Raw genomic sequence first — 57,159 nt, 5'->3', positions numbered from 1 at the left:
CCGACTAGTTCGGCACACTGACGGTTCAGTTCGATACCGACCATCAGGCCCAGGCCGCGAATGGAAACGACCTCGCGGTGATTGCCCAGCGCCTCCTGCAGCGCAGCCAGCAGCCGACGGCCAGATGTGGCTGCGCGCTGCGGGATGTGATCGCGCTCCATGATGTCGAGCACCGTGCATCCCACGCGGCAGGCCAGGGGGTTACCGCCGAAAGTGGAGGCATGATGGCCCGGGGAAAACAGTTCAGCGGCCTTGCCCCGAGCCAGGCATGCGCCAATGGGAAAACCATTGCCCAGTGCCTTGGCCAGCGTGATGACATCCGGCACTATCCCCGCGTGCTGGAAGCCAAACCAGGCGCCGGTACGACCCATCCCGGTTTGCACCTCATCGACCATCATCAGCCAATCGTGCTCGTCGCACAGTTGCCGCAGGGCCTGCAAATAACGGGTGGATGCGGCATGCACACCGCCCTCACCCTGCACGGGTTCGACCAGTACCGCGACGATGTTGGGTGATTGCGCCGCCACCTCGCGGATCGCCTCGATGTTGTCGTAAGGCACCCGTAGAAAGCCTGGCATCAAAGGCTCAAAGCCACGCTGCACGGCCGGGTTCCCGGTGGCCGCGAGGGTGGCCAGGGTGCGACCGTGAAAGCTGTTTTCCATCACTAGCACTTGTGGCTGTGCCACGTGCCTGGTGTTGGCGTGCAGCCGGGCCAACTTGAGCGCCGCTTCGTTGGCTTCAGCCCCCGAGTTGCAAAAAAAGGCGCGTTGCATGCCGGACAAGACGCACAAGCGCTCACTCAACTGCTCCTGCCGTTCGATGCGAAACATGTTGGTGGTGTGCAGTAACTGGCTCGCTTGCTCGGCAATGGCGGCGGCAATTTCGGGGTTGGCATGCCCGAGACTGGTCACCGCCACACCGGCGATTGCGTCCAGGTATTCGACCCCGTGCATGTCCCACAGAGATGCCCCTTGGCCTCGACTGAAGGAGACCGGCTGGCGAGCATAGTTGTGCATGAGGTACGGGGGTGCAGAGGACATCGGATGGCTTCCTGTAGAGCTGGATCAAGATGTTTAGGGGGTATCAGCGGCGACTACTCATCACTCGGACGGGCATCCGCGGTCGGCCAGTAATAGGCATCCGGCATGGCACGCGCGCCGAAGATGGCCTGACCGACACGCACCACAGTGGCCCCCTCTTCAATGGCGACTTCGAAATCACCGGACATGCCCATGGACAGTTCCTCCAGCCCGACGCCCGCCGGGGCGTGTTGGCGCAAACGCTCGCGCAGTTCGCGCAGCCGTACAAAGCAAGGGCGAACACGGACCACATCGGCCGAAAACAGCGCCAGTGTCATCAACCCACGCACCCGTAACGCCGAGAACGCCGGCAGGGCGTACAAAAAGTCCGCGACGGCTTCGGGCGCCAAGCCGTATTTGCTGGCTTCGCCGCAGGTATTGACCTGAACGAACACATCCAGCTGGCGCCCCTCGATGTGCAGGCGACGATCCAGGGCCTCGGCCACTCGCAAGCTGTCCAGCGCCTGAAACTCACTGGCAAAACGCGCCACCTGCTTGGCCTTGTTGGTTTGCAAGTGGCCAATAACCGACCATTGCAAGTCGGCCAGATCGGCCATGGCCTGCGATTTGCGCTGCGCTTCCTGCACTTTGTTCTCACCCAGTAGCCGGCAGCCGGCGGCGTAGGCCAGACGCAGATGAGCTTCGTCAAAGGTTTTGCTGACCGGCAGCAGGCGCACACTCGCCGGATCACGTCCAACCCGCTGACAGGCGTTAGCAATTCGCTGCTGCACGGCTGCCAGGTTGCGGCGAAAGTCCTCGACGCTGGTGGCCTGTGGGTAACGGCCATGTCGATCGTGCAGGGTGATGGTTTCTTCCAGTTGAGAGAGCATCAGTGGGTAGCTCCTTTGGTCGTCACAACAGCGTCGGCAGCAGGAATGACCACCGCCTCGCGACGCGGCAAGCGCCCATTGAGTAAGGCGTAGGCCGCCAGACCGATCAGCAATCCCCAGAACGCCCCACCGATCCCCAGCAGGGTGATGTTTGCGGCGGACGCCAGAAAGGTGATCAGCGAGGCTTCGCGGGTTTTGACGTCAGCCATGGCGCTGGCCAGGCTGGTGCCGATAGTACCGAGCAGGGCCAGCCCGGCCAGCGTCGTTATGAAGGTGGGCGGGAACGCCATGAACACTGCGGCGAGGGTCACCCCGAAAATACCTACGAGGATGTAGAACAACCCCGCGGCAACCCCGGCGATCCAGCGCTTGGACGGATCCTCCGAGGCTTCCTTGCCGGTGCAGATGGCCGCAGTGATGGCCGCGACGTTGAAGGCGTGGGAGCCGAAGGGTGCCATCAGCAAGGACCCCAGCCCTGTGACAGTCAGGATAGGGTTAGCGCTGGTACTGAAGCCATCGTTGCGCAGCACCAGCATGCCCGGCATGTACTGGCCAGTGAGGGTGATCAGGAACAGCGGCAGTGCCACACTGAGCAGCGCATTGATCGAAAACTCAGGCGGGGTGAATACCGGTGCCGCGAATTGCAGCGCCAGCCCCGACAGTTCTACACGGCCCTGCGTCAGAAGAAACGCCAACCCCAGCACCAGAATGCCCACCACCGCGTAGCGCGCGGTAAAGCGCTTGAGCACAACGTAAGCGGCAATCAGCAACCCGACCAACACTGGGTCAAGACTCATGCCACCAAACGCGCCAATACCGAACTGCAGCAAGATACCGGCCAGCAGGCCCGCAGCCACACCCGGCGGAATCAGGCGGATGACTTTTTCGAAGCAGCCGGACAAACCCAGCAGCACGAAGGCGGCGGCTGAAATGATGTATGCACCTACAGCCTCGGCGTAGGGCGTAGTGGACAGCGCGACGACCAAAAAGGCTGCGGCGGGTGTCGACCAAGCAGTAATGATCGGCTCACGGCTCACCCAACTGAGAAACAGCCCGGTAATACCCACGCCAATTGACACCGACCATACCCACGACGCCGTCAACTCGGGGCTGAGCCCGGCGACTTTGGCGGCCTGAAAAACCAGGATAAACGTGCCGCCATAGTTGACGATGACTGAAATCAGCCCGGCGATAGTCGGATGCAGAAGGTCGCGTAAACGCAGGGGCGATGGGGATGCTGAAGAAGACATGATTGCTTTGCTCCTTGCAAAACGAGGTGCTTGCCTCGGGTGAGGGGATTTATAGGGCTGAAATGGCATGTTTTGCCCCTACACTTTCTCGTAGAAGGCCAGACCACTTACCAGACCGCTTGCTGTGACTGAAAAGCGATCCCTGCCTCAGCCATACACGCGGGCAAAATTCTTCATGAAGTCGGTCAATACCTCGACTGCCTGCAGCGTGACCGCGTTATAGAGACTGGCTCGCATCCCGCCGACCGAGGCGTGCCCCTTTAGCCCGTTGAGCCCGGCCTGTTCGGCCTGTTGCACAAAGGTCTTTTCCAGCGCTGCATCGGCGAGCACGAATGGCACGTTGTTGATCGAACGAAACGGCGCTTGCACGCTGTTGCGGTAAAACCCATTACTGTCGTCGAGGGTGCGATACAGCAACTCGGCCTTGGCCTGGTTAAGCCGGTGAAGGGCGTCGAGGCCGCCGCTGCGCTTTATCCATTTGAGCGTCAGGCCGGTGAGGTACCAAGGAAAGGTCGCCGGGGTGTTGAGCATCGACTGGGCGTCGGTGATGCGCGCGTAGTTGAGTATGTCGGGGGTGAACGTCTGCGCGGCATCCAGCAACGCCGGGGCGACGATGACCACCGTCAGCCCGGCCACTCCCATGTTTTTTTGCGCGGCGGCATACACAAGGCCATGTTTAGCCACGTCAATCGGCTTGGAAAGCAGGCTTGAACAGGCGTCGCACACCAAAGGCGCCACGCCATCAGGCGCCTCGACGAATTGCACGCCGTGTACGGTTTCGTTCTCGGTGTAGTGCAGGTAAGCCGCGTTCGAGTTGAGGTTCCAGTCCGACACCTCGGGGATGCGATCAAAACCAGACGCCTTGCTGCTGGCGACGATGCGAACGTCGCAGTAGCGCCGGGCGGCCTCAATGGCCTTACCTGACCAGAGACCGGTATGCAGATAGTCCGCCGTGCGCTTATCCCCCAACAGGTTCATCGGCACTTGGGCAAATTGCAGTGAGGCGCCCCCTTGCAAGAACAGCACCTTGTACTCGCCGGGCACCTGCAGAATTTCCCGCAGGTCGTGTTCGGCCTGGTAGGCAACCTCCATGAACACCTCGGAACGATGGCTGATTTCCATCACCGACATGCCTGTACCCGCGAAGTCAAAAAACTCCTCGTGCGCTTGCCGAAGTACTTCCATCGGCAACGCAGTCGGGCCTGCGCTGAAGTTATGTGACCTGGCCATAGCTGAGTAACCCCTGTTCAAAATTGCTCGCAATGCACGTAAGCGCCGAGCGCAAAGGCAGTGGCGAGGGGCGGATTCTACGGATAGGATGGCCTGCCATTGCAGGCCAATTTATTCAATCCAGGCAGACCGCATGGCTAGAACGTTCGAACTCGAAACGCTAAAAATGCGCCTCAACGATGCTGAGTTTCAGCTGTTGGGCCTGCACCAGCGGATTCAACGCGCATTGCGTGCATTGATCCTCGAGGGTGCCCTTGACCCAGGCTTGAAGCTGCCTGCGACTCGGGTCTTGGCCAAGTCACTGGGGATTGCCCGCGACACCGTCGAGAACGCCTATGTGCAACTGCACCGCGACGGTTTTATCGTGCGGCGCGAGGGCGCTGGCAGTTATGTCTGCGAAACGCTGGGCACCGAATTGCGCGGCGCAGCGCGCCGACGCATCAAGGCGCAGGAGATCAAAAGCAGCCAGGCGGCACCGGGAGCGGGATTGAGCCAGCGAGGGCGGATGATCCTCGACAGTGGCGGCGTGACCGATCAGCAGGTGATCAAGGCGTTTGCGACCGGGCTGCCGGAAACCCGCACTTTCCCCACCGATGTCTGGGAGCGCCTGCAACGCCAGGTGATGAAGGACTATCGCGCCAACGTGCTGTTGCACGGCGACCCGCAAGGTGCCGAGCCGCTGCGCAAGGCCATCGCCACCTACTTGAACCTCGAGCGCGGGGCCAAATGCTCCTCCGACCAGGTCCTGGTGCTGAGCAGCACTCGCCAAGCCCTCTTCCTGTGTGCGCAGTTGTTGGTGGACGTCGGCAAACCGATCCTGCTGGAAAACCCGGGTTATTTTGGCGCCAGGAAAGCCTTTGAAACCGCCGAGACCAAGGTTCTGCCCATCGATGTCGATGAACTGGGTATACGCACCGACCTGCTGTACGCCGACCGCAGCGGCGCCAATTGCGTCTATGTCACGCCTTCTCATCAATACCCCACCGGCGCGACCTTGCCGCTGGAACGCCGGTTTGAGCTGATCAACTGGGCTGCAGAAAAGGGCAAGTGGGTCCTCGAAGATGACTACGACAGCGAGTTTCACTATGACGGGCAGCCGACCGCCTGCGTGCAGGGCCTCGACAAGTACCAGCGTACCCTCTACCTCGGCACCTTCAGCAAGACCCTCTACCCCGGTCTGCGAATGGGCTACATGGTACTGCCCCACGAGTTGATCAAAGCCTTCACCTACGCGCGCAGCATGATAGACGGCCATACGCCACAAATCCTGCAACTGACCCTGGCGCGCTTTATGGAAGACGGCCATTACAACGCCCATGTCCGGGCCATGCGCAAGCTTTATGCCGGGCGCCAATCCATCATGCTCGACGCCATTGGCAAGCACTTGGACGGTATCGTCACCGCCTTGCGCCCCCAAGGCGGACTGCAAATTCCCTGCCTGCTGCACGATGGCTGGTCGGAGGAAAAAACCATCCGCCAAGCCGCCAGCGCGGGTGTACAGCTTTCCGGCCTCAGCCGGTTATACGCCGGCGATCAGAAGAAACAAGGTTGGTTATTGGGCTACTCGTCCTTGACCGCTTATGAAATCGAAGCGGCCATGCTGCGCCTGGCCAATGCGCTGAAAACCAGATAGGGCAGCGTCAAGCGGCCAGTGTCCCAAGGCAACGTCCATCAACACCTTGGCAGACCTTGAACAAGTCGATGGCATCACCCGCGAACACCTGGCCGAGGCGCTGCAATATCGGCCGACAACACTCTAGTCGGCGTCAGCCCTTGGTCAGATCAACCAACGGCGTCTGCCGCACCTCGGTCTCCCGCCCACCCTGAATCTCGTTCACCTGCTTCAACGCTTTATCCACAGCTGCTTTGTCCGCCAGCAAGCTGTAGCTGATGCGGAACTGCTTCTGCTCCTTCGGTCCAATCGTCGGCACCAGATTCAGTGGCCGCTGATACCGACGGTTGTAGGAAAAACTCGTTCCTGGCTCCAGCCCCGTGACATAGCCCTGGCCTTGGGTATCGGTGTTTTTCCACAGGGAGAACACCGGCAGTGTTTGCGTGTTGAAGCCAACCGAGACACCCAGGCTGCCGGCCTTGTTATGCAACACAGTCAACGTATCGCCCTTGGCATCGGCATACGGCACCACGTTGTAAACCGTTTCGTCGTAGTCCTTGGTTGGTGCGCGGTAGGTTTGCCAGTCCGGCAGATCACCTTTGGCCTTGTCGTTGAATGGCGAAACTTGTTTGACCGGCGCGGCGAAGCGGGCGCCCTGTTCCAGGAACGGGGTGCTGAAGTTGCTGTGATACAGCGCCTGGTATTCCTTCGGATAGTCGCCGTTGTTGGTCAGGGTGTCGTTGAGGGCGAACACTGCGCTGCCGGGTTCGGTGACCAGTTCGGTCGCGACGGAGAAGTCGACTTTCTTGAATGCCTGCTCTTTCAGCTCGCCGCGCAGGCTGATGGCGTATGGCGGTTTCTCATCGATGTGCAGGGTGACCTTGTTGGCCGGAATGTTGGCGGCGAGGCCGTGCAGAGTCAGCAGTTCGCCATTGTCCATGCCGGGATGGCCAACCCATTCGTATCCGCAGCGGGTGACCAGCTCATTGAAACCTTCCAGCCAGCCCAAACCACCACGACCGTTGAGTTCGATGAAGGATGGATTGACCACTTCCTTGACCGGCGAATCCCAGCCCATGCGCACAGTGCCAACCGAGGCCTGCAAGACGTTCATGCCACGAGTTGGCACCACCGAGAGTTTCATCGTGCCGTTATCGATATCGACGATGCTGACGCCCTCCTGCCGACCGCCGTGCAAGGTGCGCAGGGTCACGGAGAAGGGTTTGTCGGTTTTAACGCCGAGTTGCTGGCTGGTGATCTGCCAGTTCTGGGCGGCCTTGTCGGTATCGAGCAGGACGTAATCCCAGGCCATGGCGTGGGAGGCAGCGGACAGTGCACTGAGGGCAACGAAGAGTTTGAGCGGGGTCATGGCAGCAGCCTTTCTTGGAGTTGTGCCATTTTTATAAACTTGAAGAAACGTTTCAGCAAGCATAAAAATCGAGATAACGGCGGAAAACGCCAGGGAATCGTCGATACGGTGCTTGTGGATAATGCGAAGATTTGAGTCGATGCCATCGCGAGCCTGCTCGCGATGGCGATTTCAGCAGTGCCTCAGCGGAACCGGTCAACCTCATGCCGCAGATCCGCCGCGAGCTTCTCCAGCTCTTTAGCAGTCACCGCCAGGTTCGATACCACCTCCCGCTGCTCACTGTTCGCCAAAGCGATGCTTTGCAGATTGCTGCTGAGCAAGGTCGCGGTGCTGCTTTGTTCCTGGGTGGCGGTAGTGATGGCCGCGAATTGCTGACCGGCCGAGCGGCTTTGTTCATCGATCCGCGCCAGGGCTGAGGCGACGTTGGCGTTGCGCGACAGGCCTTCCTGCATCAGCACGTTACCCTGCTCCATGGTGCTGATCGCGTTGCCGGTTTCCTGCTGGATACTTTGGATCATCCCGGAAATTTCGTCCGTGGCCTGGCGAGTACGTGAAGCCAGGTTGCGCACCTCATCGGCCACCACCGCAAACCCACGACCTTGTTCACCGGCACGGGCGGCTTCGATGGCGGCGTTGAGCGCCAGCAAATTGGTTTGCTCGGCGATCGCGGTGATCACCCCGACGATGCCGCCGATTTCCTGGGAGCGCTGGCCGAGGGTGTTGATCACCGTCGCTGTGCTGTTCAGCGCACCGGCGATTTGCTCCAGGGACGAGGACGCTTCGTCCATCGACGTACGACCGATCCGGGTTTGCTGTGCGTTTTCCTGCGCCAGACGCTGGGTGCTGCCCATGTTGTCGGCAATGTTCAGCGAGGTGGCACTGAACTCCTCCACGGCGCCAGCCATGCTGGTGATTTCGCCGGACTGCTGTTCCATCCCTTCATAGGCACCGCCGGACAAACCGGACAACGTCTGGGCGCGGCTGTTGACCTCTTCCGAGGCTCTACGAATGTGCTCGACCATGGTCGACAGGGCCTGGCTCATCTGGTTGAAGGCGCGGGCCAACTGACCGATTTCGTCGTTGCTCGACACGTTCAGACGCACACTCAAATCACCAGCGCCCAAGGCTTCAGCCTGCCGTACCAGATCACCCAGCGGCGCCAGTTTGCTGCGCAGCAACCAGACCGTCGCGCCCACCGCCAGCAACATCGCCAGCAGGCTGCCGATGGCCAGTCGAATGCCGACGCTCCAGGTCACCGCGCGGATTTCGGCTTTCGGCATGCTCGCCACCACCGACCACGGCCCGCCTTCGAACGGCACGGCAATGCTGTAGAAATCCTGCGACGTGTCGCTCCAGAAATCGCCCTTGCCCGGCGCCTTGGCCAGACCGACGATGGCCGGGACCGCCACGTCCAATGCTTGCACACCGGCGATCGGCACCAGCCATTTGTTCTGCTCATCGAGCAGGGCCAGGGAGCCGGTCTGGCCGATGCGGAAGCGTTTGAGGTTTTCGAACTGGGCTTTCTGCGCGTCGGTGTAATCGAATCCTACGAACAGCACGGCAATCACCTTACCGCCGCTGTCACGTACGGGGGTGTATTGAGTCATATAGGAACGTTCGAAGAGCAAGGCGCGACCGACGTAGCTCTGCCCTGCCATTAACCGCGCATAGGCCGGATGAGCGTGATCCAGCAATGTGCCAATGGCCCGGGTGCCGTCCTGCTTGCTCAGGGACGTGCTGACCCGAATGAAATCTTCGCCACTGCGCACGAACAGTGTCGCAACGCCGGCGGTCATTTGCTTGAACTCGTCCACTTCCTTGAAGTTGTTGTTCAACACTTCGCCGCCCAGGTGCAGGCCCGGGGTCTGCACGCCCGCCACGGCCACCGGCTCATCCGGGTGCACGCTCAAACCGGCGCTGAAGCGCTTCTCGAACAGGCCGCTGAGGCGCTGGGTACTTTCACGCAACGTGCCGTGGAACGTGCTCAGCTGATCGGCCAGCAGCCGCGCCTCGCTGGCCAGGTGCTCTTCGCGGGTGGCGAGGTTGGCGGCGTCCAGCGAGCGCAGGGCAAACACGGTGCTGCCGCTGATGACAACCGCCAGTATCACGGCAAGCGCAAGACCCAGCTGTGAGGCAATCCGAGCACGAGGTTGAGACATGACAGCTCCTGACCCAGTGGGCCGGATCATCCCGATCCCGCCGCACTCGGCAAAATTTCTGATAGTGGGGAAAACGTGGAGCCTGGTACGAAGGTTCCATCAGCAGATTTTCGGCGGCAAAGCCGAATACTTGAGTGATTAACGGGGATATGGCTCAAGGCCGCCATTGCAGCGGCTCCATCGATTCAGCCCAGCCGTTCGACATCCGGTAATTCCATGGCTCGGACTTCGCCTTGCAGAAAATCGCTGAGCCGGCGCAAACGTTCACCTCCCGGGCGGGTTTTCGGCCAGACCAGGTAATAATTCTCACCACTGGCGACGGCCGTCGGCCACGGCAAACTCAGACGTCCCTGCGCAACATCCTCCGCCACCATCAGCAAATCGCCCATGGACACGCCGTAGCCTCGGGCGGCAGCGATCATGCCCAGTTCCAGGGTATCGAACACTTGCCCGCCCTTGAGCGAGACCTGATCGGTCAGGCCCATGCGCTCCAGCCAGTTGCGCCAGTCACGGCGGTCCGGCGTCGGGTGCAGCAATTCGGTGCTGGCCAGGCGCGCAACGTCCCACGGTTGGTCCTTCAGAAGATTCGGCGCGCCCACCGGAATCAGCTCTTCGGGGAACAGCAAAGTCGTCTCCCAGTCCGGTGGAAAATGCCCGTTGCTGAGGATGACGGCGCAGTCGAAGGGTTCGTGGTTGAAGTCCACCGTATCGACGTCCATCCAGGCGCTGGTCAATTGCACCTCGTTCCCCGGTCGCAGGTGTCGAAAACGACTGAGCCGCGCCAATAGCCAGCGCATGGTCAGGGTCGAGGGGGCTTTCATGCGCAGGATGTCGTCTTCGGCGCGCAAGGTGTTGCAGGCTCGCTCAAGGGCAGTGAAACCTTCGCGAATGCCCGGCAGGATCAGCCGTGCCGATTCGGTCAGTTGCAGGTTGCGCCCGCTGCGATGAAACAGCCGACAGGCGAAATGCTCTTCGAGCGTACGAATGTGTCGACTGATCGCACTTTGCGTGATCGACAACTCTTCGGCGGCGCGGGTGAACGAGCTATGCCGCGCCGCCGCTTCGAATGCTCGAAGGGCATACAAGGGAGGAAGACGACGAGACATTCGGAAAGCTCCTATAGCGCGGTTGCCTCAACTTATCAGAAACTCCTCGGCATGAGTTTTAATCATGCAACCCATCCTTTTTATCCCTTTGTGCAAACCCCGCAGAGCGCCGAGAATCGACGCTTCCTGTTCTCTCTGACAATCGAGCGTGATGACCATGCAGCATCCAGCGCGTAGTGAACTCTGGGCCATCCTGCGGCTGGCGGGGCCGTTGATTGCCTCGCAGCTGGCGCACATGTTGATGGTCCTCACCGACACGTTGATGATGGCGCGCCTGAGTCCCGAGGCGCTGGCCGGTGGCGGTCTGGGCGCGGCGACGTATTCGTTCGTGTCGATTTTCTGCATCGGCGTGATCGCGGCGGTCGGCACCCTGGTGGCAATCCGTCAGGGCGCGGGCGACATCATCGGCGCGGCGCGGTTGACCCAGGCCGGTTTGTGGCTGGCCTGGTTGATGGCGCTGGTGGCGGGTCTGCTGTTGTGGAACCTCAAGCCGGTGTTGCTGCTGTTCGGCCAGACCGAAACCAACGTCCAGGCCGCCGGCCAGTTTCTGTTGATCCTGCCGTTCGCCCTGCCCGGCTACCTGAGTTTCATGGCGCTGCGCGGCTTCACCAGCGCCATCGGCCGGGCGACGCCGGTGATGGTCATCAGCCTCGCCGGCACCGTGGCCAACTTCCTGCTCAACTATGCGTTGATCACCGGCCTGTTCGGGCTGCCGAAAATGGGCCTGGTGGGCATCGGTCTGGTCACGGCAATCGTCGCCAACCTCATGGCGCTGGCGCTCGCGCTGCACATTCGTCGGCACCCGGCCTATGACGCTTATCCATTACGCCAGGGCCTGTCGCGGCCCAACCGTCAGTACTTGAAGGAGTTGTGGCGCCTGGGCCTGCCGATTGGCGGCACTTATGCGGTGGAGGTCGGCCTGTTTGCCTTCGCCGCGCTGTGCATGGGCACCATGGGCAGTACGCAACTGGCGGCGCACCAGATCGCCCTGCAAATCGTTTCTGTGGCGTTCATGGTGCCGGCGGGGCTTTCCTATGCGATCACCATGCGCATCGGTCAGCATTACGGCGCCGGGCAATTGCTCGATGCACGGCTGTCCGGACGGGTCGGGATCGCCTTCGGGGCCGCGTCGATGCTGGGGTTTGCGATGGTCTTCTGGCTGCTGCCGAATCAGTTGATCGGTTTGTTCCTGGACCACAACGACCCGGCCTTCCGCGAAGTGATCAACCTGGCCGTGAGCCTGCTGGCGGTGGCGGCGTGGTTCGAGCTGTTTGACGGCACGCAAACCATTGCCATGGGCTGCATCCGCGGGCTCAAGGATGCCAAGACCACGTTTCTGGTGGGTTTGGGTTGCTACTGGCTCATCGGCGCACCGGCCGCCTGGTGGATGGCCTTCCATTTGAACTGGGGGCCGACGGGGGTTTGGTGGGGCTTGGCGTTGGGGTTGGCGTGTGCCGCGGTGAGTCTGACGCTGGCGTTCGAGTGGAAGATGACGCAGATGATTCGGCGTGAACCGGCGTCAGCGCAGCGTTTCGAGATCGCCTAGCCCCTACAGTGCATCGTTAAGCCAGCACAACCTGCTGGCTGGAACCGAAGGTCAAATACTCAACCAATTCCGCCAACGGCAACGGCTTGCTGATCAGATACCCCTGCACCTGATCGCAACCAAACCCGCGCAACATATCCAGCTGCTCCGGTGTTTCCACGCCTTCGGCAACCACTTCGAGGTTGAGGTTGTGCGCCAGGTTGATCATGGCGTGCACCAGTTTGCGATTCTCTTCCCGCTCTTCCATGCCGCCGACAAAGCTCTTGTCGACCTTCAACAACGCAATCGGCAGGCTGTTGAGGTGCACGAACGAAGAGAACCCGGTGCCGAAATCGTCCAGCGAGAAGCGCACGCCGAGGCGCCCGAGGGCGTCCATGGTCTGCTTGACCAGATCGCTGCGACGCATCACGGCGGTTTCAGTCAGTTCGAACTCCAGCCACTGCGCCTCGACGCCACGCTCGGCAATCAGCCGGCTCAGGGTTGTCAGCAGTTGGCTGTCCTGAAACTGTCGGAACGACAGGTTGATCGCCATGTGCAACGCCGGCAGAGCTCGTTCGCGCAACGCCTGCATGTCCCGCAGGGCCCGGGAAATCACCCAGTAACCCAGCGGCACGATCAAGCCGCTTTGCTCGGCCAGCGGCACGAATTCGCTGGGGGGCAGCAAGCCGCGCTCGCCATGACGCCAGCGCACCAAGGCTTCGAGGCCGACGATCTGGCCGTCCTCAAGGTTCAGGCGTGGCTGGTAATGCAACTCCAGCTCATCGCGACGCAAGGCCCGGCGCAGCTCGCTTTCGAGGTCGGCGATGCTGCGGGCATTGCGATTGATCCGTTCGTTGAAGATGTGAAAGGTGCAGCCCTGAGTGCTCTTGGCTTGTTGCATGGCGATGTGCGCGTGCCACATCAACGGGTCGGCACCGGCCTGGGCCCGAGCATGGGCGATGCCGAGGCTGGAACCGATCAACAGGCTTTCTCCGTCGATCCAGTAGGGTTCGGACAGGGCTTCGGTAATCCGTTCGGCCATCCATTCGGCCCGTTGAGGGGCGCGGCGGGTGTCAATCAGCAGGGCGAATTCATCGCTGCCCAGCCGCGCCAATTGATCACCGGCCTCCAGCTGGCTTTTCAGCCGCGAGACCACCTGCAGAATCAACCGGTCGCCGGCCTGATGGCCGAGGGCGTCGTTGGCGTGGCGAAAGTTGTCGAGGTCGAGGTGACCGAGGGCCAGGCCGCGACCGTCGCTTTTCGCCAGACGCGCCGCCAGCAAGGTCTGGAAACCCTGACGGTTGGCAATGCCGGTCAACGGATCCTGTTCGGCCAGGCGCTGCAAGGTGTTTTCCAGCACGCCACGCTCGCGCACATGACGCAGGCAGCGGCGCAACATGCCGGGATCCAGCAGATTGCGCACCAGCCAGTCGCTCACACCGTCGGGCGGCGCCAGCGGCTCGTGCTCAAGCAGCAACACCGTCGGCAAATTGCAACGGCCGGGCGCCGGCTGCAGAGCAGGAATCGTCAACAACACCGCGCTGCGGTTGTCATCGAACAGGTTGCTGACCGACTCCCAGCTCGGCGCGCTGAGCAGCACGGCCGAACTCCCCAACGGAGCCAGACACTCGCGCAACAACGCTGCCCACGCTGGCTCTTGGGCCAGTAGCAGCAAACGCAAGGGTTCGACAGGCGTAGACAAGCTAGCTCCCTAGACTCTGCAAAGATGTAGGCGGCGGGCATTATGCCGCTCGGGTAACCAATGACCAAATGACACCGGTTATCAAACACGACTTTGTGTCCTGATTACGAACAGTAGACGCAAATTCAATGCGCATCCTGCGTGAAAGTATCAAAACCGGCAATTAGAGAAAGCGTGTTGCGTCACAAGTCGGAGAGAGCAGCACAATTCGCTGAGCCTGTTAAAATGCCGGCCCATTTCGCTAACGACTCCCTGATTTCGTATGTCCCGACTCAATCCCCGGCAGCAAGAAGCCGTGAGCTACGTCGGCGGCCCTCTTTTGGTGCTCGCCGGCGCAGGCTCCGGCAAGACCAGCGTGATCACTCGTAAAATTGCGCATTTGATCCAGAGCTGCGGCATCCGCGCCCAGTACATCGTCGCCATGACCTTTACCAACAAGGCTGCGCGGGAGATGAAGGAACGGGTCGGCACCCTGCTCAAGGGCGGTGAAGGCCGAGGCCTGACGGTCTGTACCTTCCACAACCTGGGCCTGAACATCATCCGCAAGGAACACGTGCGGCTGGGCTACAAACCGGGCTTCTCGATTTTCGACGAGACCGACGTCAAAGCCCTGATGACCGACATCATGCAGAAGGAATACTCGGGCGACGACGGCGTCGACGAGATCAAGAACATGATCGGTGCCTGGAAAAACGACCTGATCCTGCCGCCCGAAGCCCTGGAAAACGCGCGCAACCCCAAGGAACAGACCGCCGCCATCGTCTACACCCACTACCAGCGCACGCTCAAGGCGTTCAACGCGGTGGACTTCGACGACCTGATCCTGCTGCCGGTAAAACTGTTCCAGGAACACGACGACATCCTGGAAAAATGGCAGAACAAGGTCCGCTACCTGCTGGTGGACGAATACCAGGACACCAACGCCAGCCAGTATTTGCTGGTGAAACTGCTGATCGGCAAACGCAACCAGTTCACCGTGGTAGGCGACGACGACCAGTCGATCTACGCCTGGCGCGGCGCCCGCCCGGAAAACCTGATGCTGCTCAAGGACGACTATCCGTCCCTGAAAGTGGTGATGCTCGAGCAAAACTACCGCTCCACCAGCCGCATCCTGCGCTGCGCCAACGTGCTGATCTCCAACAACCCGCACGAATTCGAAAAGCAGCTGTGGAGCGAGATGGGCCATGGCGACGAGATCCGCGTGATCCGCTGTCGCAACGAGGACGCCGAAGCTGAGCGCGTGGCCGTGGAAATCCTCAGCCTGCACTTGCGCACCGATCGGCCCTACAGCGATTTCGCGATCCTGTATCGCGGCAACTACCAGGCCAAGCTGATCGAGCTGAAACTGCAGCATCACCAGGTGCCTTACCGACTGTCCGGAGGCAACAGCTTTTTCGGACGTCAGGAAGTGAAAGACCTGATGGCCTATTTCCGGCTGATCGTAAACCCGGACGACGACAACGCCTTCCTGCGAGTGATCAACGTCCCACGCCGGGAGATCGGTTCGACCACGCTGGAGAAGCTGGGCAACTACGCCACCGAGCGAAAAATCTCGATGTACGCCGCCACCGACGAAATCGGCCTGGGCGAGCACCTGGACAGCCGCTTCACCGATCGACTGTCGCGCTTCAAGCGTTTCATGGACAAGGTCCGCGAGCAGTGCGCCGGCGAAGACCCGATCTCCGCCCTGCGCAGCATGGTCATGGACATCGACTACGAGAACTGGCTGCGCACCAACAGTTCCAGCGACAAGGCCGCCGATTACCGCATGGGTAACGTCTGGTTCCTGATCGAGGCGCTGAAAAACACGCTGGAAAAAGACGAAGACGGTGAGATGACCGTCGAGGACGCCATTGGCAAACTCGTCCTGCGGGACATGCTGGAACGTCAGCAAGAAGAGGAAGACGGCGCCGAAGGCGTGCAGATGATGACCTTGCACGCCTCCAAGGGTCTGGAATTTCCCTACGTGTTCATCATGGGCATGGAAGAGGAAATTCTCCCGCACCGCTCCAGCATCGAAGCCGACACCATCGAAGAGGAACGCCGCCTGGCCTACGTCGGGATTACCCGAGCGCGTCAGACCCTGGCCTTCACTTTCGCCGCCAAGCGTAAGCAATACGGCGAGATCATCGACTGCGCCCCCAGCCGTTTCCTCGATGAACTGCCGCCGGACGACCTGGCCTGGGAAGGCAACGACGACACCCCGAGCGAAGTCAAAGCGGTTCGCGGCAACAGCGCATTGGCGGATATACGCGCGATGTTAAAGCGCTAGAATTGACCACTTTTATTTAGACCTTCGGCGCAAAAGACGCCACCAGAGGACAGCTTCATGGAAGCACTGCACCAGAAAATTCGCGAAGAAGGCATCGTGCTTTCCGACCAGGTTCTGAAGGTCGACGCCTTTCTGAACCACCAGATCGACCCGGCCCTGATGAAGCTGATCGGCGACGAATTCGCCACGCTGTTCAAGGATTCGGGCATCACCAAGATCGTCACCATCGAAGCGTCGGGCATCGCCCCGGCGATCATGACCGGCCTGAACCTCGGCGTGCCGGTGATCTTCGCCCGCAAGCATCAGTCCCTGACCCTGACTGAAAACCTGCTGTCGGCGACCGTTTACTCGTTCACCAAACAAACTGAAAGCACCGTGGCGATCTCCCCACGCCACCTGACCAGCAGCGACCGCGTGCTGATCATCGACGACTTCCTGGCCAACGGTAAGGCGTCGCAAGCGCTGATCTCGATCATCAAACAGGCCGGCGCGACCGTGGCCGGATTGGGCATCGTCATCGAGAAGTCGTTTCAGGGCGGCCGTGCGGAACTGGATGCCCAGGGTTATCGGGTTGAATCGTTGGCTCGCGTTCAGTCGCTGGCGGGCGGTGTCGTGACCTTCATCGAATAACCCTCCCGCAATGATCGTTCCCACGCTCCGCGTGGGAATGCTTCAAGGGACGCTCCGCGTTCCGGCTTTCGAATGGGACGCAGAGCGTCCCGGGCTGCATTCCCACGCAGAGCGTGGGAACGATCAGGTTTGCGCGGTGGCTTTTAGGCCGGTGAGCAACAACCGCTGAAACAAATCCTCTTTCAATCCCTCGGGATTGGTCAGCTGCATCCGCTCCAGATGCACGGGAAACTCCGAAGGCTCTGGCGCATCCAGGGCAGCCTTGCCCAACTCCAGAATCTCCGCGAGCTTGAACTTGCTCTTCAACCAGTTCAGCGCCCGCAACAAGTCCCGTTCCTCGGCCGTGAAATCGCAACCCAACGGATACTCCGCTAACAGATTCGAATGCCGGGCCTGAATGGCTTGCAAACGCTGTGGGCTGTTGTCGGTGAATCGCGGATCGAGGCGGAAATGCTTCGATAATTTGCCAGCGTTCTGCGCCTGTTCGATCAGCCCCGGCTGGAAGCGTGAGTCGCTGATGTTCAGCAACGCCTCGATCACCGCCGCGTCGGTCTTGCCTCGCAAATCGGCGATACCGTACTCGGTGACGACGATGTCGCGCAGGTGCCGCGGGATTGTGCAGTGGCCGTATTCCCAGACGATGTTCGAACTGACTTCACCGCCCGACTCACGCCAACTGCGCAGCAGCAGGATCGAACGCGCGCCTTCCAGGGCATGACCCTGAGCGACGAAGTTGTATTGCCCGCCAACGCCACTCAACACCCGCCCGTCTTCGAGCTGATCGGACACTCCGGCGCCGAGCAACGTCATGGTGAATACGGTGTTGATGAAACGGGCATCAAGGCGCTGCAAGCGTTTGAGTTCTTCCTGCCCGTAGAGCTCGTTGATGTAGCTGATGCGGGTCATGTTGAATTCAAGCCGCTTACTCGGCGGCAACTCGCGCAAGCGCTCGTAGAAACTGCGCGGCCCGAGGAAAAACCCGCCATGCACCGAGATGCCGTCGGTTTGCGCCGCCTCGTCCAGCGTGCCGGCGTTGGCCTGCTGCTGGGTCGGCACGTCCGGGTAGACCTTGCGCCGCACGATCCCGGCGTCGGCCAGCACCAGCAAACCGTTGACGAACATTTCACTGCAACCATAAAGGCCCTTGGCGAACGGTTCGATGCCCCCTTCGCGCTCGATCAACGGCGACCATTGGCTCAGATTCAGGTCCGCCAGCAACGCCTTATACCCGTCATTGCCCGCCTGCCGCGCCAGCAACGCCGCCGTCAGGGCATCACCCATGGAACCAATGCCAATCTGCAAAGTGCCGCCATCGCGCACCAGCGTGCTGGCGTGCAGCCCGATGAAATGATCCTGGCAACCCACCGGCATGTTCGGCGTGGAGAACAACGTGGTGTTGTCCTTCGCATCGATCAGCAGGTCGAAGGTTTCGATGCCGACTTCCGCATCGCCAGGCATGTACGGCAAATCGTTGTGCACCTGGCCCACCATCAGAATCGTCTCCCCCGCCGCCCGGCGTTTGGCGATCATCGGCAACAGGTCGAGGGTGATGTCCGGGTTGCAGCTCAGGCTCAAGTGATCGGGATGCTCGGCATGGCTGGCGACCAGTTGCGCCACCAGGTTCAAACCGGCGGTATTGATGTCTCGCGCGGCGTGGCTGTAATTGCTGCTGACGTAATCCTGCTGGGCCGATGCGCTGTTAAGCAGGCTGCCTGGCTGCAGGAAGAATTGATGGACGTGAATGTTGGCCGGCAGGCTGTCGCGAAGCAGGTCGGCAAGGAAATCCAGTTCCGGGTAATCGCCGAACACCCGCTCGATGAAGGGTTCGAGAAAGCGCTTTTGCAAGCCATCGCCCAAGGGCGGGCGGCCAAGGCACAGGGCGGTATAGACCGTCAGCTGCCGCTCGGGCAGTTGCGCGATCCGTTGATACAGCGCGTTGACGAAGTGGTTGGGTTTGCCCAGCCCCAGCGGCAAGCCCATGTGGATATGCGCCGGCAACCGCGCCAGGACGTCATCGACCGCCTGCTCGATAGAACACAACTGCACCATCTGATCCTCCCGCCCGCTCCATGAATTGGGGTTGGACCGAGATTGCCGGGGATTTGCTTCAAAGCATAGCCTCAGGGAAAAATCGCAGGCACAAAAAAGCCGCTCGTAAGCGGCTTTTTCGCTGAAAATGGAGGCTTACTTCAGGCCAGACATCTTCTGGATGGCGCCTTTGAGATCGGCATCGGAGCAGTCGGCGCAGGTCCCTTTAGGTGGCATCGCGTTGATGCCGGAGATGGCTTTTGCCAGCAGGCCATCAACGCCGCCTTCTTTCTTGGCGCGCTCGCCCCAGGCTGCGGCATCACCGATTTTCGGTGCGCCCAGTACGCCTGCGGTGTGGCAAGCGCCGCAATGTTTTGCAATCACTGAGTCAGGGGTTTTGGCATCACCACCACCCGCGGAAGCAGCGACTTCCATCCCCTTGCACTCTTTGCCCTGCACACAGACCTGACCGACTGGTTCAAGACGCTTGGCGATATCGTCGTTGGTCGCAGCTTGAGCGCTGACAGCCCATAGGGCCAATACGGTTGCTGGTGCGGCCAGCATTTTCATAATTAGGTTCACGCGTACACCCTCAATGGTGGCTAGTCACGCCTACGGCCACGGTTCGCAGGCGGGCGCAAGTATAGCGGTAAGCCCGTCACACTGAAACAACCCCAAAGTCGAAGGGGTCTTATCGTGGGACGGATTACAGCACGGGGTCTCCGCCAATCCGGGCAGGACGCCTCTTCTCTTAGAAATTCGCTGGGGTGGCTGCGCTGATTAGTCGCGCCGGGGCATCGAACGGATTCCGGAAACGGTGCGGTTTGGTACTCTCAAAGTAGTAGCTGTCGCCGGCTTCGAGCACAAATGTTTCGAGCCCGACCACCAGTTCCAGCCGACCTTCCACCAGAATCCCGGTCTCCTCGCCCTCATGGGTGAGCATCTCGTCACCGGTGTCGGCGCCTGGCGGGTAGATTTCGTTGAGAAACGCAATAGCACGGCTCGGGTGAGCCCGGCCGACCAGTTTCATGGTCACTGCCCCATCGGAAATATCGATCAGTTCGTGGGCCTTGTAGACGATCTGAGTCGGTTTTTCCTGCAGGATTTCTTCGGAAAAGAACTCGACCATGGACATGGGAATCCCGCCCAATACCTTCCTCAGCGAACTGATCGAGGGGCTGACGCTGTTTTTCTCGATCATCGAAATGGTGCTGTTGGTAACACCCGCGCGTTTGGCGAGCTCACGCTGGGAAAGACCTTTAAGCTTACGGATCGATTGCAGTCGTTCACCGACGTCCAATGCTTGCGCCTCCAGGGATTCAGGTTGCAGGAATATTGAGCGTTATCATGGCGACAGCGTTCAGTATTTACAACACTTGGGCCTCAATCCTGTTGGGCGAAGCGACTTTCGGTCGGGAGCGCTGTTCGTCAGGCCTCGGAATAGAGCCGCGGCACCCGACGCAGGTTGCAGAAGATCTGGTATGGAATCGTGTCGGCGGCCGCCGCGACGTCACTGGCGAGGATATTTTTGCCCCACAATTCGACGGGCGAACCGAGGCCGGCTTGCGGCACATCGGTCAGGTCGACACAGAGCATGTCCATCGATACCCGCCCCAGTAACTGACTACGCTGCCCGGCTACCAGCACCGGTGTGCCGCTCGGGGCCTGGCGCGGATAACCGTCGGCGTACCCCATCGCCACCACCCCCACACGCATCGGCTTGGGGGTAACGAATTTCGCGCCGTAACCAATCGGCTCACCGGCCGGCAGTTCACGCACGCAAATCACTTTAGATTCCAGGGTCATCACCGGTTGCAGGCGGGACGCCACGGCATTGGCCTCTTCGAACGGCGTCGCACCATAGAGCATGATGCCCGGGCGCACCCAATCGCTCGGAATCTGCGGCCAACCGAGCACCGCCGGCGAGTTACGCAGGCTGATTTCGGCCGCCAACCCCTGACGCGCCGCCTCGAATACCGCGACTTGATCGATGCTGGCCTGGCAGTGCAGCTCATCGGCGCGCGCGAAGTGACTCATCAGCACGATCTTCGCCACTTTGCCGCTGGCCAGCAGCCGTTGATAGGCCGCCTGGTAATCCGCCGGATGCAGGCCGACCCGATGCATGCCGGAGTCGAGTTTGAGCCAGACCGTAATCGGTCTGCTCAGCGCGGCTTTTTCGATGGCTTCGAGCTGCCACAGCGAATGCACCACGCACCAGAAGTCGTGCTCGACGATCAGCGCCAGCTCATCGGCTTCGAAAAAACCTTCCAGCAGCAACACCGGCGCACGAATGCCGGCGGCGCGCAGCTCCAACGCTTCTTCGATGCACGCCACGGCGAACCCGTCCGCCTCGGCTTCCAGCGCCTGGGCACAGCACACCGCGCCATGGCCATAGGCATCGGCCTTGATCACCGCGAGGGCACGGGCCCCCGTGACTTCACGGGCAATCCGGTAGTTGTGACGCAGGGCTTGAAGATCGATCAGGGCACGGGCAGGACGCATGGCGGCAGACTTCTAGTCGGTCATTGAAAAAAAACCGGCGCTGGCTGACAGCGTGAACCGCCAACAGCACCGGGAGAGGGATCTTTCTGAATTACTTTAGGGTGCCGCGTTTATGGCAGCGCGGCGACAACCGACAGCTCAACCAGGATTTGCGGTTCGCACAGCTTCGCTTCGACCGTCGCGCGGGCCGGTGCGACGCCTTTGGGCAGCCACTGGTCCCACACCGAATTCATGCCTGCGAAGTGCGCTTCGATGTCTTTCAGGTAAATCGTCACCGACAGCAGGCGGTTTTTGTCCGTCCCCGCCAGATCCAGCAAACGCTCGATGTTGGCGAGGGTCTCACGGGTCTGCTGTTCAATCCCGGCGCTCATGTCGTCGCCGACCTGCCCTGCCAGATACACGGTACCGTTATGGACGACGATCTGACTCATGCGTTCATTGGTGAGCTGGCGCTGGATTGACATGTTTTGCAGACTCCTTGAGGTTGTTGCCATAACGGGAAATATCGAGGCCTTCGGCGCTGATCTGCGGCGTTCTCTTGGCCATCAGGTCAGCCAGCAATCGACCGGAACCGCAGGCCATGGTCCAGCCGAGCGTGCCGTGGCCCGTATTCAGGAACAGGTTTTTGAACGGCGTGGCACCGACAATCGGCGTACCGTCCGGGGTGGTCGGACGCAGACCGGTCCAGAAACTCGCCTCGGCCAGATTGCCGCCCTGAGGATAAAGGTCGTTGACGATCATCTCCAGGGTTTCGCGTCGACGCGGGTTCAGCGACAGGTCAAAACCGGCGATTTCCGCCATGCCGCCGACGCGGATGCGGTTGTCGAAACGGGTGATCGCCACCTTGTACGTTTCGTCGAGAATGGTCGACGTCGGGGCCATCGCCGGGTTGGTGATCGGCACGGTCAGCGAGTAACCCTTGAGCGGGTACACCGGCGCCCTGATGCCCAGCGGCTTGAGGAGTTGTGGTGAGTAGCTGCCGAGGGCCAGCACGTAGCGGTCAGCGGTTTCCAGCTTGCCGTCGATCCACACGCCGTTGATGCGATCACCGGCGAAGTCGAGGCGCTGGATGTCCTGGCCGAAACGGAATTCCACACCCAGTTTCGTGGCCATCTCGGCCAAGCGGGTGGTGAAGATCTGGCAGTCGCCGGTCTGGTCGTTCGGCAGGCGCAAGGCCCCGGCGAGAATGTCGGTAACGCTGGCCAGGGCCGGTTCAACCCGGGCAATGCCGGCGCGGTCGAGCAGTTCGAACGGCACGCCGGACTCTTTCAGCACAGCGATGTCTTTGGCGGCGCCATCAAGCTGCGCCTGGGTGCGGAACAGCTGGGTAGTCCCCAGGCTACGGCCTTCGTAGGCAATGCCGGTTTCGGCGCGCAATTCGTCGAGACAGTCGCGGCTGTACTCGGACAGACGGACCATGCGCTCCTTGTTCACCGCGTAGCGGCTGGCGGTGCAGTTGCGCAGCATCTGCGCCATCCACAGGTATTGGTCGACGTCGGCGGTGGCCTTGATCGCCAATGGCGCGTGACGCTGCAACAGCCACTTGATGGCTTTGAGCGGCACACCCGGTGCGGCCCACGGTGAGGCATAACCCGGCGAAACCTGCCCGGCATTGGCGAAACTGGTTTCCATGGCCGGCGCTGGCTGACGGTCCACGACCGTCACTTCAAAGCCGGCTCGTGCCAGATAATAGGCACTGGCGGTACCGATGACGCCGCTACCCAAGACCAGAACGCGCATTTTCATATCCCTCATCGCGGCTTACCGCTGACGTTTATTGTGCAGACCTAAGATGTGGGCAGTTTAAAAAAGATTAGCCAGTGCTTTTCACTATATAAGTGCCTATATTTGGCGACAATTCTCGGCAAAAACCCTTTTCACGGAGGCGCATCCCCTATGCGGACCAACACACAAACCAAACGTGAGCTGGACAAGATCGACCGCAATATCCTGCGGATCCTGCAAGCGGACGGGCGCATTTCCTTCACCGAACTGGGGGAAAAGGTCGGCCTCTCCACCACGCCCTGCACCGAGCGGGTACGGCGCCTGGAGCGCGAAGGGATCATCATGGGCTACAACGCCCGGCTGAATCCGCAGCACCTCAAGGGTAGTCTGCTGGTGTTCGTCGAGATCAGCCTCGACTACAAATCCGGCGATACTTTCGAAGAGTTCCGACGCGCGGTACTGAAATTGCCCCACGTTCTGGAATGCCATCTGGTGTCAGGGGACTTCGATTACCTGGTGAAAGCGCGGATTTCCGAGATGGCCTCGTACCGCAAACTGCTGGGCGACATCCTGCTCAAGCTGCCCCATGTGCGCGAATCCAAGAGCTATATCGTGATGGAAGAAGTGAAAGAGAGCTTGAGCCTGCCAATCCCGGATTGAGCCCCACACCCCTACACCAACACCTGCCGGGTACTGGCCATGTATTCGTGAATCTGCTTCTCGACCCGCGGATGAATCAGCTCCACCGGCCGCCGCCCATTGGGGCAAGGTAACGTCTTGGTGGTACCGAACAGACGGCAGATCAGCGGTCGCTCGTCATACACCGTGCAGCCGTGGGGGCCCAGATGGACGCAATTGAGTTCGTCCATCGCCGCGTCCTGCTCGGCCCGGGTCTTGCGCGGCAGGCGGGACATTTCTTCGGGCGAGGTGGTGACCGGTCCACAGCAGTCATGACAGCCGGGCACGCACTCGAAGGTGGGAATCTGCTGGCGCAGCGTGCGAATTTTCTGACTGTTGCAGCTCATCGAAGCGGTGACCGAATGCGAAATAGACCGGGATTCTGACGCAAAAACCCCAATCCAGACAGCGCCAACCGACCAGTGTTGCCCGCATTCGAAGGAGCGGCTTATGCTCCGTCAACTTTTTCAAACACACGCATCAGGACGACGTACATGAACGCCCCCGTTCAGCAACCTGTCCCAAACCACCGACACGTGGCCTCCTATTACGCCGCCAGCAGCCTGCCGCAGCCCGACCTTCCGGTGCTCATTGGTGAGCTGGTCGCGGACGTGTGCGTGGTGGGCGGCGGGTTTTCGGGACTGAACACCGCGCTGGAACTGGCCGAACGCGGTTTTAGCGTGGTGCTGCTGGAAGCACACAAGATCGGCTGGGGCGCCAGCGGACGCAATGGCGGGCAATTGATTCGCGGCGTCGGCCATGGCCTCGATCAGTTCGCCAATGTGATCGGTGCAGACGGTGTGCGTCAGATGAAACTGATGGGCCTGGAAGCGGTGGAAATCGTCCGACAGCGGATCGAGCGTTTTCAGATCCCTTGCGATCTGACTTGGGGCTACTGCGATCTCGCCAATAACGCCCAAGATCTGGAAGGTTTTGCCGAAGACGCCGAAGAATTGCGCAGCCTCGGTTACCGTTACGAAACCCGTCTGCTGCAAGCCAACGAAATGCACAGCGTGGTGGGTTCCGACCGCTACGTCGGCGGCTTGATCGACATGGGCTCCGGGCATCTGCACCCACTGAACCTGGCACTGGGCGAAGCGGCAGCCGCCCGGCAATTGGGCGCGAAGCTGTTCGAACAATCGGCGGTGACCCGCATCGATTATGGCTCCGAGGTCAAGGTCCACACCGCCCAGGGCTCGGTCCGCGCCAAGGCCCTGGTGCTGGGCTGCAACGCCTACCTCAACGATCTCAACCCGCAACTCGGCGGCAAGGTGCTGCCCGCCGGCAGTTACATCATCGCCACTGAGCCCTTGAGTGAAGAGCAGGCCCACGCGCTGCTGCCGCAGAACATGGCGGTCTGCGATCAACGGGTGGCGCTGGATTATTACCGACTCTCGGCGGACAGACGCTTGCTGTTCGGCGGCGCCTGCCATTATTCAGGGCGCGATCCGAAGGATATCGCCACATACATGCGACCGAAGATGCTGGCGGTGTTCCCGCAGCTGGCCGGGGTGAAAATCGACTATCAATGGGGCGGGATGATCGGCATCGGCGCCAATCGCCTGCCACAGATCGGTCGACTAAAGGACCAACCGAATGTGTATTACGCCCAGGCCTATTCTGGCCACGGCGTAAACGCCACGCACCTGGCGGGCAAGTTGTTGGCCGAGGCCATCAGCGGGCAGCACAGCGGTGGTTTCGATCTGTTTGCCAAGGTGCCGCACATCACCTTTCCGGGGGGCAAACATTTGCGTTCGCCGTTATTGGCCCTGGGGATGTTGTGGCATCGACTTAAAGAGTTGGTTTGAGGAAGATGATCGTTCCCTCGCTCCTGCGTGGGAATGCATCCAGTGACGCTCTGCGTCACAGCGGACGCGGAGCGTCCGGGGCGGCATTCCCACGCAGAGCGTGGGAACGATCAACAGTACTAGATCCGCCAGAAGGGTTTAAGCCCCTCTTCCCGTGCCTGGGCCCGACTCAAACCGATGTCTTTCAATTGTTCCGGCGTTAGCTCCAGCAACGCCTTGCGCGTGTGCAGACGATGCCAGAACAGACCCCAGCGATTCAGGCCGGACGGTGCGTTGCGCATGACCGCCTCGCGCGCGCCGTTTTCTTGCCCTGCCGCCAGTTCCTGACTGCGTAACGTCAGCCGCACATCGCTCAAGCCGTTCATTTTCATTGCTCCTGTTTACTTGGGTAGCCAGAGCTTTCATGATGCGCGGACGGCAAAAAGCATTACAGATTCAACAGAGCCCTATTAACTCCATACAGATTTCCTGTTTCAGCCTCTGAATCGCTTATTTTTGCCCAATCTGTATTGGTTAACAGAACCACCCAATAGCGAGACTGCGCCATGACCCTTTACGTCAACCTCGCCGAGTTGCTCGGCACACGTATCGAACAGGGTTTCTATCGCCCCGGCGACCGGTTGCCCTCGGTGCGGGCGCTGAGTGTCGAACACGGGGTCAGCCTGAGCACGGTGCAGCAGGCCTATCGAGTGCTGGAAGACGTGGGTTTGGCGATGCCCAAACCCAAATCCGGCTACTTCGTGCCCGTGAGCCGCGAGCTGCCGGAACTGCCCGTCGTTGGCCGCCCCGCTCAACGACCGGTGGATATTTCGCAGTGGGATCAGGTGCTGGAATTGATCCGTGCCGTGCCGCGCAAGGATGTCGTGCAACTGGGCCGCGGCATGCCGGACATCACCACGCCGACGATGAAACCACTGCTGCGCAACCTGGCACGAATCAGCCGTCGACAGGATATGCCCGGCCTGTATTACGACAACATCTACGGCACCCTCGAACTGCGCGAACAGATCGCCCGCTTGATGCTCGATTCAGGTTGCCAGTTGAGCGCCAGCGATCTGGTGGTCACCACCGGTTGTCACGAAGCGCTGTCCACCAGCATCCGGGCCATTTGCGAGCCCGGCGACATCGTGGCGGTAGATTCGCCGAGCTTTCACGGCGCGATGCAGACGCTCAAGGGGCTGGGCATGAAAGCCCTGGAAATCCCCACCGACCCGCTCACCGGCATCAGCCTCGAGGCTTTGGAATTAGCGTTGGAGCAATGGCCGATCAAGGCCATACAGTTGACCCCCAACTGCAACAATCCGCTGGGTTACATCATGCCGGAACCGCGCAAACGTGCGTTGCTGACACTGGCACAGCGTTTTGACGTGGCGATTATTGAGGACGATGTGTATGGTGAACTGTCCTACACTTACCCGCGCCCGCGCACGATCAAATCCTTCGACGAAGACGGCCGCGTCCTGCTCTGCAGTTCCTTTTCCAAGACCCTGGCACCGGGCCTGCGCATTGGCTGGGTCGCGCCGGGCCGCTATCTGGAACGGGTGCTGCACATGAAATACATCAGCACCGGTTGCACCGCGCCGCAACCGCAAATTGCAATTGCCGAATTTCTAAAGGCCGGTCACTTCGAACCGCATTTGCGGCGAATGCGCACTCAGTACCAGCGCAATCGCGACACGATGATCGATTGGGTCACCCGCTATTTCCCCGCAGGCACCCGGGCCAGCCGCCCGCAAGGCAGCTTCATGCTGTGGGTCGAACTGCCGGAGGGCTTCGACACCCTGAAACTCAATCGTGCGTTGCATGATCAAGGCGTACAGATTGCCGTCGGCAGCATCTTTTCCGCCTCAGGCAAATACCGCAATTGCCTGCGAATGAACTACTCGGCCAAACCCACACCGCAGATCGAAGAAGCGGTGCGCAAGGTCGGCGCGGCGGCGATAAAACTGCTGGCGGAAATCGACTGACCTTTCTTTGGGATCCAGCGTCCATATGCTAACAATGGCCGCCACCGGAACATTCCCCGTGAGAATCAGACAGCCCCTGCTTGCTCTTCTGTTACTCGCCTCGTTCCTGGGTGGCTGCGCGACGTTCAACGTCCCTCGCGAACCGAGTCAGGCTCTGCCTGCGGCGGACTCGGCATTCGGCCGTTCGATCCAGGCCCAGGCCGCGCCTTATAAAGGCCAATCGGGTTTTCGCTTGCTCTCCGATAGCGCCGAGGCCTTCACCGCCCGCGCCGAGCTGATTCGCCACGCCCAAAGCAGCCTTGATTTGCAGTACTACATTGTCCACGACGGCATCAGCACCCGGATCCTGGTGAACGAATTGCTCAAAGCCGCCGATCGCGGCGTACGGGTGCGGATTCTGCTCGACGACACCACCAGCGATGGCCTGGACCGGATCATCGCGACCCTCGCCGCGCATCCGAAGATTCAGATTCGCGTGTTCAACCCGCTTCACCTGGGCCGCAGCACCGGCGTCACGCGAACCATGGGCCGGTTGTTCAACGTATCGCTGCAACACCGGCGCATGCACAACAAACTGTGGGTGGCGGACAACAGCGCGGCAATCGTTGGCGGGCGTAACCTGGGGGACGAGTATTTCGATGCCGAGCCCAACCTGAATTTCACCGACATCGACATGCTCAGCGTCGGCCCGGTTGCAGAACAGCTGGGGCACAGCTTCGACCAGTACTGGAACAGCGCTTTGAGCAAGCCGATCGAGCAGTTTCTCTCGAGCAAGCCGACCGCCAGGGATCTGAGAAACACCCGGACCCGACTGGACGAATCCCTGGAGGAGACGCGCAAACAGAATCACGCGCTCTATCAACAGCTGATGACCTACACCACTCATCCGCGCCTGGACGCCTGGCGCCGGGAACTGATCTGGGCTTCGAACCAGGCGCTTTGGGACGCACCGAGCAAGGTACTGTCCGACGGCGAACCTGACCCGCACTTGCTGCTGACCACCCAGTTGGCACCTGAACTCAATGGGGTCAGCAAAGAGCTGATCATGATCTCGGCCTACGTCGTCCCCGGCCAACCGGGGCTGGTGTACCTGACCGGTCGCGCCGATGCCGGGGTGTCGATCCGTTTGCTGACCAACTCACTGGAAGCCACCGATGTACCCGCCGTGCACGGTGGTTACGCGCCTTATCGCAAAACCTTGCTGGAGCATGGCGTGCAGTTGTTCGAATTGCGCCGCCAGCCAGGCGACAACGGTGGCAGCGGCAGCGGATCGAACCTGTTTCACAGCGGATCATCCTACCAAAGCTCCGACTCCAGCCTGCACAGCAAGGCAATGATCTTCGACCGGCAAAAAGCTTTCATCGGCTCGTTCAATTTCGACCCGCGCTCAGTGCTGTGGAACACCGAAGTCGGGGTGCTGGTGGACAGCCCACAACTCGCCGGACGTGTGCGCGAACTGGCGCTGGAGGGTATGGCGCCTGCCCTCAGCTATCAGGCTCGATTGGAAAAAGGCCAGATCATCTGGGTCACCGAAGACGACGGCCAGCAGCACACATTGACCAGGGAACCGGGGAGCTGGTGGCGACACTTCAATTCGTGGCTCAGCAATGTGATCGGCCTGGAGAAGATGCTGTAACTTAAATTGCCAGGATCTATGCCGGCTGCACTACCCCGAACGCCCCTTGCCGCGACACCAGAATCACCAACCCCAACGCACCCGCCGCCATCAACAACGGCAAGGCATGCCCGCTGATCCATTGGCTCCCGGCACCGGCCGCCAAGGGCCCGATCAGGCAGCCGATCCCCCACAGCTGCGCGATATGGGCATTGGCCCGCACCAGCGCATCGTCGCGATAACGCTCACCGATCAGGATCAGCGACAAGGTGAACAGACCGCCAGCACTGGCGCCAAACAACACCCAGAGCGGCCAGATCAGCAGCGTGTCGATCAGCAACGGAATCGCCAGGCTCGACAGCAGCAAAAGCATCGCGCAACCGGTGAATAACGTACGCCGCGACACACGATCAGCCAGCGCACCAATCGGCAATTGCAGCAAGGCATCCCCCACCACCACCGTACTGACCATCGCCAGGGCGATTTCCGTGGTGAAGCCTTGACGCAGACAATAGACCGGCAGCAAGGTCAGGATCATCGCTTCGAACGCGGCAAACAGCGACACCGCCCAGGCAATGGCCGGCAGGCCGCGACAGAAGGACAACAAGTCACCGAGGGTTACGCTGCAGGCTTCGCTGGTGGGCGCGCCGCTGCGGCCCAGCAGCAGGAACGGTGACGTCATCAGCAAACCGACACCGACCCAGAAGCCGTAATCGTGCTCGGCGCCCAACACACCCAACAGTAACGGCCCGGCCAGCTGACTCAGTGCATAGCTGCTGCCATACAGCGCCACCAATCGGCCGCGCCATTGCTCGACCACCAGTTGGTTGATCCAGCTTTCACCGAGGATGAAGACGAGGGTCAGGATCACCCCGATCATCAACCGCAGCACCAGCCAGATCGGGTAGCTCGGCCACAGCGCCAGCAAGCCAATGGACACCGCCCCGGCCCACAGGCATAGGCGCATCAGATTGGCCGTGCCGAGACGGGCCGCGAGATGGCTGGAGATCTTCGCACCCAGCAGTACGCCAATGGCCGGCATCGCCGCCATCACGCCGATGGCGAACGAGCCGTAACCCCAGCCCTCCAGCCGCAGCGATACCAACGGCATGCTGACGCCCAGGGCCAGGCCGACACTCAAGACAGACGCCAAGACGGCGAAATAAGTCGCCCAACGCATGTTCCACGCTCCTGTGGATATTTTATGTACAGCACAAAACAGTGTGGGAGCGAGCCTTTGTGGCGAGGGGGCTTGCCCCCGTTGGGTCGCGGAGCGGCCCCAAAACCTGCGTCTGCGGTGTATCAAGTACACCGCATGCAATGGTCTTGCGCCTGCTTCGCAACCGAACGGGGGCAAGCCCCCTCACCACAAAAACCCGCCCCCACAAGGGATCTGCGTCGTTCAGGAGCCCGATTTACTGCCGGGCTCCCTCACTGGCTTACAACTTGATCCAGGTCGCCTTCAGCTCGGTGTACTTGTCGAACGCATGCAGCGACTTGTCGCGACCGTTGCCGGACTGTTTGAAACCACCGAACGGTGCGGTCATGTCACCGCCATCGTACTGGTTGATCCACACGCTACCGGCGCGCAGTGCCTTGGCGGTGAGGTGAGCCTTGGAGATGTCCGTGGTCCATACCGCAGCCGCGAGGCCATAAGGGGTGTCGTTGGCAATCGCAATGGCTTCTTCGGGTGTATCGAAGGTAATCACCGACAGCACCGGGCCAAAGATTTCTTCCTGGGCAATTTTCATCGCGTTGCTGACACCGTCGAAAATCGTCGGCTCAACGTAGGTGCCCCCGGTTTCCTGAAGAATGCGCTTGCCGCCAGCCACCAGCTTGGCGCCATCGGTGTGGCCGGATTCGATGTAGGACAGCACGGTGTTCATCTGCTGGGTATCCACCAGCGCGCCGACATTGGTTGCCGGATCCAACGGATTGCCCGGTTTCCAGGCCTTGAGGGCCTCGATCACCAATGGCAGGAATTTGTCCTTGATCGAACGCTCAACCAGCAGGCGCGAACCGGCGGTGCAGACTTCGCCCTGGTTGAAGGCAATGGCACTGGCAGCGGATTCGGCAGCGGCTTGCAGGTCCGGCGCATCGGCAAACACGATGTTCGGGCTCTTGCCGCCAGCTTCGAGCCAGACGCGCTTCATGTTCGATTCACCGGAGTAGATCATAAGTTGCTTGGCGATCTTGCTCGAGCCGGTGAACACCAGGGTGTCGACGTCGTTATGCAGGGCCAGAGCCTTGCCGACGGTATGACCGTAACCCGGCAGCACGTTCAGCACACCTTTCGGAATGCCGGCCTCAACCGCCAGCGCTGCAATGCGAATAGCCGTCAGCGGTGATTTTTCGGAAGGCTTGAGGATCACCGAGTTACCGGTGGACAGCGCCGGGCCGAGTTTCCAGCAGGCCATCATCAACGGGAAGTTCCACGGCACGATCGCGCCGACCACGCCAACCGGCTCGCGAGTCACCAGCCCCAGCTGATCGTGCGGGGTGGCGGCGACTTCGTCGTAGAGCTTGTCGATGGCCTCACCGCTCCAGCTCAGGGCTTGCGCCGCGCCGGGAACGTCGATGTACAGGGAGTCGCTGATCGGCTTGCCCATGTCCAGGGTTTCGAGCAGGGCCAACTCTTCGGCATGCTGTTTCAACAAGCCGGCAAAACGAATCATGGTGGCTTTGCGCTTGGTCGGCGCCAGGCGCGACCAGACACCGGAATTGAACGTGGCGCGGGCGTTTTCCACGGCACGCTGGGCGTCGGCGGCGTCACAGCTGGCAATCTTGCCCAGCAGACGGCCATCGACCGGACTGATGCACTCGAAGGTCTCGCCGGAGACTGCATCGGTGTATTCGCCATTGATGTAGGCGCGGCCTTCGATCTTCAGATCGCGAGCCCGTTGTTCCCAGTCGGCACGAGTCAGGGTGGTCATACGAGTGTCCTCCTCTTATTGAATACGAGCGCCCCGCGTTCTTCGCGGGCACGGTCAGGAATTCTGCCCGGCCAGCCTGCTTTTCGGCTCAAGGCAACCGTTACCCTAAACCAGCGGCAGGTGAAGTTTCAATATATTTGACATAAGGCCGGTAAACGACCTTGCGATGTTCATTTTAATAAACATAGACTGTCAATTTTCCAGCCAGTGCGCCGTAATCACGGGGGAATACCAGCATGAGCATTCAGGATATCGTCGATTTCAGCCAGGTCATCACCCAGCCCGATCGCTACCGGCCAGACCCGGCCAAAGTCCTCAAGGGCGACCCCGAACAAGCGGTGTACAACCATTACAACAGCCCTTGCGGCCAGATGAGTGCAGGCGTTTGGGAAGGCGACGTCGGCCAGTGGCGGGTGAACTACACCGAGCACGAATACTGCGAAATCGTTCAGGGGGTTTCAGTGCTGCGCGATGACGACGGAGCCGCCAAGACCCTGCGCGTGGGCGATCGCTTCGTGATTCCGGCCGGTTTCAAAGGCACCTGGGAAGTGCTGGAGCCATGCCGCAAGATCTATGTGGTGTTTGAACAGAAGGCCTGAGGATTTGTGTTGTCCCCGCCGACAACAAAAAAGGCCCGTATCTCGCGATACGGGCCTTTTTTGTAAGGAGGAAAAATCAATTACTTGATTTTGCCTTCTTTGTAGATCACGTGCTTGCGAACAACCGGATCATATTTCTTGATCTCGATTTTGTCCGGAGTAGTGCGCTTGTTCTTGTCGGTAGTGTAGAAGTGACCAGTACCGGCGCTCGAAATCAAACGAATCAATTCACGCATGATTAGCTCCCTTAAACCTTGCCATCGCGACGAAGTTCGGCCAGCACGACACTGATGCCACGCTTGTCGATGATGCGCATGCCTTTGGCAGATACGCGCAGACGCACAAAACGTTTCTCTTCTTCAACCCAGAAGCGGTGATGCTGCAGGTTCGGCAGGAAACGACGACGGGTTTTGTTGTTTGCGTGGGAAATGTTATTCCCAGTCACCGGACCCTTACCGGTAACTTGACAGACTCTCGACATGCCTCAGCCCTCTAAAACCACATGCCCAACCCGGCATGGGTTGGCCGCTTAATCTCTCAGTCATTTGGCGCCAGGCGCCGCGTTTCTTTAAGGGTCTTACCGGCTACACCTACAAGCGAAGGAACCGGGCCCCTAGAAAAGAGCGCTGCTTTATACCAGAAAGACCAGAGAGCAACAACAACCGGTGTGCATTGAGTTGATAAAAACCCTGTTTTTCGGGCGTCGAATGCCTTGGGCAAAGGCTGCGCCCGATAGTGACCGCTCGTCGCAGAGAATCGGCCAACGGGCCAATTCAGGATTTTACTCGACCGTCACTCACCGAAAACAATCGCCTATCCTCCCCCCAAAATGAAAAAGGGGATAGTCATTTGCAAAAGAGCCCACTAGGGTAGGCTTTTTCCAGACTGCACTTGCAGATGGGCCTTCGATCTGTAAAGGAATCCGACCATGCGCCTTGCTGCCCTACCGCTGCTGCTCGCCCCGCTTCTACTGAGCCCCCTGGCCCATGCCGCCGCCCTGAGCGTCTGCACCGAGGCCAGCCCGGAAGGGTTCGATGTGGTGCAATACAACTCGCTGACCACTACTAACGCCACGGCCGACGTACTGATGAACAGCCTGGTGGACTTCGATACGGCCAGCGGTAAAGTGGTTCCCAGCCTCGCGGACAGTTGGGAAGTCACGCCCGACGGCCTGACCTACGTCTTCAAATTGCACCCGCAGGTGAAATTTCACCGCACCGAATATTTCAGCCCGACGCGCGACCTGACCGCCGAAGACGTGAAGTTCAGTTTCGACCGCATGCTCGACCCGGCCAACCCGTGGCACAAGGTTGCCCAGAGCGGCTTCCCGCATGCCCAGTCGATGCAATTACCGGCGCTGATCAAGAAGATCGACGCGCTGGACCCACTCACTGTCCGCTTCACCCTCGACCACCCGGATTCGACGTTCCTGCCCACCCTGACCATGGGCTTCGCCTCGATCTATTCGGCCGAGTACGCCGACCAGTTGATGAAGGCCGGCACGCCGGAAAAACTCAACAGCCAACCGATCGGCACCGGCCCGTTTATCTTCACGCGCTTCCAGAAAGACGCCTCGATTCGCTACAAGGCCAATGCCGACTATTTCCGTGGCAAGCCATCAGTTGACCCGCTGATCTTCGCCATCACCCCGGACGCGAATGTGCGTTTGCAGAAACTGCGCCGCAACGAGTGCCAGATCGCCCTGTCGCCCAAACCGCTGGACGTACAGGCTGCGAAGCAGGAACCGACCCTGAAGGTGGAAAAAACCGACGCGTTCATGACCGCGTTCGTCGGGATCAACAGCCAGCATCCGCCGCTGGACAAACCTGAAGTACGCCAAGCCATCAACCTGGCGTTCGACAAGGCCAACTACCTCAAGGCCGTGTTCGAAGACACCGCCGAACCTGCCAATGGCCCCTACCCGCCCAATACCTGGAGTTACGCCAAAAACCTGCCGGGCTATGCCCATGATGTCGAGAAAGCCCGGGCATTGATGGCCAAGGCCGGGCTCAAGAATGGCTTCCAGACCACCCTCTGGACTCGCCCTTCCGGCAGCCTGCTGAACCCCAACCCGAGCCTCGGCGCTCAATTGCTTCAGTCTGATCTCGCGGAAATCGGCATTCAGGCCGAGATTCGCGTGATCGAATGGGGCGAACTGATTCGTCGCGCCAAGGCCGGCGAACATGACCTGCTGTTCATGGGCTGGGCCGGCGACAATGGTGACCCGGACAACTTCCTCACACCGCAGTTTTCCTGCGCGGCGGTCAAATCCGGCACCAACTTCGCCCGCTACTGCAACCAGGATCTGGACAAGCTGATCAGCGCCGGTAAAACCACCAGCGAGCAAGGTGTACGCACCAAGCTCTACGAACAGGCTCAGACGCAGATCCAGCAACAGGCGTTGTGGCTGCCACTGGCCCACCCGACGGCCTTCGCGCTGACGCGCAAAGACGTCAAAGGCTATGCAGTCAGCCCATTTGGTCGCCAGGACTACTCAAAAATCAGCTTCAAGCCATAAGCTACCAGCGGCAAGCTCAAGCATTCCGCGCACTGCTCTGGCTTGCCGCTTGAAACTTGAAGCTTGCCGCTGTTCCCCTTACATCCACCCATACTCGGCCATGGACAGCGGATCGCCGTCACCGACGATGAAATGGTCGAGTACCCGCACATCGATCAGGTCCAGCGCTTCTTGCAGACGCTTGGTCAACATTCGATCAGCTTGGCTGGGATTGGGATTACCCGACGGATGGTTGTGGCAGAGGATCAGCGCTGCGGCGTTGTGGGCCAACGCGCGCTTGACCACCTGACGCGGATAAACGCTGGTGCAATCGATAGTGCCGCGAAACAATGATTCAAACGCCAGCACTCGATGTTTCGAGTCCAGAAACAGGCAGCCAAACACCTCATGAGGTTCGTGCCGCAACATCGACTTCAGGTAATCACGCACGGCCAGCGGATTCTCCAGTACCGAGCTATGGCGCAAGCGCTCAGCCAGATGCCGCCGGGCCATTTCCAACACTGCCTGCAACTGCGCAAATTTTGCCGGCCCGAGCCCCAACTGCCCGCTGAAGGTTTTCAGTTCGGCCTCCAGCAAGGCGCGCAAGCTACCAAATTGATTCAACAGATGCCGAGCCAAGTCCACCGCGCTTTTGCCGGACACGCCCGTTCGTAAAAATATGGCCAGAAGTTCGGCGTCCGAAAGACTCGCCGCTCCTTGCTCTAGTAACTTCTCCCGCGGCCGCTCCGCCGCCGGCCAATCGCGAATACTCATAACACCTCCATGTCTGTGGGCGCCGCTGTTCCGTAGCGGTCGCTGTGATATCGTAGCCCATCTTTTTTGCGGGCGATTTCACCCCTGGGGAGGGGGTATCGCCCTGCAGTCATCAACGAAATGAAAGGCAGACCTATGCAGCGGCTGTATCGGAAACGCATCGTTCTGGGCGTCGGCGGCGGCATCGCGGCCTACAAGAGTGCCGAGCTGGTTCGCCGACTGATCGACCAGGGCGCCGAAGTGCGCGTGGTCATGACCCGTGGTGGCAGCGAATTCATTACCCCGCTGACCATGCAGGCCCTGTCCGGGCACCCGGTCCATCTGGACCTCCTGGACCCGGCGGCCGAAGCCGCGATGGGCCACATCGAACTGGCCAAATGGGCCGATCTGGTACTGATCGCCCCTGCCACCGCAGACCTGATCGCCCGTCTGGCCCAAGGCATTGCCGACGACCTGCTGACCACGCTGGTGCTGGCCACCGACGCGGTGGTCGCCGTGGCGCCCGCGATGAATCAGGCCATGTGGCGCGACCCGGCGACCCAGGCGAACCTGCAAACCCTCGAAAGCCGAGACCTCAAAGTCTTTGGCCCGGCCTCCGGCAGCCAGGCCTGCGGCGATGTCGGCATGGGCCGCATGCTTGAAGCCACCGACCTCGCCCAGTGCGCGGCAGACTGCTTCCAGCGCCAAGCGCTGACCGGCAAGCACGTGCTGATCACCGCCGGCCCGACCCAGGAAAACATCGATCCGGTGCGCTACATCACCAACCACAGCTCCGGGAAAATGGGCTTTGCCCTGGCCGAAGCCGCGGTAGAAGCCGGCGCCCGCGTGACCCTGATCACAGGCCCGGTGCACCTGCCTACCCCGGATCGCGTCACCCGCATCGATGTAGTCAGCGCCCGCGACATGCTCGCCGCCTGCGAAGCCGCGATTCCTTGCGACTTGTTTATCGCCTCGGCTGCGGTCGCGGACTACCGTCCGGAAGTCGTGGCCCCACAGAAACTCAAGAAAGACCCTACAAGCGGCGACGGCTTGTTGCTACAGATGGTGCGCAACCCAGACATCCTGGCCACCATCGCCACCCGCCCTGACCGCCCGTTCAGTGTCGGCTTTGCCGCCGAAACCGAACACCTGCTTGACTACGCTGCCCGCAAGTTGAAAGACAAGAACCTCGATCTGATCGTCGCCAACGACGTCGCCAACCCGAGCATTGGCTTCAACAGTGAAGAAAACGCCTGCAGCGTGATCGATCGGGAGCTGCACGCTACCCTTTTCGCCCAGACCAGCAAGGGCAAGATTGCCCGCCAGCTGATCACTTTTATCGCCGAACGTCTGAACCAGGTTTAATTTACATGCACGCTTTGCAAGCCAAGATCCTCGACCCACGCATCGGCAGCGAATTTCCGCTGCCGCAGTACGCCACGCCAGGCTCCGCCGGCCTCGACCTGCGCGCCATGCTGGAAAAAGACACCGTCATCAAGCCGGGCGAAACCCTGCTGATCCCTACCGGCCTTTCGGTGTATATCGGCGATCCGGGCCTGGCGGCGTTGATTCTGCCGCGTTCGGGCCTGGGCCATAAGCACGGCATCGTGCTCGGCAATCTGGTTGGCCTGATCGACTCCGATTACCAGGGCCCACTGATGGTGTCGTGCTGGAACCGTGGTCAAACCGACTTCAACATCGTTGTCGGCGAACGCCTGGCCCAACTGGTGCTGGTGCCGGTGGTTCAAGCGCACTTCGAAATGGTCGAAGAGTTCGTCGAAACCCAGCGCGGCACTGGCGGGTTCGGACATTCCGGCAGCCACTGATCACAAAGCGGCCGGGGCTCTGCCCGGCCTGAAACCTGTTTTTTGTAATTCAAGGACGAAAAAATTGCGCAGACCTCACCTGAAAGGTTTACCGCCGAAAATCAAGGCATTGACCAGCCATTCGCTCGCGAACGCTGGTGACATGGCCTTTTCGCACCACGAACTCTCTGCCGAAAACGCCGTCATACCCTTCAGTTTGAGCCAGCCCACGAGTTTTTCGCAGGCCTGTCCAGCCACTTTAGAGATGGAGCATTTCCAGAAATGAGCACCCCAGCCCAAGTCGCACCCAAGTTCCCCGATAGCATCTTCCGCGCCTACGACATTCGCGGCACCGTTCCGGAATTCTTGAACGCTGAAACCGCTTACTGGCTCGGTCGCGCCATCGGCTCCCAGAGCCTGGCTCAGGGCGAACCCAATGTCTGCGTCGGCCGCGACGGTCGCCTGTCCGGCCCGGAACTGGTGGAACAACTGATTCAAGGCCTGGCCGACAGCGGTTGCCACGTCAGCGACGTCGGCCTGGTGCCAACCCCTGCGCTGTACTACGCCGCCAACGTACTGGCCGGCAAATCCGGGGTGATGCTCACCGGCAGCCACAACCCGTCGAATTACAACGGTTTCAAGATCGTCATTGCCGGCGACACCCTGGCCAACGAACAGATCCAGGCCCTTCACGACCGCCTCAAGACCAACAACCTGAGCAGTGGCAAGGGCAGCATCACCAAGGTCGAGATCCTCGATCGCTACAACACTGAAATCGTTCAGGACATCAAACTCGCCCGCCGCCTGAAAGTCGTGGTCGATTGCGGCAACGGCGCGGCCGGTGTGATTGCCCCGCAACTGATCGAAGCCCTGAACTGCGAAGTCATCCCGCTGTTCTGCGATGTCGATGGCAACTTCCCGAACCATCACCCGGACCCGGGCAAGCTGGAAAACCTGGTAGACCTGATCGCCAAGGTCAAGGAAACCAACGCCGACCTGGGCCTGGCCTTCGACGGCGATGGCGACCGCGTGGGCGTGGTCACCAACACCGGCAGCGTCGTGTTCCCGGACCGCCTGCTGATGCTGTTCGCCAAAGATGTGGTAGCACGCAACCCCGACGCGGAAATCATCTTCGACGTCAAATGCACCCGCCGCCTGATCCCGCTGATCAAGGAATATGGCGGTCGTCCGCTGATGTGGAAAACAGGTCACTCGCTGATCAAAAAGAAAATGAAACAATCCGGCGCCCTGTTGGCCGGCGAAATGAGCGGGCATATCTTCTTCAAGGAGCGCTGGTTCGGTTTCGACGACGGCATTTACAGCGCCGCGCGGCTGCTGGAGATCCTCAGCAAAGAGAAATCCACCGCGGAAGAGTTGTTCGCGACCTTCCCGAACGATATTTCTACGCCGGAAATCAATATCCATGTGACCGAAGAGAGCAAATTCAGCATCATTGATGCACTGCATGACGCACAGTGGGGTGAAGGCGCCGACCTGACCACCATTGACGGCGTGCGAGTCGACTATGCCAAAGGCTGGGGCCTGGTTCGCGCCTCCAACACCACACCGGTGCTGGTGCTGCGCTTCGAGGCCGATGACGAGGCTGAATTGCAGCGCATCAAGGATGTGTTCCACGTCCAGCTCAAGCGCGTTGCACCTGATCTCCAACTACCGTTCTGATTCACCCGGAGCCCTGAATGACCCTCGAACGCGAAGCCGCCGCCAACACCGCCAAGGTCCTGTCCGAAGCGCTGCCTTACATTCGCCGCTATGTCGGCAAGACGCTGGTGATCAAATACGGCGGCAACGCGATGGAAAGCGAGGAGCTGAAAACCGGCTTCGCTCGCGACATCGTGCTGATGAAAGCCGTCGGCATCAATCCGGTGGTGGTTCACGGTGGCGGCCCGCAAATCGGCGACCTGCTCAAGCGTCTGTCGATCGAGAGCCATTTTGTCGATGGCATGCGCGTCACCGACGCCGCGACCATGGACGTGGTGGAAATGGTGCTCGGCGGCCAAGTCAACAAGGACATCGTCAACCTAATCAACCGTCACGGCGGCAGCGCCATCGGCCTGACCGGTAAGGACGCCGAGCTGATTCGCGCGAAAAAGCTCACCGTCACTCGCCAGACCCCGGAGATGACCCAGCCGGAAATCATCGACATCGGCCACGTCGGCGAAGTGGTCGGGATCAACACCGACCTGCTGAACCTGCTGGTCAAAGGCGATTTCATTCCGGTGATCGCGCCAATCGGCGTCGGTGCCAACGGCGAGTCGTACAACATCAACGCCGACCTGGTGGCCGGTAAAGTGGCTGAGGCACTGAAAGCTGAAAAGCTGATGCTGCTAACCAACATCGCCGGCCTGATGGACAAGTCGGGCAAGGTCCTGACCGGCCTGAGCACCCAGCAAGTCGACGATCTGATCGCCGACGGCACCATCTACGGCGGCATGCTGCCGAAGATCCGTTGCGCGCTGGAAGCGGTACAGGGCGGCGTGGGCAGCTCGTTGATCATTGATGGTCGGGTGCCGAATGCGATCCTGCTGGAAATCTTCACCGACACCGGTGTGGGTACACTGATCAGCAATCGCAAGCGTCCCTGATTCAAAACCTTAAAAAGATCGCAGCCTTCGGCAGCACCTACGGATTTCTGATGTACGAAAAATCTGTAGGAGCTGACGTAGTCTGCGATCTTTTTTATGCGCGCCGGAAATGCCTGACCTGATCGAGCGAAACGTCCGACATCATGAAGGAAGCAATCTGCATAGGATCATCTCTGTATCTACAGGAGATTTACCATGCGAAAAGACTACGTTCCTTACGGCAGCGATGTTTCAGCGGGCACCTACGCCTGTGTCGATTGTGGCCACCAATACTCGAATCAGGGCAAAACATCGATGCCGCCCTGTCCACAATTCCGGAAAACCGCACACACCCGCCATGGATGGAGAATTTTGACTGGCCAGGGCGATGCTGCGGCTGATCCGTATCCAGAAGAAACGAATAAACCCGCCGGGATCAAAAAGGCCGAGACATTCAGCAGCACCAGCAAAAAATAATCCTGGGGGACCGGGCCATGCATAAACAAAAGACCCCGCTCAACTTGCTGGGCGGGGTCTTTTGCTGTCTACGCTCCCACAGGGGGAAGTGCGATTACACGCCGAACTGGGCGCGGTAGGCTTCTACGGCAGGTAAATGCTGCTTGAGCTGCGGATCGTCAGCCAGGAACTCCAGCACCTGGTTCAGCGAAACAATGCTGATCACCGGAATGCCGAAGTCACGCTCCACCTCCTGGATGGCCGACAATTTACCGTTGCCACGCTCCTGACGGTTCAGGGCGATCAGCACGCCGGCAGCCTTGGCGCCGTCCTGGGAAGCGATGATCTGCATCACTTCACGGATGGCAGTGCCCGCGGTGATCACGTCGTCGATGATTAGCACGTCGCCGGTCAATGGCGCGCCGACCAGGCTGCCGCCTTCGCCATGGGCCTTGGCTTCCTTGCGGTTGAAGCACCATGGCAGGTCACGGTCGTGATGTTCGGCCAGCGCCACGGCGGTGGTCGCCGCCAGCGGGATGCCTTTGTAGGCCGGGCCGAACAGTACGTCGAAGGGAATACCGCTCTCGACGATGGCTGCCGCGTAGAAACGGCCCAGCTGCGCCAGGGCTTTCCCTGAGTTGAACAGACCGGCGTTGAAGAAGTATGGACTGGTGCGCCCGGACTTCAGGGTGAACTCACCGAAGCGCAAAACGCCACGATCAATGGCAAAACGAATGAAATCGCGTTGATACGCTTGCATGAAAAAAACCCCAAATACCACGGATTTAGCTAATTAGGTAGACGCCGTGTATCATACCCGCACGCGATTTTTGGGGCCACTTATGCGGATCATCAGTGTGAACGTCAATGGTATTCAGGCTGCAGTCGAGCGTGGTTTGCTCAGTTGGCTGCAAGCACAGAATGCCGACGTCATCTGCCTGCAGGACACCCGCGCCTCCGCCTTTGAACTGGACGATCCAGCCTTCCAACTGGATGGCTACTTCCTTTATGCCTGCGAAGCCGAAGTTCCCGCCCAAGGTGGCGTGGCTTTGTACTCGCGGTTGCAACCGAAGGCTGTCATCAGCGGTCTCGGCTTCGAGACAGCCGACCGCTACGGGCGCTACCTGCAAGCCGATTTCGACAAGGTCAGCATCGCGACCTTGCTGCTCCCTTCGGGGCAGAACGGCGATGAAGACTTGAACCAGAAGTTCAAGCTAATGGACGACTTCGCCCGTTATCTGGATAAACAGCGGCGCAAACGTCGCGAGTACATTTATTGTGGCTCGCTGTACGTGGCGCAACAGAAGCTGGATATCAAGAACTGGCGCGACAGCCAGCAATCCCCGGGCTTCCTGGCACCTGAGCGTGCCTGGATGGACGAGATTGTCGGCAACATGGGTTATGTCGATGCCCTGCGTGAAGTCAGCCGCGAAGGCGACCAGTACAGCTGGTGGCCGGACAACGAACAGGCCGAGATGCTCAACCTGGGCTGGCGCTTCGACTACCAGATCCTGACCCCGGGCCTGCGGCGCTTCGTACGCAGCGCACGCCTGCCGCGTCAGCCACGGTTCTCGCAGCACGCACCGCTGATCGTGGACTACGACTGGACGCTGACCATCTAAGCGTCTTTTCGCAGATGCAAAAAAGCCGACATCACTGTCGGCTTTTTTGTGCGCACCTGGTTTTTGTAGGAACGAGGCTACTTCACCAGGCGCCAAGTGAACGGATACCGGTAAGGAAACCCTTCATTGGCCTTCACACCGGCAATGATCGTCAACACCAGTGCACCAATCGCGACCAGACCGAACAGGAAGAACCCGATGATTACCACCATCAGCAGGAAGCAGATGGCGGAAGCAATGGCGACGGTGATCTGAAAGTTCAGCGCTTCCTTGCCTTGCGCATCGATGAACGGGTCAGACTCGCGCTTTATCTGCCAGATAATCAGCGGCCCGATCAGCGTGCCGAACGGAAGCCAGATCCCCAGCAAGGCGGACAGGTGACAAAACATCGCCCACTGACGAACCTCGCGGCTCGGTGTGGGAAGCGGCAGTTGCTCGTCACTCATGGTGTCCTCCTTGGGTGGAGCGGGTCCGATCAGTCGGCCAGTGCAGCCTTCTGCAGTTCGAAAATCTCGATCATGCCTTTCTTCGCCAGTGCCAGCATCGCGTTCAGCTCTTCCGGCTGGAACGGCGCGCCTTCGGCAGTGCCCTGGACTTCAATGAAGCCGCCGGTGCTGGTCATTACCACATTGAGGTCAGTCTCGGCAGCCGAGTCTTCCAGGTAGTCGAGGTCAAGCACAGGCTCGCCCTGATACATGCCCACCGAAACGGCGGCGATCATTTGCTTGAGCGGGTCGCCACCCTTGAGGCCACCGCGCTTCTTGATCACTTTCAGGGCGTCGACCAGTGCAACCATGGCGCCAGTGATGGACGCGGTGCGGGTGCCGCCGTCAGCCTGGATCACGTCGCAGTCGACGTACAGGGTGACGTCGCCCAGCTTGGACATGTCCAGCGCAGCGCGCAGGGAACGGCCGATCAAACGCTGGATTTCCAGCGTGCGACCGCCTTGCTTGCCACGGCTCGCTTCACGCTGGTTACGCTCGCCAGTGGCGCGCGGCAGCATGCCGTATTCGGCGGTCAGCCAGCCCTGGCCCTGCCCCTTGAGGAAACGCGGCACGCCGTTCTCGACGCTGACGGTACAAATGACCTTGGTATCACCGAACTCGACCAGTACAGATCCCTCGGCGTGTTTGGTGTAGTTGCGGGTAATGCGGATCGAGCGGAGCTGATCGGCAGCGCGACCACTTGGACGTTTCATAGGGATTACCTGTACGGGGGACGGAAAACTGCCGAGCATTATAGAGCCGTGGGGCGCGACTGGGCACTTCTAAAAAATCCTCCCGACGATTGAAGGCCCTGGATAGAGCATAGCCGACGGCCTGCAGCTCTTTGTCACAGCGTGTGTTTGGGCGCATCCGCCCCACTGCGCTACAATCCTGCGCCTTTGCTGCCTGTCGGCTTTAATTCACAGATAGCGGGTCCGCGAACCATGGGTTACGCGCCGACCTGCATTGCGAGGTACCTCCATGGTGCACAGCATGACCGCCTTCGCCCGCGTCGAGAAAGCCGGCGTCCAGGGCACCCTGAGCTGGGAGCTGCGCTCGGTCAACAGCCGCTACCTGGAACCCCACCTGCGTCTGCCGGAATCTTTCCGCGACCTGGAAGGCGCGGTCCGCGAAGCCCTGCGCCAGGGACTGTCCCGGGGCAAGCTCGAATGCACCCTGCGTTTCACCGAAGAAAGCACCGGCAAACCACTGCAAGTGGACCGCGAGCGCGCCGCGCAACTCGTCGCCGCCGCCGAAACGGTCGCCGGCCTGATCAAGAACCCGGCCGCGCTGAACCCGCTGGAAGTCCTGGCCTGGCCCGGCGTGCTGGTGGCCGATGCCGCCGACCCGCAAGCGCTGAACGCCGAAGCCCTGGCGCTGTTCAACCAGGGTCTGAAGGAACTCAAGGCCGGCCGCGAACGCGAAGGCGCGGAGCTGGCGCGGTTGATCAACGAGCGCTTGACGTCCATTGAGGAAGATGTGGTGCTCCTGCGTGAGCTGGTCCCGCAGATGCTCGCCACTCAGCGTCAGAAAGTTCTCGACCGCTTCACCGACATGAAGGCCGACCTCGACCCGCAGCGCCTGGAACAGGAAATGGTGATGCTCGCGCAAAAGAGCGATGTCGCCGAAGAACTGGATCGCCTGAGTACCCACATCATCGAAGTTCGCCGGGTGCTCAAATCCGGCGGCGCTGCCGGTCGGCGCCTGGACTTCCTGATGCAGGAGCTCAACCGCGAAGCCAACACACTGGGCTCCAAAGCCTTCGACCCGCGCAGCACCCAAGCGGCGGTCAACCTCAAGGTGTTGATCGAGCAGATGCGCGAACAAGTGCAGAATATTGAGTAAGGCAAACCTGACATGACCCACAGTACCGGCACCCTGTACATCATTTCCGCACCTTCGGGTGCGGGCAAGAGCAGCCTGGTCAAAGCCCTGACCGACGCTGATCAGGAGATCCGCGTCTCGGTCTCCCACACCACCCGCGCCATGCGCCCTGGTGAAGTGAACGGCGTGAACTATCACTTCGTCGAACGCAGCGAGTTCGTGAAGATGATCGAGCATGGAGATTTCCTCGAGCGCGCCGAAGTGTTCGGCAATCTCTATGGCACTTCGCAAAGCCACCTGCAGCAGACCCTGGACGAAGGCCACGACCTGATTCTGGAAATTGACTGGCAGGGTGCCGAGCAAGTGCGCAAGTTGATGCCCCAGGCCCGTTCGATCTTCATTCTGCCGCCGTCCCTGCAGGCCTTGCACCAGCGCCTGACCAATCGCGGCCAGGACAGTGACGAGATCATCGACGGCCGGATGCGCGAAGCCGTCAGCGAGATGAGCCATTACGTCGACTACGACTACCTGATCATCAACGACGATTTCGCCCACGCGCTGCGCGATTTGCAGGCGATTTTCCGCGCCAATCAGCTGCATCAAAAGCGTCAGCAGCAGCGTCATGGCAAATTATTGGCTGAATTGCTCGGTTAAAGAGCTCTTCCCAAAATGGCTGCAAGGGCTTTACATTGGTGCTTATAGCGCGTTGAAAAGCCTGGTCAAAAAATCAGCGCTTCCCTAATCGCTGGTGATTTTTTAAACTGTTGAGTCCGCTCGCCCAACCGGGCAGCGCGCATATTGCATTCGCTCCGAGGAATACCATGGCCCGCGTAACCGTTGAAGACTGCCTAGAACACGTGGAAAACCGCTTTGAGCTGGTCATGCTCTCTACCAAGCGTGCCCGTCAACTGGCCACCGGTGGCAAAGAGCCCCTGGTTCAGTGGGAAAACGACAAGCCTACAGTTGTAGCGCTGCGTGAAATCGCTGAAGGCCTGATGAGCTACGAGTTCATCGCCAACGCTGAAATCGTCGAAGACGAACCGCTGTTCGCAGCGTTCGAGGACGAGTCCAACGAGGCAGTATAAGGCCATGCCTGGTCGACGTAGCACGGCGCGGGGTCATAGCGAACGGCAGGTGTCATCATGCCGAGCATAGACGCCCTCGCCGATCGCTTATCGACCTACCTCGGCAAGGACCAGGTCAACCTGGTCCGCCGAGCGTACTTCTACGCCGAACAAGCCCACGACGGCCAACGCCGTCGCAGCGGTGAGGCGTACGTCACGCACCCACTCGCGGTTGCGAATATTCTTGCCGACATGCATATGGACCATCAGAGCCTGATGGCGGCCATGCTGCATGACGTGATCGAAGACACCGGTATTGCCAAGGAAGCGCTGCAAGCGCAGTTCGGCGAAACCGTGGCCGAACTGGTCGACGGGGTCAGCAAACTGACCCAGATGAACTTCGAGACCAAAGCCGAAGCCCAGGCCGAAAACTTCCAGAAAATGGCCATGGCCATGGCGCGCGATATTCGCGTGATCCTGGTCAAGCTGGCCGACCGCCTGCACAACATGCGCACCCTGGAAGTGCTGTCCGGCGAAAAACGCCGGCGGATCGCCAAGGAAACCCTGGAAATCTATGCGCCCATCGCCAACCGGCTGGGCATGCACGCCATCCGCATAGAATTCGAAGACCTCGGCTTCAAGGCCATGCACCCGATGCGCTCCGCGCGGATCAACCAGGCGGTCAAACGCGCCCGGGGCAACCGCAAGGAAATCGTCAACAAGATCGAAGAGTCCCTCAGCCACTGCCTGGCCATCGACGGCATCCAGGGCGAGGTCAGCGGTCGCCAGAAACACCTCTACGGCATCTACAAGAAAATGCGCGGCAAGCGTCGGGCCTTCAACGAGATCATGGACGTCTACGCGTTCCGGATCATCGTCGACAAGGTCGATACCTGCTACCGCGTGCTGGGTGCCGTACACAATTTGTACAAACCGTTGCCGGGGCGCTTCAAGGATTACATCGCGATCCCCAAGGCCAACGGCTATCAGTCGTTGCATACCACGCTGTTCGGCATGCACGGCGTACCGATCGAGATCCAGATCCGTACCCGTGAAATGGAAGAGATGGCCAACAACGGCATCGCCGCCCATTGGCTGTACAAATCCAGCGGCGACGAACAGCCCAAAGGCACTCATGCCCGCGCCCGCCAGTGGGTCAAAGGCGTGCTGGAGATGCAGCAACGGGCCGGCAACTCCCTGGAATTCATCGAGAGCGTGAAGATCGACCTGTTCCCGGACGAGGTCTACGTGTTCACGCCCAAGGGCCGGATCATGGAGCTGCCCAAAGGCTCCACGGCGGTCGACTTCGCTTACGCGGTGCACACCGACGTGGGCAACAGCTGCATTGCCTGCCGGATCAATCGTCGTCTCGCGCCGCTGTCCGAACCGCTGCAAAGCGGCTCCACGGTCGAGATCGTCAGCGCCCCCGGCGCGCGGCCGAACCCGGCATGGCTCAACTTCGTGGTCACCGGCAAGGCGCGGACCCACATCCGCCATGCGCTGAAACTGCAACGCCGCTCCGAATCCATCAGCCTCGGCGAACGCCTGCTGAACAAGGTGCTCAACGGTTTCGACAGCTCCCTGGAAAAAGTCCCGGCCGAGCGCGTGCAACTGATGCTCCACGAATACCGCCTCGAACTGATCGAAGACCTGCTCGAAGACATCGGCCTGGGCAATCGCATGGCTTACGTTGTCGCCCGTCGCCTGCTCGGCGAAGGCGAACAGCTACCGAGCCCGGAAGGCCCGCTGGCGATTCGCGGCACCGAAGGTCTGGTACTCAGTTACGCCAAATGCTGCACACCGATCCCGGGCGACCCGATTGTCGGCCACCTGTCCGCGGGTAAAGGGATGGTGGTGCACCTGGACAACTGCCGCAACATCAGCGAAATCCGCCACAACCCGGAAAAATGCATCCAGCTCTCGTGGGCCAAGGATGTCACCGGCGAATTCAATGTCGAGCTGCGCGTCGAACTGGAACACCAGCGCGGCCTGATCGCCTTGCTGGCCAGCAGCGTCAACGCGGCCGACGGCAATATCGAAAAAATCAGCATGGACGAACGCGACGGTCGTATCAGCGTGGTCCAACTGGTGGTCAGCGTGCACGACCGCGTGCACCTGGCCCGCGTGATCAAGAAACTGCGCGCCCTGACCGGGGTGATCCGCATTACCCGCATGCGCGCGTAGCCCACCCTTCACAAGGAGTCATACATGACCAAGACCGTTATCAACAGCGACAAGGCCCCGGCCGCCATCGGTACTTACTCCCAGGCGATCAAGGCTGGCAACACCGTTTACATGTCGGGTCAGATTCCTCTGGACCCAAAAACCATGGAACTGGTTGAAGGCTTCGAAGCCCAGACCGTCCAGGTGTTCGAGAACCTCAAAGCCGTAGCTGAAGCAGCCGGCGGTTCGCTCAAGGACATCGTCAAACTGAACATCTTCCTCACTGACCTGAGCCACTTCGCCAAGGTCAACGAGATCATGGGCAAGTACTTCGACCAGCCTTACCCAGCCCGCGCCGCCATTGGCGTAGCCGCCCTGCCAAAGGCTGCACAGGTTGAAATGGATGCCATTCTGGTCATCGAGTAATGTGTCCGGCGCAGCCTTGCGAGGCTGCGCCGACTGATCTTGTAAAAAGGGTTCTGAAAGGATTCCACCATGCGCCAAGCGCTAGTTCTCTCGCTGGTCGCCCTGCTCTTGGGCGGATGTGCCAGCAACCCTGCCGACCGCGACATCAGCGGCACCTGGATCAACCAGGCGGCGATCGATGCGGCGTCCAAAGGCGGCCCCCTGCGCGAAGCGCTCCAGGCTTATGGCCCGAACCTGGAATGGGACGTCAATACCAAAGCCGGTCAGGCCCGCTACACCAACGGTTTTGAAAACGTCGAAGGCAAACTGCTGGGCGAAGAGTCCGGCGCCTGGAAAGTCGACTTTTATGGCAGCTCCGCCAGCGAGCTGAAGCGTGACGGCAAGCAACTGAGCCAGGCCGCCAACGACAACGAGCCGGAGCAAGTCTTCGACCGTGCATCGGTCCAGGTTCCGGACGGCGCGCCGATTGGCGCGAGTTTCGAACGGGCACTGTATTCGGCCTATATGGGCGGCAGCTGGAAAATCCTCAGCGGCCCCGGCGAAGGCAACACCGTGCAATTCCAGGCCGATGGCCAGGTGGCGGGCCTGCCCGGCGCGGATCGCTATGCCCTGTGCCTGGCGGGCGATTGCGCGTCGATGAGCGGCGGCAACGACAACATCTGGCTGCAGGTGAATGGCCAGGGCAATACCTGGATCTTTGCGCGCAAGGGCAAAGAGCTGGAGATTTTCCAGACCGTGAACACCGCGTTGGCGGACGAGATGCCTTCATTCACGCCGGGTGATCGCAAGTGGTTGCTCGAGAAGCAGTAACCCGGCCCTAGGGCTTATGTAGGAGCGAGGCTTGCCCGCGAAGACGGTGTAACAGCCGACATAGATGTTGGATGTTACGACGTCTTCGCGGGCAAGCCTCGCTCCTACAATATTGAGGGTGACTGAAAGTTAGCAGCGGCCTTCGAGAATCGCGGCATACCCTTCGCGGAAGCTCGGATATTTTGGTGTCCAGCCCAACGCCTTCGCCCGGGCATTGCTGCAGCGCTTGCTGCCGGCACGACGCACACTGGCGTCTTCGGCCCATTCGGTCACGCCCAGATACTCACGCAACCAGCCCACCACCTCTGCCATTGGCGCGGGCGCATCGTCAACGCCGATATAGTCATCATCCAGCGTCACACCGCGTCGATCCGCCTCAAGCAGAAACGCCAGCAACCCCGCCGCGTCATCGACGTGAATGCGGTTGGCGTACAACGGCGGATCAATCGCCACGCGATAACCGCGACGAACCTGAGTCAGCAGCCACTCTCGACCCGGACCATAAATGCCTGTCAATCGCACGATACTGGCCGGGATGCCGCTATCGCGCGCCACTTGCTCGGCTTCCAGCATCAAACGACCTGAGTAACCGCCCGCCACCGTCGGCGAGGTTTCATCGATCCACTCGCCATCCTGCTGACCGTAAACACTGCTGCTGGACACAAACAGAATGCGCTTGGGCTGCTGGCCATGCTGTTTCAACCACCCCAGCACATGCTGCAAACCCTCGACATAAGCCGCGCGGTACCCCGCTTCATCGTGATCAGTGGCAGCGGCGCTGTACACCAGATAATCCAGCGGGGCGGTCGGCCAGTCGGCCGGGCATTGCGTGCCGAACAAGTCGCCAGCCACACCCATCACACCGGCCGGCAAGCGCGAAAGATTGCGACGCAGACCATAAACCTGCCAGCCCCCAGCCAGCAATTGCGTGGCCAGACGACTGCCGACATCACCGCAGCCGGCGATCAAAACAGAAGGCGCGGACATCAGAAAACTCCCATCGGAAAGTCACAGACTAGCGCCGGCAAGGGCCGAGCAGCTAGTAATCAAGGAAAAAAAGATACTCTATTACTTCTGTTAACAAGAATTACTTGCAATAATGCCCGTCACTTTGTTCTCGGCCTCACGAGGCCTGGAAGAACATTTACCGTCTTTTCCTCTCAGGTCCGGCCAGCATGACACGCAATCAACTCTCCGCTTCGCCAACCAAACGACCTCGCGCCTGGAGCGCGGTGGCCGCCCTGTTGCTCAGCCTGATGCTGGCGCCGACCGCCGCATTCGCCGATGCACAAGCACCGGCCACACAGCCTGCTGCAGTTCAAACACCGGCAGCGCCTGCCGCGACGGATCCGGTCCAAGCCGTAGACGCCGCTGACGTGCCGCAAGTTCTCGAAGCCGACAACTCCCTGGGCATGGCCCATGACCTGTCGCCGTGGGGCATGTACCAGAATGCCGACATCATCGTGAAACTCGTGATGATCGGCCTGGCCATCGCCTCGATCATCACCTGGACCATCTGGATCGCCAAGGGCTTCGAGCTGATGGGCGCCAAGCGTCGTCTGCGCACTGAAATCGCTCACCTGAAAAAAGCCGCCACCCTTAAAGAAGCCAGCGTGACGGCAGCCAAGGAAGGCACCCTCGCCAACCTGCTGGTCCACGACGCGCTGGAAGAAATGCGCCTGTCGGCCAACAGTCGCGAAAAAGAAGGCATCAAGGAGCGTGTGAGCTTCCGCCTGGAGCGCCTGGTCGCCGCCTGCGGTCGCAACATGAGCAGCGGCACCGGCGTCCTCGCCACCATCGGTTCCACCGCGCCGTTCGTCGGCCTGTTCGGCACCGTGTGGGGCATCATGAACAGCTTCATCGGCATCGCCAAAACCCAGACCACCAACCTCGCCGTCGTGGCCCCCGGCATCGCCGAAGCCCTGTTGGCGACCGCGCTGGGTCTGGTTGCCGCGATTCCTGCGGTGGTCATCTACAACGTCTTCGCCCGCTCCATCGCCGGCTACAAGGCGCAAGTGTCCGACGCCTCGGCAGAAGTCCTGCTGCTGGTCAGCCGTGATCTCGACCACCTGCCGACCGAGCGCAGCTCGCAACCGCACATGGTGAAAGTGGGGTAATCGGCCATGGGCCTGCATTTGAAAGAAGGCGCAGACGACGATCTGGCCGAGAACCACGAAATCAACGTCACGCCGTTCATCGACGTGATGCTGGTGCTGTTGATCATCTTCATGGTGGCCGCGCCCTTGGCCACCGTGGACATCAAGGTCGACCTGCCCGCCTCCACCGCCAAACCGGCGCCGCGGCCAGAGAAACCGGTATTCCTCAGCGTGAAAGCTGACCAGCGCCTGTTCCTCGGCGAAGACGAAGTGAAGGCCGAAACCCTCGGCGCCACGCTCGACGCCAAGACCCAGGGCAAGAAAGACACGACGATCTTCTTCCAGGCCGACAAAGGCGTGGACTACGGCGACCTGATGAGCGTGATGGACGCCCTGCGTGCCGCCGGTTACCTGAAGGTCGGCCTGGTCGGACTCGAGACGGCAGCCAAAAAATGATCAACACGCGCCAAAAGCTGACGCGTTACAGCGGTAGCCTGGCCGTGGTGCTGGGCGTGCACGCGCTGGCCATTGCGCTGGCGCTGAACTGGACCTCGCGCCCACCGATCGAGCTGCCACCGCCAGCGATGATGGTCGAACTGGCGCCGGTTCCGGCCCCGCCACCGCCCGCACCGCCGAAGGTGATCACGCCGCCACAGCCACCGGCGCCGGTGGAAGAACTGCCGATTCCGAAACTCGCTGAAGCGCCGAAGGCCGAGATTGCCGTGCCCAAGCCGGTCAAACCCAAACCGAAGCCGCAACCGCCCAAGCCTGTGGAGAAAAAGCCGGAGCCGCCGAAGGAAAAGCCTTCCGAGGCAAAACCGAGCGACGCGCAACCGACCCAGGCACCGACGGAGAAGTCCGCTCAACCGGCACCCGGCCCATCGCCCGCGCAGCAAGCCGCCAAGGCCAGTTGGCAAGGTACCCTGCTCGCGCACTTGGCCAAGTACAAAAAGTACCCGGCCAGCGCACAGGCGCGGGGCAAGGAAGGTTTGAACCGCCTGCGCTTTGTCGTGGATGCCGAAGGTAACGTGTTGTCGTTCGAACTGGTGGGCCGCTCCGGCAACGCCGATCTGGACCGGGCCACCCTGGAAATGATCCGCCGCGCCCAGCCGCTGCCCAAGCCTCCGGCCGACATGCTGAACAACGGCTCCATCGAAATCGTTGCACCGTTTGTTTACTCGCTGGAACGTCGCCGTTAAGCACCGCTGAACCACTGTAGGAGCGAGCTCGCTCGCGAAGAAGGCGAACGATAACGCTTGAAGCCTGACGCCCCGATCGGCCTCAGGTTTTTCGCGAGCAAGCTCGCTCCTACACACACTCAGTCTGATAACGTGCGTCTATCGATTGCAGCCGGTATGCTTGGCCCGCAACTTCATGGACGCTTGCTATGACTCTCACAGAATTACGCTACATCGTTACCCTCGCCCAAGAGCAGCACTTCGGCCACGCGGCCGAGCGTTGCCACGTCAGCCAGCCGACCCTGTCGGTGGGCGTGAAAAAGCTTGAAGACGAACTCGGTGTGCTGATTTTCGAGCGCAGCAAGAGCGCCGTGCGCCTGACCCCGGTCGGCGAAGGCATTGTCGCCCAGGCGCAGAAAGTCCTGGAGCAGGCCCAAGGCATCCGCGAACTGGCCCAGGCCGGCAAGAACCAGCTGACCGCCCCGCTGAAAGTCGGCGCGATCTACACCGTCGGCCCATACCTGTTTCCGCACCTGATTCCGCAACTGCACCGGGTCGCCCCGCAGATGCCGTTGTACATCGAAGAAAACTTCACCCACGTACTGCGCGACAAACTGCGCAACGGCGAGCTCGACGCGATCATCATCGCCCTGCCGTTCAACGAAGCCGATGTGCTGACCCTGCAGCTCTACGACGAGCCGTTCTACGTCCTGATGCCGGCCCAACATGCGTGGACCCAAAAAGAATCCATCGACGCCGCCCTGCTCAACGACAAGAGCCTGCTGCTGCTCGGCGAAGGCCACTGCTTCCGCGATCAAGTGCTGGAAGCCTGCCCGACCCTGGCCAAAGGCAACGACGGCGCCAAGCACACCACGGTGGAATCCAGCTCGCTGGAAACCATCCGCCACATGGTCGCCTCCGGCCTCGGGATTTCGATCCTGCCGCTCTCGGCGGTGGACAGCCATCACTACGCTCCCGGCGTGATCGAAGTGCGCCCACTGAGCGCGCCAGTGCCGTTCCGCACCGTGGCCATCGCCTGGCGCGCAAGCTTCCCGCGGCCGAAGGCGATTGAAATCCTGGCCGACTCCATTCGCCTGTGCTCGGTGGCCAAGCCGCCAGCGCCGGTGGTGGCCGGTTAAGTCGCTGCCATGACCGAGTTGTCGCAAGTGTCGGTGACGGCACTCAAGGGTGTCGGCGAAGCCATGGCCGAGAAACTGGCCAAGGTCGGCCTGGAAAACCTCCAGGACGTGCTGTTCCACCTGCCGTTGCGTTATCAGGATCGCACCCGCGTGGTCCCGATCGGCCATTTGCGACCCGGGCAAGACGCGGTGATCGAAGGCACCGTCAGCGGCGCCGACGTGGTCATGGGCCGGCGTCGCAGCCTGGTTGTCCGCCTGCAGGACGGCACCGGGGGGCTCAGCCTGCGCTTCTACCATTTCAGTAACGCTCAGAAAGAAGGCCTTAAACGCGGCACGCGGATTCGCTGCTACGGCGAAGCGCGGCCCGGTGCGTCGGGGCTGGAGATCTACCACCCGGAATACCGCGCCATCACCGGCGACGAGCCGCCGCCGGTGGATGAAACCCTGACCCCGGTCTACCCGCTCACCGAAGGCTTGACCCAGCAGCGCTTGCGCCAACTGTGCATGCAAACCCTGACCCTGCTCGGCCCCAGCAGCCTGCCCGACTGGCTGCCAACCGAACTGGCCCGGGACTATCAACTGGCGCCGCTGGCCGATGCGATCCGCTACCTGCATCACCCGCCCGCCGATGCCGACGTCGATGAACTCGCCCTCGGTCATCACTGGGCCCAGCACCGCTTGGCCTTTGAAGAACTGCTGACCCATCAACTGTCTCAGCAACGCCTGCGCGAAAGCATGCGTGCCTTGCGCGCGCCGGCCATGCCCAAAGCCACCAAGCTGCCAGAACAGTACCTGGCCAACCTCGGCTTCACCCCGACCGGTGCCCAGCAACGGGTCGGCAACGAAATCGCTTACGACCTCAGCCAGCACGAACCCATGCTGCGACTGATTCAGGGCGATGTGGGCGCCGGTAAAACCGTGGTCGCCGCCCTCGCCGCGCTTCAGGCACTGGAAGCGGGTTATCAGGTCGCACTGATGGCGCCCACCGAAATCCTCGCCGAGCAGCACTTCATCACCTTCAAGCGCTGGCTCGAACCGCTGGGCATCGAAGTTGCGTGGCTGGCCGGCAAGCTCAAGGGCAAGAACCGCGTGGCGGCGCTGGAACAGATCGCGGGCGGCGCGCCGATGGTGGTCGGCACCCATGCACTGTTCCAGGACGAAGTGCAGTTCAAGAACCTGGCGCTGGCGATCATCGACGAACAGCACCGTTTCGGCGTGCAGCAGCGCCTGGCATTGCGACAGAAAGGCGTCGGCGGACGGATGTGTCCGCACCAACTGATCATGACCGCCACGCCGATTCCCCGGACGCTGGCCATGAGCGCCTACGCCGACCTCGACACCTCGATCCTCGACGAACTGCCGCCCGGCCGTACCCCGGTGAACACGGTGCTGGTCACCGACACCCGGCGCGTCGAAGTAATCGAGCGGGTGCGCGGCGCCTGCGCCGAAGGGCGTCAGGCCTATTGGGTGTGCACGCTGATCGAAGAATCCGAAGAGCTGACCTGCCAGGCCGCCGAAACCACCCACGAAGACCTCACCGCCGCCCTCGGCGAATTGAAGGTCGGCTTGATTCACGGCCGCATGAAGCCCGCCGAAAAGGCCGCGGTGATGGCCGAGTTCAAGGCTGGCAACCTGCAACTGCTGGTCGCCACCACCGTGATCGAAGTTGGCGTGGACGTGCCCAACGCCAGCCTGATGATCATCGAAAACCCCGAGCGTCTCGGCCTCGCACAACTGCACCAATTGCGTGGCCGCGTCGGCCGGGGCAGTGCCGTCAGCCATTGCGTGCTGCTTTACCATCCGCCGCTGTCGCAGATCGGCCGTCAGCGCCTGGGCATCATGCGCGAAACCAACGACGGTTTTGTCATCGCCGAAAAAGACCTCGAGCTGCGCGGCCCCGGCGAAATGCTCGGCACACGCCAGACCGGCCTGCTGCAATTCAAAGTTGCGGACCTGATGCGCGACGCCGACCTGCTGCCTGCCGTGCGCGACGCCGCCCAGGCCTTGCTCGAACGCTGGCCGGGTCACGTCAGCCCGCTGCTCGACCGCTGGCTACGCCATGGGCAGCAATACGGCCAAGTGTGAGCACTGTCGCAGTTTCTGGACCCTGGCCGTAAACAAGCTGGTTATACTCCTGCAATTGTTTGAAAACGGATACAGACCATGACAGAAGCTGCCCTCGCCCCTGAAACCCCGCACGCTCCGTCTGTCATTCGGCTGCTGCTCGGCAAGTTGGGCATCGCCTACGAAGAAGTCCTCGACCATCACGGCCTGAACGCCGCGCGTAAAGTGCAGGCGGTTTTGCTGGACGATTCCGTCGGCGCGCTCATGGTGCTGTTCCCCCAGAGCCAATTGCTGGACCTCAACCGCCTCGCCGAACTCACCGGCCGCCGGTTGACGGCTGTATCCACCGAGCGCCTGGTAAAAATGCTCGGCAAGCACAGCCTGAGCCTGCTGCCCGGCCTGCCGGCGCTCACCAGCTCGCCGTGCCTGTATGAAGAAAGCCTGCTGCGCGAACCGACGTTGCTGATCAACTCGGGCGAGCCGGGCGTGCTGCTGGAGATCTCCAGCGACGATTTCAAGACCATGCTCACCAAGGCCAGCGCCGGCAACTTCGGCGAAGCCGTGCACAGCATCCGCCCGAACCTCGACCGCCCCGACGATGACCGCGAGGAAATCACCCAGGCCGTGCAAGCGTTCACCGCGCGGCGCATCCAGCAACGCCTGGAAGAGACCATCGAGATACCACCGCTGGCCGAAACCGCGCAGAAAATCATCAAACTGCGGGTCGACCCCAACGCCACCATCGACGACATCACCGGCGTCGTCGAAACCGACCCGGCCCTGGCCGCACAAGTCGTCAGCTGGGCGGCGTCGCCGTACTACGCCTCGCCGGGCAAGATTCGTTCAGTGGAAGACGCCATCGTCCGCGTGCTGGGCTTCGACCTGGTGATCAACCTGGCGCTGGGCCTGGCCCTGGGCAAAACCCTGAGCCTGCCCAAAGACCACCCGCAACACACCACGCCGTACTGGCAGCAATCGATCTACACCGCCGCCGTCATCGAAGGCCTGACCCGCGCCATGCCCCGCGCCCAGCGCCCGGAAACCGGCCTGACCTACCTCGCCGGCCTGCTGCACAACTTCGGCTACCTGCTGCTGGCCCACGTCTTCCCGCCGCACTTCTCGCTGATCTGCCGTCACCTGGAGGTCAACCCGCACCTGTGCCACAGCTACGTGGAACAACACCTGCTGGGCATCAGCCGCGAACAGATCGGCGCGTGGCTGATGCGCTACTGGGACATGCCCGACGAACTGGCCACCGCCCTGCGCTTCCAGCACGACCCAAGCTACGACGGCGACTACGCCGAATACCCGAACCTTGTGTGCTTGGCCGTGCGATTGCTGCGTAGTCGCGGCATCGGCTCCGGCCCCGACGAAGACATCCCCGACGCCCTGCTGGAGCGCGTGGGCCTGACTCGCGACAAAGCCAACGACGTCGTCAGCAAAGTGCTTGAGGCTGAAGTGCTGCTGCGCGAACTCGCCTCGCAGTTCAGCCAGGCCTGAAAAGCTTCGCGGGCAAGCCTTAATGCCAGTCAGTTAAGCGAAATCCCCTGTAGGAGCGGGCTTGCCCGCGAAGACG

52 protein-coding genes and 2 pseudogenes (1 of these 54 only partly in view) are annotated in these 57,159 nt (G+C 60.8%); 29 read left to right on the top strand and 25 right to left on the bottom strand.

Annotated features, from left to right (window positions below):
- The 4 genes from HCU66_RS14420 to serC all read right to left on the bottom strand — a co-directional run.
- Positions 1–1,040, bottom strand: partial view of an aspartate aminotransferase family protein gene (locus HCU66_RS14420; protein WP_205889116.1) — the 5' portion only. It extends 133 nt beyond the left edge of the window; only the first 1,040 of its 1,173 coding nucleotides appear in the window; it begins with the start codon at positions 1,038–1,040; its stop codon lies off the left edge, out of view.
- A 53-nt stretch (positions 1,041–1,093) separates the two neighbouring features.
- On the bottom strand, positions 1,094–1,909 hold the full coding sequence (locus HCU66_RS14415) for a YggS family pyridoxal phosphate-dependent enzyme (RefSeq protein ID WP_205889115.1): 816 nt from the start codon (positions 1,907–1,909) through the stop codon (positions 1,094–1,096).
- Positions 1,909–3,159: a benzoate/H(+) symporter BenE family transporter gene (locus HCU66_RS14410; protein ID WP_205889114.1), complete on the bottom strand. Its 1,251-nt coding sequence runs from the start codon at positions 3,157–3,159 to the stop codon at positions 1,909–1,911. The genes HCU66_RS14415 and HCU66_RS14410 overlap by 1 nt, the downstream gene beginning before the upstream one ends.
- Before the next feature lie 147 nt (positions 3,160–3,306).
- Entirely contained in the window at positions 3,307–4,389 is a 1,083-nt protein-coding gene (serC, locus tag HCU66_RS14405; protein WP_205889113.1) for a 3-phosphoserine/phosphohydroxythreonine transaminase, read from the bottom strand.
- Between the two features lie 133 nt (positions 4,390–4,522).
- On the opposite strand from serC, the gene pdxR reads away from it, so the two are divergent.
- Together pdxR and HCU66_RS27690 are read left to right on the top strand one after the other, a co-directional pair.
- Complete coding sequence (gene pdxR / locus HCU66_RS14400; RefSeq protein ID WP_205889112.1) at positions 4,523–6,022, top strand: MocR-like pyridoxine biosynthesis transcription factor PdxR; 1,500 nt, start codon at positions 4,523–4,525, stop codon at positions 6,020–6,022.
- Positions 6,023–6,065: 43 nt separating this feature from the next.
- Positions 6,066–6,149 (top strand): annotated as a pseudogene (locus HCU66_RS27690) (magnesium chelatase subunit ChlI family protein); the annotation flags it as partial.
- Positions 6,150–6,155: 6 nt separating this feature from the next.
- On the opposite strand, the gene HCU66_RS14390 reads toward HCU66_RS27690, so the two are convergent.
- From HCU66_RS14390 to HCU66_RS14380, 3 genes are all read right to left on the bottom strand, one after another.
- On the bottom strand, positions 6,156–7,370 hold the full coding sequence (locus HCU66_RS14390; protein WP_205889111.1) for an aldose 1-epimerase family protein: 1,215 nt from the start codon (positions 7,368–7,370) through the stop codon (positions 6,156–6,158).
- Positions 7,371–7,552: 182 nt separating this feature from the next.
- Complete coding sequence (locus HCU66_RS14385) at positions 7,553–9,529, bottom strand: methyl-accepting chemotaxis protein (protein WP_205889110.1); 1,977 nt, start codon at positions 9,527–9,529, stop codon at positions 7,553–7,555.
- A gap of 185 nt (positions 9,530–9,714) precedes the next feature.
- A complete protein-coding gene (locus HCU66_RS14380) occupies positions 9,715–10,635 on the bottom strand; it encodes a LysR substrate-binding domain-containing protein (RefSeq protein WP_205889109.1) in 921 nt (306 codons plus the stop codon).
- Positions 10,636–10,792: 157 nt separating this feature from the next.
- On the opposite strand from HCU66_RS14380, the gene HCU66_RS14375 reads away from it, so the two are divergent.
- Complete coding sequence (locus HCU66_RS14375; protein ID WP_205889108.1) at positions 10,793–12,181, top strand: NorM family multidrug efflux MATE transporter; 1,389 nt, start codon at positions 10,793–10,795, stop codon at positions 12,179–12,181.
- Between the two features lie 16 nt (positions 12,182–12,197).
- Here HCU66_RS14375 and HCU66_RS14370 read toward each other — a convergent pair whose 3' ends face one another.
- A complete protein-coding gene (locus HCU66_RS14370) occupies positions 12,198–13,862 on the bottom strand; it encodes a putative bifunctional diguanylate cyclase/phosphodiesterase (protein ID WP_205889107.1) in 1,665 nt (554 codons plus the stop codon).
- A gap of 262 nt (positions 13,863–14,124) precedes the next feature.
- On the opposite strand from HCU66_RS14370, the gene rep reads away from it, so the two are divergent.
- Both rep and HCU66_RS14360 read left to right on the top strand, forming a co-directional pair.
- On the top strand, positions 14,125–16,134 hold the full coding sequence (gene rep / locus HCU66_RS14365; RefSeq protein ID WP_205889106.1) for a DNA helicase Rep: 2,010 nt from the start codon (positions 14,125–14,127) through the stop codon (positions 16,132–16,134).
- A 57-nt stretch (positions 16,135–16,191) separates the two neighbouring features.
- The gene (locus HCU66_RS14360) at positions 16,192–16,764 is read left to right on the top strand and encodes a xanthine phosphoribosyltransferase (protein ID WP_205889105.1); all 573 of its coding nucleotides are present in this window, start codon (positions 16,192–16,194) and stop codon (positions 16,762–16,764) included.
- A gap of 123 nt (positions 16,765–16,887) precedes the next feature.
- Here HCU66_RS14360 and HCU66_RS14355 read toward each other — a convergent pair whose 3' ends face one another.
- The 6 genes from HCU66_RS14355 to dadA all read right to left on the bottom strand — a co-directional run bounded on the left by HCU66_RS14355 (position 16,888) and on the right by dadA (position 23,034).
- On the bottom strand, positions 16,888–18,813 hold the full coding sequence (locus HCU66_RS14355; protein WP_205889104.1) for an acetyl-CoA hydrolase/transferase family protein: 1,926 nt from the start codon (positions 18,811–18,813) through the stop codon (positions 16,888–16,890).
- A gap of 135 nt (positions 18,814–18,948) precedes the next feature.
- Positions 18,949–19,362 (bottom strand): c-type cytochrome, encoded by a 414-nt coding sequence (locus HCU66_RS14350; protein ID WP_205889103.1) that lies wholly within the window; start codon positions 19,360–19,362, stop codon positions 18,949–18,951.
- Between the two features lie 181 nt (positions 19,363–19,543).
- On the bottom strand, positions 19,544–20,092 hold the full coding sequence (locus HCU66_RS14345; RefSeq protein ID WP_007894746.1) for a cupin domain-containing protein: 549 nt from the start codon (positions 20,090–20,092) through the stop codon (positions 19,544–19,546).
- 128 nt (positions 20,093–20,220) lie between these two features.
- Positions 20,221–21,294, bottom strand: coding sequence for an alanine racemase (alr, locus tag HCU66_RS14340; RefSeq protein ID WP_205889102.1), 1,074 nt, complete (start codon positions 21,292–21,294; stop codon positions 20,221–20,223).
- A 110-nt stretch (positions 21,295–21,404) separates the two neighbouring features.
- Positions 21,405–21,758 carry a RidA family protein gene (locus HCU66_RS14335; protein ID WP_205889101.1) on the bottom strand — a complete coding sequence of 118 codons (354 nt, stop codon included), beginning with the start codon at positions 21,756–21,758 and terminating at the stop codon, positions 21,405–21,407.
- Positions 21,730–23,034 (bottom strand): D-amino acid dehydrogenase, encoded by a 1,305-nt coding sequence (gene dadA / locus HCU66_RS14330; RefSeq protein WP_205889100.1) that lies wholly within the window; start codon positions 23,032–23,034, stop codon positions 21,730–21,732. The genes HCU66_RS14335 and dadA overlap by 29 nt, the downstream gene beginning before the upstream one ends.
- A 156-nt stretch (positions 23,035–23,190) precedes the next feature.
- On the opposite strand from dadA, the gene HCU66_RS14325 reads away from it, so the two are divergent.
- Entirely contained in the window at positions 23,191–23,679 is a 489-nt protein-coding gene (locus tag HCU66_RS14325) for an Lrp/AsnC ligand binding domain-containing protein (protein WP_003177284.1), read from the top strand.
- Positions 23,680–23,690: 11 nt separating this feature from the next.
- Here HCU66_RS14325 and HCU66_RS14320 read toward each other — a convergent pair whose 3' ends face one another.
- A complete protein-coding gene (locus tag HCU66_RS14320; RefSeq protein ID WP_205889099.1) occupies positions 23,691–24,044 on the bottom strand; it encodes a YkgJ family cysteine cluster protein in 354 nt (117 codons plus the stop codon).
- Between the two features lie 147 nt (positions 24,045–24,191).
- Here HCU66_RS14320 and HCU66_RS14315 point away from each other — a divergent pair, with 147 nt between their 5' ends.
- Positions 24,192–25,505: an NAD(P)/FAD-dependent oxidoreductase gene (locus tag HCU66_RS14315; RefSeq protein ID WP_205889098.1), complete on the top strand. Its 1,314-nt coding sequence runs from the start codon at positions 24,192–24,194 to the stop codon at positions 25,503–25,505.
- 119 nt (positions 25,506–25,624) lie between these two features.
- On the opposite strand, the gene HCU66_RS14310 is transcribed toward HCU66_RS14315, so the two are convergent.
- Positions 25,625–25,870: a DUF1127 domain-containing protein gene (locus HCU66_RS14310; protein WP_205889097.1), complete on the bottom strand. Its 246-nt coding sequence runs from the start codon at positions 25,868–25,870 to the stop codon at positions 25,625–25,627.
- A 180-nt stretch (positions 25,871–26,050) separates the two neighbouring features.
- Here HCU66_RS14310 and HCU66_RS14305 point away from each other — a divergent pair, with 180 nt between their 5' ends.
- Entirely contained in the window at positions 26,051–27,472 is a 1,422-nt protein-coding gene (locus tag HCU66_RS14305) for an aminotransferase-like domain-containing protein (protein ID WP_205889096.1), read from the top strand.
- A gap of 58 nt (positions 27,473–27,530) precedes the next feature.
- Positions 27,531–29,108, top strand: coding sequence for a phospholipase D-like domain-containing protein (locus HCU66_RS14300; RefSeq protein WP_205889095.1), 1,578 nt, complete (start codon positions 27,531–27,533; stop codon positions 29,106–29,108).
- A 16-nt stretch (positions 29,109–29,124) separates the two neighbouring features.
- Here HCU66_RS14300 and HCU66_RS14295 read toward each other — a convergent pair whose 3' ends face one another.
- On the bottom strand, positions 29,125–30,267 hold the full coding sequence (locus HCU66_RS14295) for an MFS transporter (RefSeq protein WP_205889094.1): 1,143 nt from the start codon (positions 30,265–30,267) through the stop codon (positions 29,125–29,127).
- A gap of 259 nt (positions 30,268–30,526) precedes the next feature.
- Entirely contained in the window at positions 30,527–32,020 is a 1,494-nt protein-coding gene (locus HCU66_RS14290; protein WP_205889093.1) for an aldehyde dehydrogenase, read from the bottom strand.
- 236 nt (positions 32,021–32,256) lie between these two features.
- On the opposite strand from HCU66_RS14290, the gene HCU66_RS14285 reads away from it, so the two are divergent.
- Complete coding sequence (locus HCU66_RS14285) at positions 32,257–32,619, top strand: cupin domain-containing protein (protein WP_205889092.1); 363 nt, start codon at positions 32,257–32,259, stop codon at positions 32,617–32,619.
- Between the two features lie 80 nt (positions 32,620–32,699).
- Here the strand turns inward: HCU66_RS14285 and rpmG are convergent, their stop codons facing one another.
- Positions 32,700–32,855 carry a 50S ribosomal protein L33 gene (rpmG, locus tag HCU66_RS14280; protein WP_003177274.1) on the bottom strand — a complete coding sequence of 52 codons (156 nt, stop codon included), beginning with the start codon at positions 32,853–32,855 and terminating at the stop codon, positions 32,700–32,702.
- Positions 32,856–32,866: 11 nt separating this feature from the next.
- A complete protein-coding gene (rpmB, locus tag HCU66_RS14275) occupies positions 32,867–33,100 on the bottom strand; it encodes a 50S ribosomal protein L28 (RefSeq protein WP_003177273.1) in 234 nt (77 codons plus the stop codon).
- 447 nt (positions 33,101–33,547) lie between these two features.
- Between rpmB and HCU66_RS14270 the strand changes: the two genes are divergently transcribed.
- Positions 33,548–35,137 carry an ABC transporter substrate-binding protein gene (locus HCU66_RS14270; protein WP_205889091.1) on the top strand — a complete coding sequence of 530 codons (1,590 nt, stop codon included), beginning with the start codon at positions 33,548–33,550 and terminating at the stop codon, positions 35,135–35,137.
- 78 nt (positions 35,138–35,215) lie between these two features.
- Here HCU66_RS14270 and radC read toward each other — a convergent pair whose 3' ends face one another.
- Entirely contained in the window at positions 35,216–35,890 is a 675-nt protein-coding gene (gene radC / locus HCU66_RS14265; RefSeq protein ID WP_205889090.1) for a RadC family protein, read from the bottom strand.
- 135 nt (positions 35,891–36,025) lie between these two features.
- Here radC and coaBC point away from each other — a divergent pair, with 135 nt between their 5' ends.
- The 5 genes and pseudogenes from coaBC (at position 36,026) to HCU66_RS14240 (ending at position 40,733) form a co-directional block, all read left to right on the top strand.
- A complete protein-coding gene (gene coaBC, locus HCU66_RS14260) occupies positions 36,026–37,234 on the top strand; it encodes a bifunctional phosphopantothenoylcysteine decarboxylase/phosphopantothenate--cysteine ligase CoaBC (protein WP_205889159.1) in 1,209 nt (402 codons plus the stop codon).
- A gap of 5 nt (positions 37,235–37,239) precedes the next feature.
- On the top strand, positions 37,240–37,695 hold the full coding sequence (gene dut / locus HCU66_RS14255; RefSeq protein WP_105342285.1) for a dUTP diphosphatase: 456 nt from the start codon (positions 37,240–37,242) through the stop codon (positions 37,693–37,695).
- 255 nt (positions 37,696–37,950) lie between these two features.
- Positions 37,951–39,354: pseudogene (locus HCU66_RS14250) on the top strand (phosphomannomutase/phosphoglucomutase); the annotation flags it as partial.
- 17 nt (positions 39,355–39,371) lie between these two features.
- The gene (gene argB / locus HCU66_RS14245; RefSeq protein ID WP_018927486.1) at positions 39,372–40,277 is read left to right on the top strand and encodes an acetylglutamate kinase; all 906 of its coding nucleotides are present in this window, start codon (positions 39,372–39,374) and stop codon (positions 40,275–40,277) included.
- 195 nt (positions 40,278–40,472) lie between these two features.
- Positions 40,473–40,733: a hypothetical protein gene (locus tag HCU66_RS14240; protein WP_205889088.1), complete on the top strand. Its 261-nt coding sequence runs from the start codon at positions 40,473–40,475 to the stop codon at positions 40,731–40,733.
- A gap of 94 nt (positions 40,734–40,827) precedes the next feature.
- On the opposite strand, the gene pyrE is transcribed toward HCU66_RS14240, so the two are convergent.
- Positions 40,828–41,472: an orotate phosphoribosyltransferase gene (pyrE, locus tag HCU66_RS14235; RefSeq protein ID WP_205889087.1), complete on the bottom strand. Its 645-nt coding sequence runs from the start codon at positions 41,470–41,472 to the stop codon at positions 40,828–40,830.
- 82 nt (positions 41,473–41,554) lie between these two features.
- On the opposite strand from pyrE, the gene HCU66_RS14230 reads away from it, so the two are divergent.
- Complete coding sequence (locus HCU66_RS14230) at positions 41,555–42,334, top strand: exodeoxyribonuclease III (protein WP_008030595.1); 780 nt, start codon at positions 41,555–41,557, stop codon at positions 42,332–42,334.
- A gap of 77 nt (positions 42,335–42,411) precedes the next feature.
- Here the strand turns inward: HCU66_RS14230 and HCU66_RS14225 are convergent, their stop codons facing one another.
- Together HCU66_RS14225 and rph are read right to left on the bottom strand one after the other, a co-directional pair.
- Complete coding sequence (locus HCU66_RS14225) at positions 42,412–42,780, bottom strand: DUF4870 domain-containing protein (RefSeq protein ID WP_205889086.1); 369 nt, start codon at positions 42,778–42,780, stop codon at positions 42,412–42,414.
- A 29-nt stretch (positions 42,781–42,809) separates the two neighbouring features.
- Positions 42,810–43,532, bottom strand: coding sequence for a ribonuclease PH (gene rph, locus HCU66_RS14220; RefSeq protein ID WP_007934600.1), 723 nt, complete (start codon positions 43,530–43,532; stop codon positions 42,810–42,812).
- A gap of 268 nt (positions 43,533–43,800) precedes the next feature.
- On the opposite strand from rph, the gene HCU66_RS14215 reads away from it, so the two are divergent.
- From HCU66_RS14215 to HCU66_RS14190, 6 genes are all read left to right on the top strand, one after another.
- Positions 43,801–44,664 (top strand): YicC/YloC family endoribonuclease, encoded by an 864-nt coding sequence (locus HCU66_RS14215; protein WP_205889085.1) that lies wholly within the window; start codon positions 43,801–43,803, stop codon positions 44,662–44,664.
- 12 nt (positions 44,665–44,676) lie between these two features.
- A complete protein-coding gene (gmk, locus tag HCU66_RS14210; RefSeq protein WP_150712905.1) occupies positions 44,677–45,297 on the top strand; it encodes a guanylate kinase in 621 nt (206 codons plus the stop codon).
- Positions 45,298–45,464: 167 nt separating this feature from the next.
- Complete coding sequence (gene rpoZ / locus HCU66_RS14205; RefSeq protein ID WP_003177259.1) at positions 45,465–45,728, top strand: DNA-directed RNA polymerase subunit omega; 264 nt, start codon at positions 45,465–45,467, stop codon at positions 45,726–45,728.
- Positions 45,729–45,785: 57 nt separating this feature from the next.
- Positions 45,786–47,891, top strand: a complete 2,106-nt coding sequence (gene spoT, locus HCU66_RS14200; RefSeq protein WP_007934594.1) for a bifunctional GTP diphosphokinase/guanosine-3',5'-bis pyrophosphate 3'-pyrophosphohydrolase — start codon at positions 45,786–45,788, stop codon at positions 47,889–47,891.
- Between the two features lie 24 nt (positions 47,892–47,915).
- The gene (locus HCU66_RS14195; RefSeq protein ID WP_205889084.1) at positions 47,916–48,296 is read left to right on the top strand and encodes a RidA family protein; all 381 of its coding nucleotides are present in this window, start codon (positions 47,916–47,918) and stop codon (positions 48,294–48,296) included.
- 69 nt (positions 48,297–48,365) lie between these two features.
- Positions 48,366–49,106: a hypothetical protein gene (locus tag HCU66_RS14190; protein ID WP_205889083.1), complete on the top strand. Its 741-nt coding sequence runs from the start codon at positions 48,366–48,368 to the stop codon at positions 49,104–49,106.
- Between the two features lie 129 nt (positions 49,107–49,235).
- Here the strand turns inward: HCU66_RS14190 and HCU66_RS14185 are convergent, their stop codons facing one another.
- The gene (locus HCU66_RS14185; protein WP_205889082.1) at positions 49,236–50,093 is read right to left on the bottom strand and encodes an SDR family oxidoreductase; all 858 of its coding nucleotides are present in this window, start codon (positions 50,091–50,093) and stop codon (positions 49,236–49,238) included.
- Between the two features lie 188 nt (positions 50,094–50,281).
- Here HCU66_RS14185 and exbB point away from each other — a divergent pair, with 188 nt between their 5' ends.
- From exbB to HCU66_RS14155, 6 genes are all read left to right on the top strand, one after another.
- Positions 50,282–51,223 carry a tonB-system energizer ExbB gene (gene exbB, locus HCU66_RS14180; protein ID WP_205889081.1) on the top strand — a complete coding sequence of 314 codons (942 nt, stop codon included), beginning with the start codon at positions 50,282–50,284 and terminating at the stop codon, positions 51,221–51,223.
- Between the two features lie 6 nt (positions 51,224–51,229).
- Positions 51,230–51,658: a TonB system transport protein ExbD gene (exbD, locus tag HCU66_RS14175; RefSeq protein WP_007894651.1), complete on the top strand. Its 429-nt coding sequence runs from the start codon at positions 51,230–51,232 to the stop codon at positions 51,656–51,658.
- Positions 51,655–52,401, top strand: coding sequence for a TonB family protein (locus tag HCU66_RS14170; protein ID WP_205889080.1), 747 nt, complete (start codon positions 51,655–51,657; stop codon positions 52,399–52,401). The genes exbD and HCU66_RS14170 overlap by 4 nt, the downstream gene beginning before the upstream one ends.
- Before the next feature lie 188 nt (positions 52,402–52,589).
- Positions 52,590–53,519 carry a hydrogen peroxide-inducible genes activator gene (locus HCU66_RS14165; RefSeq protein ID WP_205889079.1) on the top strand — a complete coding sequence of 310 codons (930 nt, stop codon included), beginning with the start codon at positions 52,590–52,592 and terminating at the stop codon, positions 53,517–53,519.
- A gap of 9 nt (positions 53,520–53,528) precedes the next feature.
- Positions 53,529–55,604: an ATP-dependent DNA helicase RecG gene (gene recG, locus HCU66_RS14160; RefSeq protein WP_205889078.1), complete on the top strand. Its 2,076-nt coding sequence runs from the start codon at positions 53,529–53,531 to the stop codon at positions 55,602–55,604.
- Positions 55,605–55,682: 78 nt separating this feature from the next.
- A complete protein-coding gene (locus HCU66_RS14155) occupies positions 55,683–57,083 on the top strand; it encodes an aminoacyl-tRNA deacylase and HDOD domain-containing protein (RefSeq protein WP_205889077.1) in 1,401 nt (466 codons plus the stop codon).
- Positions 57,084–57,159 lie beyond the last annotated feature (76 nt).

Origin of the sequence: Pseudomonas frederiksbergensis, assembly GCF_017114915.1 — a bacterium.
GTDB classification, from domain to species: Bacteria; Pseudomonadota; Gammaproteobacteria; order Pseudomonadales; family Pseudomonadaceae; genus Aquipseudomonas; species Aquipseudomonas frederiksbergensis_I.
Note: the sequence above shows the minus strand (reverse complement) of the source record. Positions and strands in the feature narration are given on the sequence as shown.

Bases quoted from the DNA above. Each gene is read 5' to 3' on its own strand.
- gmk (WP_150712905.1), top strand. From the start codon at position 44,677: ATGACCCACAGTACCGGCACCCTGTACATCATTTCCGCACCTTCGGGT.
- HCU66_RS14380 (WP_205889109.1), bottom strand. From the start codon at position 10,635: ATGTCTCGTCGTCTTCCTCCCTTGTATGCCCTTCGAGCATTCGAAGCG.
- HCU66_RS14335 (WP_205889101.1), bottom strand. From the start codon at position 21,758: ATGTCAATCCAGCGCCAGCTCACCAATGAACGCATGAGTCAGATCGTC.
- exbB (WP_205889081.1), top strand. From the start codon at position 50,282: ATGACACGCAATCAACTCTCCGCTTCGCCAACCAAACGACCTCGCGCC.
- rpmG (WP_003177274.1), bottom strand. From the start codon at position 32,855: ATGCGTGAATTGATTCGTTTGATTTCGAGCGCCGGTACTGGTCACTTC.
- HCU66_RS14295 (WP_205889094.1), bottom strand. From the start codon at position 30,267: ATGCGTTGGGCGACTTATTTCGCCGTCTTGGCGTCTGTCTTGAGTGTC.
- coaBC (WP_205889159.1), top strand. From the start codon at position 36,026: ATGCAGCGGCTGTATCGGAAACGCATCGTTCTGGGCGTCGGCGGCGGC.
- HCU66_RS14305 (WP_205889096.1), top strand. From the start codon at position 26,051: ATGACCCTTTACGTCAACCTCGCCGAGTTGCTCGGCACACGTATCGAA.
- HCU66_RS14270 (WP_205889091.1), top strand. From the start codon at position 33,548: ATGCGCCTTGCTGCCCTACCGCTGCTGCTCGCCCCGCTTCTACTGAGC.
- HCU66_RS14215 (WP_205889085.1), top strand. From the start codon at position 43,801: ATGGTGCACAGCATGACCGCCTTCGCCCGCGTCGAGAAAGCCGGCGTC.
- rep (WP_205889106.1), top strand. From the start codon at position 14,125: ATGTCCCGACTCAATCCCCGGCAGCAAGAAGCCGTGAGCTACGTCGGC.
- HCU66_RS14415 (WP_205889115.1), bottom strand. From the start codon at position 1,909: ATGCTCTCTCAACTGGAAGAAACCATCACCCTGCACGATCGACATGGC.
- radC (WP_205889090.1), bottom strand. From the start codon at position 35,890: ATGAGTATTCGCGATTGGCCGGCGGCGGAGCGGCCGCGGGAGAAGTTA.
- exbD (WP_007894651.1), top strand. From the start codon at position 51,230: ATGGGCCTGCATTTGAAAGAAGGCGCAGACGACGATCTGGCCGAGAAC.
- pdxR (WP_205889112.1), top strand. From the start codon at position 4,523: ATGGCTAGAACGTTCGAACTCGAAACGCTAAAAATGCGCCTCAACGAT.
- HCU66_RS14350 (WP_205889103.1), bottom strand. From the start codon at position 19,362: ATGAAAATGCTGGCCGCACCAGCAACCGTATTGGCCCTATGGGCTGTC.
- HCU66_RS14285 (WP_205889092.1), top strand. From the start codon at position 32,257: ATGAGCATTCAGGATATCGTCGATTTCAGCCAGGTCATCACCCAGCCC.
- HCU66_RS14410 (WP_205889114.1), bottom strand. From the start codon at position 3,159: ATGTCTTCTTCAGCATCCCCATCGCCCCTGCGTTTACGCGACCTTCTG.
- rpoZ (WP_003177259.1), top strand. From the start codon at position 45,465: ATGGCCCGCGTAACCGTTGAAGACTGCCTAGAACACGTGGAAAACCGC.
- spoT (WP_007934594.1), top strand. From the start codon at position 45,786: ATGCCGAGCATAGACGCCCTCGCCGATCGCTTATCGACCTACCTCGGC.
- dadA (WP_205889100.1), bottom strand. From the start codon at position 23,034: ATGCGCGTTCTGGTCTTGGGTAGCGGCGTCATCGGTACCGCCAGTGCC.
- HCU66_RS14390 (WP_205889111.1), bottom strand. From the start codon at position 7,370: ATGACCCCGCTCAAACTCTTCGTTGCCCTCAGTGCACTGTCCGCTGCC.
- HCU66_RS14170 (WP_205889080.1), top strand. From the start codon at position 51,655: ATGATCAACACGCGCCAAAAGCTGACGCGTTACAGCGGTAGCCTGGCC.
- HCU66_RS14290 (WP_205889093.1), bottom strand. From the start codon at position 32,020: ATGACCACCCTGACTCGTGCCGACTGGGAACAACGGGCTCGCGATCTG.
- HCU66_RS14155 (WP_205889077.1), top strand. From the start codon at position 55,683: ATGACAGAAGCTGCCCTCGCCCCTGAAACCCCGCACGCTCCGTCTGTC.
- HCU66_RS14240 (WP_205889088.1), top strand. From the start codon at position 40,473: ATGCGAAAAGACTACGTTCCTTACGGCAGCGATGTTTCAGCGGGCACC.
- HCU66_RS14230 (WP_008030595.1), top strand. From the start codon at position 41,555: ATGCGGATCATCAGTGTGAACGTCAATGGTATTCAGGCTGCAGTCGAG.
- HCU66_RS14310 (WP_205889097.1), bottom strand. From the start codon at position 25,870: ATGAACGGCTTGAGCGATGTGCGGCTGACGTTACGCAGTCAGGAACTG.
- HCU66_RS14325 (WP_003177284.1), top strand. From the start codon at position 23,191: ATGCGGACCAACACACAAACCAAACGTGAGCTGGACAAGATCGACCGC.
- HCU66_RS14190 (WP_205889083.1), top strand. From the start codon at position 48,366: ATGCGCCAAGCGCTAGTTCTCTCGCTGGTCGCCCTGCTCTTGGGCGGA.
- alr (WP_205889102.1), bottom strand. From the start codon at position 21,294: ATGCGTCCTGCCCGTGCCCTGATCGATCTTCAAGCCCTGCGTCACAAC.
- pyrE (WP_205889087.1), bottom strand. From the start codon at position 41,472: ATGCAAGCGTATCAACGCGATTTCATTCGTTTTGCCATTGATCGTGGC.
- rpmB (WP_003177273.1), bottom strand. From the start codon at position 33,100: ATGTCGAGAGTCTGTCAAGTTACCGGTAAGGGTCCGGTGACTGGGAAT.
- HCU66_RS14385 (WP_205889110.1), bottom strand. From the start codon at position 9,529: ATGTCTCAACCTCGTGCTCGGATTGCCTCACAGCTGGGTCTTGCGCTT.
- HCU66_RS14375 (WP_205889108.1), top strand. From the start codon at position 10,793: ATGCAGCATCCAGCGCGTAGTGAACTCTGGGCCATCCTGCGGCTGGCG.
- HCU66_RS14225 (WP_205889086.1), bottom strand. From the start codon at position 42,780: ATGAGTGACGAGCAACTGCCGCTTCCCACACCGAGCCGCGAGGTTCGT.
- rph (WP_007934600.1), bottom strand. From the start codon at position 43,532: ATGAAACGTCCAAGTGGTCGCGCTGCCGATCAGCTCCGCTCGATCCGC.
- serC (WP_205889113.1), bottom strand. From the start codon at position 4,389: ATGGCCAGGTCACATAACTTCAGCGCAGGCCCGACTGCGTTGCCGATG.
- HCU66_RS14355 (WP_205889104.1), bottom strand. From the start codon at position 18,813: ATGGTGCAGTTGTGTTCTATCGAGCAGGCGGTCGATGACGTCCTGGCG.
- HCU66_RS14185 (WP_205889082.1), bottom strand. From the start codon at position 50,093: ATGTCCGCGCCTTCTGTTTTGATCGCCGGCTGCGGTGATGTCGGCAGT.
- HCU66_RS14320 (WP_205889099.1), bottom strand. From the start codon at position 24,044: ATGAGCTGCAACAGTCAGAAAATTCGCACGCTGCGCCAGCAGATTCCC.
- HCU66_RS14360 (WP_205889105.1), top strand. From the start codon at position 16,192: ATGGAAGCACTGCACCAGAAAATTCGCGAAGAAGGCATCGTGCTTTCC.
- recG (WP_205889078.1), top strand. From the start codon at position 53,529: ATGACCGAGTTGTCGCAAGTGTCGGTGACGGCACTCAAGGGTGTCGGC.
- argB (WP_018927486.1), top strand. From the start codon at position 39,372: ATGACCCTCGAACGCGAAGCCGCCGCCAACACCGCCAAGGTCCTGTCC.
- HCU66_RS14165 (WP_205889079.1), top strand. From the start codon at position 52,590: ATGACTCTCACAGAATTACGCTACATCGTTACCCTCGCCCAAGAGCAG.
- HCU66_RS14195 (WP_205889084.1), top strand. From the start codon at position 47,916: ATGACCAAGACCGTTATCAACAGCGACAAGGCCCCGGCCGCCATCGGT.
- HCU66_RS14315 (WP_205889098.1), top strand. From the start codon at position 24,192: ATGAACGCCCCCGTTCAGCAACCTGTCCCAAACCACCGACACGTGGCC.
- dut (WP_105342285.1), top strand. From the start codon at position 37,240: ATGCACGCTTTGCAAGCCAAGATCCTCGACCCACGCATCGGCAGCGAA.